The 57,671-nt window shown below is 59.0% G+C and carries 47 protein-coding genes (1 of these 47 running past the window's edge); 24 read left to right on the top strand and 23 right to left on the bottom strand.

What is annotated here, in order from left to right; all coding sequences use genetic code 11:
• Positions 1 to 825 carry the start of a carbon starvation CstA family protein gene (locus ACNA1V_RS09725; RefSeq protein ID WP_415833420.1) on the bottom strand. Its footprint begins 1,272 nt before the window's first position, so only the first 825 of its 2,097 coding nucleotides appear in the window; it begins with the start codon at positions 823 to 825; its stop codon lies beyond the left edge, outside the window.
• Positions 826 to 1,013: 188 nt separating this feature from the next.
• Here ACNA1V_RS09725 and ACNA1V_RS09720 point away from each other — a divergent pair, with 188 nt between their 5' ends.
• The 7 genes from ACNA1V_RS09720 (at position 1,014) to ACNA1V_RS09690 (ending at position 7,634) form a co-directional block, all read left to right on the top strand.
• Positions 1,014 to 2,453 (top strand): cache domain-containing protein, encoded by a 1,440-nt coding sequence (locus ACNA1V_RS09720; RefSeq protein WP_415833419.1) that lies wholly within the window; start codon positions 1,014 to 1,016, stop codon positions 2,451 to 2,453.
• Positions 2,454 to 2,477: 24 nt separating this feature from the next.
• Positions 2,478 to 3,140, top strand: a complete 663-nt coding sequence (locus ACNA1V_RS09715; protein WP_415833418.1) for a response regulator — start codon at positions 2,478 to 2,480, stop codon at positions 3,138 to 3,140.
• A gap of 143 nt (positions 3,141 to 3,283) precedes the next feature.
• Positions 3,284 to 3,694, top strand: coding sequence for an aspartate 1-decarboxylase (gene panD / locus ACNA1V_RS09710; protein WP_415833417.1), 411 nt, complete (start codon positions 3,284 to 3,286; stop codon positions 3,692 to 3,694).
• 69 nt (positions 3,695 to 3,763) lie between these two features.
• The gene (gene panB / locus ACNA1V_RS09705; protein ID WP_415833461.1) at positions 3,764 to 4,636 is read left to right on the top strand and encodes a 3-methyl-2-oxobutanoate hydroxymethyltransferase; all 873 of its coding nucleotides are present in this window, start codon (positions 3,764 to 3,766) and stop codon (positions 4,634 to 4,636) included.
• Positions 4,637 to 4,733: 97 nt separating this feature from the next.
• Complete coding sequence (panC, locus tag ACNA1V_RS09700; protein ID WP_415833416.1) at positions 4,734 to 5,561, top strand: pantoate--beta-alanine ligase; 828 nt, start codon at positions 4,734 to 4,736, stop codon at positions 5,559 to 5,561.
• 287 nt (positions 5,562 to 5,848) lie between these two features.
• Positions 5,849 to 6,322 (top strand): hypothetical protein, encoded by a 474-nt coding sequence (locus tag ACNA1V_RS09695; RefSeq protein WP_415833415.1) that lies wholly within the window; start codon positions 5,849 to 5,851, stop codon positions 6,320 to 6,322.
• 34 nt (positions 6,323 to 6,356) lie between these two features.
• Positions 6,357 to 7,634 (top strand): MFS transporter, encoded by a 1,278-nt coding sequence (locus ACNA1V_RS09690; protein WP_415833413.1) that lies wholly within the window; start codon positions 6,357 to 6,359, stop codon positions 7,632 to 7,634.
• A gap of 113 nt (positions 7,635 to 7,747) precedes the next feature.
• Here ACNA1V_RS09690 and ACNA1V_RS09685 read toward each other — a convergent pair whose 3' ends face one another.
• From ACNA1V_RS09685 to phbB, 3 genes are read right to left on the bottom strand one after another with little or no spacing between them, the layout of a single operon-like run.
• Positions 7,748 to 8,935: an acetate/propionate family kinase gene (locus ACNA1V_RS09685; protein WP_415833460.1), complete on the bottom strand. Its 1,188-nt coding sequence runs from the start codon at positions 8,933 to 8,935 to the stop codon at positions 7,748 to 7,750.
• A gap of 57 nt (positions 8,936 to 8,992) precedes the next feature.
• Positions 8,993 to 9,988, bottom strand: coding sequence for a phosphate acetyltransferase (locus ACNA1V_RS09680; RefSeq protein WP_415833411.1), 996 nt, complete (start codon positions 9,986 to 9,988; stop codon positions 8,993 to 8,995).
• Positions 9,989 to 10,000: 12 nt separating this feature from the next.
• Positions 10,001 to 10,738 carry a beta-ketoacyl-ACP reductase gene (gene phbB / locus ACNA1V_RS09675; protein WP_415833410.1) on the bottom strand — a complete coding sequence of 246 codons (738 nt, stop codon included), beginning with the start codon at positions 10,736 to 10,738 and terminating at the stop codon, positions 10,001 to 10,003.
• A 407-nt stretch (positions 10,739 to 11,145) separates the two neighbouring features.
• Here phbB and ACNA1V_RS09670 point away from each other — a divergent pair, with 407 nt between their 5' ends.
• The 3 genes from ACNA1V_RS09670 to ACNA1V_RS09660 all read left to right on the top strand — a co-directional run bounded on the left by ACNA1V_RS09670 (position 11,146) and on the right by ACNA1V_RS09660 (position 14,298).
• Entirely contained in the window at positions 11,146 to 12,066 is a 921-nt protein-coding gene (locus ACNA1V_RS09670) for a DMT family transporter (RefSeq protein WP_415833409.1), read from the top strand.
• A gap of 193 nt (positions 12,067 to 12,259) precedes the next feature.
• Positions 12,260 to 13,534, top strand: a complete 1,275-nt coding sequence (locus tag ACNA1V_RS09665; RefSeq protein ID WP_415833407.1) for an exopolysaccharide biosynthesis polyprenyl glycosylphosphotransferase — start codon at positions 12,260 to 12,262, stop codon at positions 13,532 to 13,534.
• Between the two features lie 23 nt (positions 13,535 to 13,557).
• Entirely contained in the window at positions 13,558 to 14,298 is a 741-nt protein-coding gene (locus ACNA1V_RS09660; protein ID WP_415833405.1) for a glycosyltransferase family 2 protein, read from the top strand.
• Between the two features lie 30 nt (positions 14,299 to 14,328).
• Here ACNA1V_RS09660 and ACNA1V_RS09655 read toward each other — a convergent pair whose 3' ends face one another.
• Genes ACNA1V_RS09655 through ACNA1V_RS09625 form a run of 7 tightly spaced genes read right to left on the bottom strand, consistent with a single transcriptional unit; the run spans position 14,329 to position 22,661 of the window.
• Complete coding sequence (locus tag ACNA1V_RS09655; protein ID WP_415833403.1) at positions 14,329 to 15,447, bottom strand: glycosyltransferase; 1,119 nt, start codon at positions 15,445 to 15,447, stop codon at positions 14,329 to 14,331.
• A gap of 49 nt (positions 15,448 to 15,496) precedes the next feature.
• The gene (locus tag ACNA1V_RS09650) at positions 15,497 to 16,774 is read right to left on the bottom strand and encodes a hypothetical protein (RefSeq protein ID WP_415833401.1); all 1,278 of its coding nucleotides are present in this window, start codon (positions 16,772 to 16,774) and stop codon (positions 15,497 to 15,499) included.
• A 46-nt stretch (positions 16,775 to 16,820) separates the two neighbouring features.
• On the bottom strand, positions 16,821 to 18,731 hold the full coding sequence (gene asnB, locus ACNA1V_RS09645; protein WP_415833400.1) for an asparagine synthase (glutamine-hydrolyzing): 1,911 nt from the start codon (positions 18,729 to 18,731) through the stop codon (positions 16,821 to 16,823).
• Positions 18,731 to 20,017, bottom strand: coding sequence for a lipopolysaccharide biosynthesis protein (locus ACNA1V_RS09640; protein WP_415833399.1), 1,287 nt, complete (start codon positions 20,015 to 20,017; stop codon positions 18,731 to 18,733). Before ACNA1V_RS09640 ends, asnB begins: the two co-directional genes overlap by 1 nt.
• A 33-nt stretch (positions 20,018 to 20,050) precedes the next feature.
• On the bottom strand, positions 20,051 to 21,139 hold the full coding sequence (locus ACNA1V_RS09635; protein WP_415833398.1) for a DegT/DnrJ/EryC1/StrS family aminotransferase: 1,089 nt from the start codon (positions 21,137 to 21,139) through the stop codon (positions 20,051 to 20,053).
• A complete protein-coding gene (locus ACNA1V_RS09630; protein ID WP_415833397.1) occupies positions 21,139 to 21,720 on the bottom strand; it encodes an acyltransferase in 582 nt (193 codons plus the stop codon). The genes ACNA1V_RS09635 and ACNA1V_RS09630 overlap by 1 nt, the downstream gene beginning before the upstream one ends.
• Positions 21,717 to 22,661: a Gfo/Idh/MocA family protein gene (locus ACNA1V_RS09625; RefSeq protein WP_415833396.1), complete on the bottom strand. Its 945-nt coding sequence runs from the start codon at positions 22,659 to 22,661 to the stop codon at positions 21,717 to 21,719. The genes ACNA1V_RS09630 and ACNA1V_RS09625 overlap by 4 nt, the downstream gene beginning before the upstream one ends.
• Before the next feature lie 649 nt (positions 22,662 to 23,310).
• Here ACNA1V_RS09625 and ACNA1V_RS09620 point away from each other — a divergent pair.
• The 7 genes from ACNA1V_RS09620 to ACNA1V_RS09590 all read left to right on the top strand — a co-directional run bounded on the left by ACNA1V_RS09620 (position 23,311) and on the right by ACNA1V_RS09590 (position 34,039).
• Entirely contained in the window at positions 23,311 to 25,041 is a 1,731-nt protein-coding gene (locus ACNA1V_RS09620) for a PHA/PHB synthase family protein (RefSeq protein WP_415833395.1), read from the top strand.
• Between the two features lies 1 nt (position 25,042).
• Entirely contained in the window at positions 25,043 to 25,813 is a 771-nt protein-coding gene (gene fabI / locus ACNA1V_RS09615) for an enoyl-ACP reductase FabI (protein WP_415833394.1), read from the top strand.
• A gap of 45 nt (positions 25,814 to 25,858) precedes the next feature.
• Entirely contained in the window at positions 25,859 to 26,929 is a 1,071-nt protein-coding gene (locus ACNA1V_RS09610) for an HlyD family secretion protein (RefSeq protein WP_415833392.1), read from the top strand.
• A 3-nt stretch (positions 26,930 to 26,932) separates the two neighbouring features.
• On the top strand, positions 26,933 to 29,725 hold the full coding sequence (gene rbbA, locus ACNA1V_RS09605; protein ID WP_415833391.1) for a ribosome-associated ATPase/putative transporter RbbA: 2,793 nt from the start codon (positions 26,933 to 26,935) through the stop codon (positions 29,723 to 29,725).
• A gap of 10 nt (positions 29,726 to 29,735) precedes the next feature.
• Complete coding sequence (locus ACNA1V_RS09600) at positions 29,736 to 30,860, top strand: ABC transporter permease (protein WP_415833390.1); 1,125 nt, start codon at positions 29,736 to 29,738, stop codon at positions 30,858 to 30,860.
• Between the two features lie 204 nt (positions 30,861 to 31,064).
• The gene (locus ACNA1V_RS09595) at positions 31,065 to 32,243 is read left to right on the top strand and encodes an acetyl-CoA C-acetyltransferase (protein WP_415833389.1); all 1,179 of its coding nucleotides are present in this window, start codon (positions 31,065 to 31,067) and stop codon (positions 32,241 to 32,243) included.
• A 227-nt stretch (positions 32,244 to 32,470) separates the two neighbouring features.
• Positions 32,471 to 34,039: an MFS transporter gene (locus tag ACNA1V_RS09590; RefSeq protein WP_415833388.1), complete on the top strand. Its 1,569-nt coding sequence runs from the start codon at positions 32,471 to 32,473 to the stop codon at positions 34,037 to 34,039.
• 20 nt (positions 34,040 to 34,059) lie between these two features.
• Here the strand turns inward: ACNA1V_RS09590 and uvrB are convergent, their stop codons facing one another.
• Positions 34,060 to 36,156, bottom strand: a complete 2,097-nt coding sequence (uvrB, locus tag ACNA1V_RS09585; protein ID WP_415833387.1) for an excinuclease ABC subunit UvrB — start codon at positions 36,154 to 36,156, stop codon at positions 34,060 to 34,062.
• 82 nt (positions 36,157 to 36,238) lie between these two features.
• Here uvrB and ACNA1V_RS09580 point away from each other — a divergent pair, with 82 nt between their 5' ends.
• Positions 36,239 to 37,444, top strand: coding sequence for an amino acid aminotransferase (locus ACNA1V_RS09580; protein ID WP_415833385.1), 1,206 nt, complete (start codon positions 36,239 to 36,241; stop codon positions 37,442 to 37,444).
• A 141-nt stretch (positions 37,445 to 37,585) separates the two neighbouring features.
• Here ACNA1V_RS09580 and ACNA1V_RS09575 read toward each other — a convergent pair whose 3' ends face one another.
• Complete coding sequence (locus ACNA1V_RS09575; RefSeq protein ID WP_415833384.1) at positions 37,586 to 38,491, bottom strand: DMT family transporter; 906 nt, start codon at positions 38,489 to 38,491, stop codon at positions 37,586 to 37,588.
• A 182-nt stretch (positions 38,492 to 38,673) separates the two neighbouring features.
• Here ACNA1V_RS09575 and ACNA1V_RS09570 point away from each other — a divergent pair, with 182 nt between their 5' ends.
• Complete coding sequence (locus tag ACNA1V_RS09570; protein ID WP_415833383.1) at positions 38,674 to 39,237, top strand: helix-turn-helix domain-containing protein; 564 nt, start codon at positions 38,674 to 38,676, stop codon at positions 39,235 to 39,237.
• An 82-nt stretch (positions 39,238 to 39,319) separates the two neighbouring features.
• Here ACNA1V_RS09570 and ACNA1V_RS09565 read toward each other — a convergent pair whose 3' ends face one another.
• Together ACNA1V_RS09565 and ACNA1V_RS09560 are read right to left on the bottom strand one after the other, a co-directional pair.
• Entirely contained in the window at positions 39,320 to 40,810 is a 1,491-nt protein-coding gene (locus ACNA1V_RS09565) for an MFS transporter (protein WP_415833382.1), read from the bottom strand.
• A gap of 28 nt (positions 40,811 to 40,838) precedes the next feature.
• Positions 40,839 to 41,366 carry a flavin reductase family protein gene (locus tag ACNA1V_RS09560; protein ID WP_415833381.1) on the bottom strand — a complete coding sequence of 176 codons (528 nt, stop codon included), beginning with the start codon at positions 41,364 to 41,366 and terminating at the stop codon, positions 40,839 to 40,841.
• 287 nt (positions 41,367 to 41,653) lie between these two features.
• Here ACNA1V_RS09560 and ACNA1V_RS09555 point away from each other — a divergent pair, with 287 nt between their 5' ends.
• The 3 genes from ACNA1V_RS09555 (at position 41,654) to ACNA1V_RS09545 (ending at position 44,975) form a co-directional block, all read left to right on the top strand.
• Complete coding sequence (locus ACNA1V_RS09555; RefSeq protein WP_415833380.1) at positions 41,654 to 42,184, top strand: cupin domain-containing protein; 531 nt, start codon at positions 41,654 to 41,656, stop codon at positions 42,182 to 42,184.
• A 147-nt stretch (positions 42,185 to 42,331) separates the two neighbouring features.
• Positions 42,332 to 43,561 carry an acyl-CoA dehydrogenase family protein gene (locus tag ACNA1V_RS09550; protein WP_415833379.1) on the top strand — a complete coding sequence of 410 codons (1,230 nt, stop codon included), beginning with the start codon at positions 42,332 to 42,334 and terminating at the stop codon, positions 43,559 to 43,561.
• Between the two features lie 13 nt (positions 43,562 to 43,574).
• Positions 43,575 to 44,975, top strand: coding sequence for a carboxylesterase family protein (locus tag ACNA1V_RS09545; protein ID WP_415833377.1), 1,401 nt, complete (start codon positions 43,575 to 43,577; stop codon positions 44,973 to 44,975).
• Here ACNA1V_RS09545 and ACNA1V_RS09540 read toward each other — a convergent pair.
• The 4 genes from ACNA1V_RS09540 to rpsO form a co-directional block, all read right to left on the bottom strand.
• A complete protein-coding gene (locus tag ACNA1V_RS09540) occupies positions 44,942 to 45,817 on the bottom strand; it encodes a PaaX family transcriptional regulator (RefSeq protein WP_415833376.1) in 876 nt (291 codons plus the stop codon). The genes ACNA1V_RS09545 and ACNA1V_RS09540 overlap by 34 nt on opposite strands.
• A gap of 155 nt (positions 45,818 to 45,972) precedes the next feature.
• A complete protein-coding gene (locus ACNA1V_RS09535) occupies positions 45,973 to 46,284 on the bottom strand; it encodes a Dabb family protein (RefSeq protein ID WP_415833375.1) in 312 nt (103 codons plus the stop codon).
• Positions 46,285 to 46,498: 214 nt separating this feature from the next.
• Positions 46,499 to 48,640: a polyribonucleotide nucleotidyltransferase gene (pnp, locus tag ACNA1V_RS09530; protein WP_415833373.1), complete on the bottom strand. Its 2,142-nt coding sequence runs from the start codon at positions 48,638 to 48,640 to the stop codon at positions 46,499 to 46,501.
• Positions 48,641 to 48,826: 186 nt separating this feature from the next.
• A complete protein-coding gene (gene rpsO / locus ACNA1V_RS09525) occupies positions 48,827 to 49,096 on the bottom strand; it encodes a 30S ribosomal protein S15 (protein WP_068369963.1) in 270 nt (89 codons plus the stop codon).
• A gap of 366 nt (positions 49,097 to 49,462) precedes the next feature.
• Here rpsO and ACNA1V_RS09520 point away from each other — a divergent pair, with 366 nt between their 5' ends.
• On the top strand, positions 49,463 to 50,005 hold the full coding sequence (locus ACNA1V_RS09520) for a hypothetical protein (RefSeq protein ID WP_415833372.1): 543 nt from the start codon (positions 49,463 to 49,465) through the stop codon (positions 50,003 to 50,005).
• 293 nt (positions 50,006 to 50,298) lie between these two features.
• Here ACNA1V_RS09520 and pssA read toward each other — a convergent pair whose 3' ends face one another.
• The 4 genes from pssA to ACNA1V_RS09500 all read right to left on the bottom strand — a co-directional run bounded on the left by pssA (position 50,299) and on the right by ACNA1V_RS09500 (position 54,812).
• Positions 50,299 to 51,066, bottom strand: coding sequence for a CDP-diacylglycerol--serine O-phosphatidyltransferase (pssA, locus tag ACNA1V_RS09515; protein ID WP_415833371.1), 768 nt, complete (start codon positions 51,064 to 51,066; stop codon positions 50,299 to 50,301).
• Positions 51,067 to 51,503: 437 nt separating this feature from the next.
• The gene (ilvC, locus tag ACNA1V_RS09510) at positions 51,504 to 52,520 is read right to left on the bottom strand and encodes a ketol-acid reductoisomerase (protein ID WP_415833370.1); all 1,017 of its coding nucleotides are present in this window, start codon (positions 52,518 to 52,520) and stop codon (positions 51,504 to 51,506) included.
• Between the two features lie 77 nt (positions 52,521 to 52,597).
• Positions 52,598 to 53,089 carry an acetolactate synthase small subunit gene (gene ilvN, locus ACNA1V_RS09505; RefSeq protein WP_068370122.1) on the bottom strand — a complete coding sequence of 164 codons (492 nt, stop codon included), beginning with the start codon at positions 53,087 to 53,089 and terminating at the stop codon, positions 52,598 to 52,600.
• Between the two features lie 10 nt (positions 53,090 to 53,099).
• Positions 53,100 to 54,812: an acetolactate synthase 3 catalytic subunit gene (locus ACNA1V_RS09500; protein ID WP_415833369.1), complete on the bottom strand. Its 1,713-nt coding sequence runs from the start codon at positions 54,810 to 54,812 to the stop codon at positions 53,100 to 53,102.
• 673 nt (positions 54,813 to 55,485) lie between these two features.
• On the opposite strand from ACNA1V_RS09500, the gene ACNA1V_RS09495 reads away from it, so the two are divergent.
• Positions 55,486 to 57,671 (top strand): FUSC family protein (locus ACNA1V_RS09495; RefSeq protein ID WP_415833368.1); only part of this gene is annotated, 2,186 nt, incomplete at its 3' end.

The raw sequence follows: 57,671 nt of genomic DNA, 5'->3' as shown, positions 1-57,671 counted from the left end.
CAACACCGCAGCGATGAAACCGTAAATGATCAACGCCCAGGTCAGCTGCGGTCCGTCCAGGTCGAATACCGGCGCCCACTCCGGGCTGGCGGCAACATCTTGGCCGAAAATGATGGCGGCCATCAGCAAGACAAAGCCAATCACGGAAATCTCGCCTATGCGCCCAGGGCGGATATAGCGCAGATACACCCCCATGAACAGCGCGATGGGAATGGTCGCAGCGACTGTGAACGTGCCCCAGGGCGAATGCGTCAAGGCCTTGACCACAATGAGTGCAAGCACCGCCAGGATGATCACCATGATCATGAAAGCGCCAAACAGCGCGATCACACCCGGCACCTGGCCCAGTTCGCCCTTGATCAGATCCCCCAGGGAACGGCCGTCACGCCGGGTAGAAATGAACAGTACGATGAAATCCTGCACGGCACCGGCAAACACAACGCCCGCCAACAGCCACAGCATCCCTGGCAGGTAGCCCATCTGCGCCGCCAGCACCGGACCCACCAGCGGACCCGCGCCGGCAATCGCAGCAAAGTGGTGGCCAAAGAGAATGTGTTTATTGGTCGGGACATAGTCCAGGCCATCGTTGTGCTTCCAGGCCGGCGTCATGCGGGTTGCGTCCAGACGGAACACATTGCGGGCAATGAAACGGCTGTAATAGCGATAAGCGATCAGATAGACACAAACCGCCGCAATAACAATCCATAGCGCATTGACGGTTTCGCCTCGGGTCAGTGCCACCGTGCCAAGAGCAAATGCCCCCAGTACGGCGATCATAATCCAGACGAGTCCTTGCGCCCATCCACTCTGCTGCTGGGCATGCATAAGCTCTCTCCTCCTGTTGTTCGGATAAGCCGGGCCGGCCAGCGGCCGGGCTCCGCACCCGGGCGTCATTTAAGTAGAATTAGATATAGCGCCGGGCCTTGTCAGTATTTCGATTTTCCACCGGGCCAACAAGCGTGGAGCTACTTAAGCCGAATCCGTACTACCACGCAGGGGAAAACCATCAGCCCATGAAACTCCGCCTGAAAATCCTGCTGCTGGCCATCCTGCCTTTTCTGATCGCCATGGCCGCCATCTCCGCCGTCACCCTGCATCAGGGATTGGCGCTGGCCGACAAGGAAAAAGAAGCCATCCGGCAGGCCTGGATGCAAGGGCGTGAAAATGAACTGCGCCATTACGTGCGCATTGCCCAGAGCGCCATTGCGCCGCTGGTTGCCGCCACCGGCCAGGCAAACACCGACACCGAAGCCCTGCAGCGCCAGGCGCTGGTTCTGCTGCAACGCCTGGATTTCGGGCCGGACGGCTACTTCTACGTTTATGACAGTCAGGGCGTGAACCTCATGCACCCGCGCCAGCCTGAGCTGGTGGGCCTTTCCTTGTGGGATCTGCGCGACCCGCAGGGCCAACCCACCATTCAGCACCTGCTGGCGGCCGCCCGGCGCAGCGGCGCGGAAGGGGAAGCCCTGCCGTATTACTGGGAAAAACCATCGGCCCGCCAGACCACGGAAAAACTGGGGTATGTCGTCGAGGTCGCCCCCTGGGGCTGGATGATGGGAACAGGCCTCTATCTGGATGACATAGACGCCACCTTGGCGCGTATCGACGAAACTGCGCTCAGCAATATCCACACCACCCAGATGCGCATCGCCGGCATCGCCTTGCTGGGCGTCGCGCTGGTGATGCTGTGCGGCCTGGCGCTCAACATCAGCGACCAGCGGCAATCGGACGCCAAACTGCAGCGCATGGCCCGTCAGGTCGTGCACTCCCAGGAGGAAGAACGCGCCCGTCTGGCGCGCGAGCTGCATGACGGCATCAGCCAGTTGCTGGTATCCGTCAAACTGATTCTGGAAGGCGCGCGCCATGCGCTGGCCCGCCATGCCAGTCTCTGCCAGGCCCCCCGCGACAATCTTGACGACACCCTGCAGCAGGCGCAGAACCGCCTGAATACCACCCTGGCCGAAGTCCGGCGGATTTCGCACAACCTGCGCCCGACCTTGCTGGACGACCTGGGCCTGGATGCCGCCCTGCGCCATCTCATCGAAGAACTCCCCGATGCCGCAGTCACTGCCGGCGTCAGTCCCATCCAAGCCGAATTCAGCTGCCATGGCCAGCCCCGCCCCCTGCCCGATACCCACGCGACCACCTTGTTCCGCATCGCGCAGGAAGCCCTGGTCAATGTGCTGCGCCACGCCAGGGCCCAGAGCGTCCGGGTGATACTGAGCTATAACACGGCAGACATCTCTCTTTATATTGCGGACGACGGCCAGGGCTTCGACCTGGATGGCGTGCACAGCGACCCGATGCGAGGACTGGGCCTGCGCAGCATGCGAGAACGCCTGGAAACCTTGGGAGGCAGCCTGTATATTTCGGCCGGCGGACACGGCACGACTGTCCTGGCGAAGATCCCCTTGCCAGAGACCCGTGGCAACTCCTCCCGCCACCTATCCTGACCTCTCTTCCAAGGACGCTAGGCCATGCTTGCACCGATACGTATCATGCTGGTGGATGATCATGAACTGGTGCGTGATGGCATACGCTTGTGCCTGAGTGCCCACCCCGAATTGGAAATCATAGGCGAAGCCGCCAGTTCCGACATGGCCCTGGCCCAGCTGCAACGCCTGGCCACGCTCGCCTGTCATGCGGATTCCCCCGGCCTGCCCGACCTCGTATTGACAGACCTGAACATGCGCGGCACCGATGGCCTGGCGCTGATTGCCGCCATCCACGAGCGCTGGCCCCAGATTGCCACGCTGGTGCTGTCCATGCATGACAATACCGAGTACATCACGCGTGCCCTGCGCGCCGGCGCCCGGGGCTATCTGCTGAAGGATGGCCCGTCTCAGGAACTGGTACAGGCCATCGGCGCGGTCATGAACGGACAGCCCTATTTCAGCGCGGCCGTCGTGGCGCAACTGGCCCGCCACCATCCCTACGGGCCGGAACCCGTGCTGACCCAGCGGGAAAAACAGATCCTCGCCGCCATTGGCAGCGGCAGCTCCAGCAAACAGATTGCCCGCGATCTGGATCTGTCCGTACGCACCGTGGAAACCCACCGCCAGAATATCCGCCGCAAACTGCAGATCGACGGCCAGGCCGAACTCATCAAATATGCCGTCGAACACAAAGACGCGCTGTAGTGCCGATCACAGGCGAAAATCGCATCCGCTTGCTCTAATTCCGCGATAATGCAGCTCATGGGCCGCCCGCCATGGCGCGGCGCAGCCCTGCCGGCGCCTCGTTGCGCCCCCCGGAACCACTCGCATAACCACGCCAGACAGCCATGTACCGCACCCTGCTGAAATCCAAAATCCATCGTGCTACCGTCACAGACTGCGAACTGCACTACGAAGGATCCTGCGCCATTGATGAAGACTTGCTGGACGCCTCCGGCATCCTGGAAAACGAACAAGTCCACATCTGGAACATCAATAACGGCGAGCGCCTGATTACCTATGCCATCCGTGGCAAGCGCGGCAGTGGCGTGATCTCGCTCAATGGCTCGGCGGCCCGCAAAGCCTCGACCGGCGACCTCGTCATCATCGCCGCCTTTGCCCAGGTCAGCGAGGCAGAGATTGCGGCCGGCTACAAGCCGCAGCTCGTCTTCGTCGATGACAACAATCGCGCCGTCTCTGCCCGCGACCACGTCCCGCTGCAAGAAAATGGCGGTTTGGCGCAAGACGCGGCCAACTAAGCCTATTCCCCCTGCGCAGGACCGACAGGCTGGCTTCAGCGTTGCCCCGGCCTGCCCGATAACAACAAAATTCCCGGAGACGACTTGAGCAGCACTCCCCAACCCGGCGCCCCGACTCAGCGCCCTCCCGTCACCCTGCCCAGCCTGGCCGCACAGCGTGCGCGTGGCGAAAAAATTGCCATGCTGACCGCCTATGACGCCACGTTTGGCCTGTTGGCCGACCGAGCCGGCATGGACTGCCTGCTGGTTGGCGATTCACTGGGCATGGTCTGCCAGGGCTTGAGCAGCACCACGCCCGTCAGCCTCGAGACGATGATTTACCACACCGAGTCTGTCGCGCGCGGCCTACGCCACGGCGGCGGCAGTGCGTGGCTGCTGACCGACATGCCTTTTGGCAGCTACCACCTCTCGCGCGAGCAGGCGCTGGCCAGCGCGCTGCGGCTGATCCAGGCTGGCGCCCAGATGGTCAAACTGGAAGGCGGCGGCTGGACGGCCGAGACGGTGTCATTTCTGGTCGAACGTGGCGTTCCCGTCTGTGCGCACCTGGGCCTGACCCCCCAAACCGTGCATGTGCTGGGCGGCTACCGCCTGCAAGGCAAGGAAAACGCCAGCGCGCAAAAACTGCTGGATGACGCCCTGGCCCTGGAACAGGCCGGCGCCGCCATGGTCGTGCTGGAAATGGTGCCCGCAGCGCTGGCCCGCCAGGTGACAGCAGCGCTGGCTCACTGCGCCACCATAGGCATCGGGGCCGGCAGCGGCACCGATGGTCAGGTACTGGTCATGCATGACATGCTCGGCGCCGCCGGCGGCAAACTGCCCCGTTTTGTACACAACTTCCTGGCAGATGCCGGGCCGGCTGGCGGCATTGCCGGCGCCATGGCGGCTTATGTCCAGGCCGTCAAGGCCGGCCATTACCCGGATGACAGCCGGCACGCCTGGTAGTTGGTTTTGTCATCGTCGATTTTTTGGTAACCGCTTTTCTGGTAGCCCCTTTTTTCGCGCCTGCCGGCATGGCCGGCAGGCGCCAGGAAACACCCCGATGAAAATCGTACACACCCCGGCCGAACTTCGTGCCGCCCTGGCCGCCAGCCGTCGCCCGGCATTTGTCCCGACCATGGGTAATCTGCATGACGGCCACCTTTCGCTGGTACGCCAGGCAACGGCACTGGGCGACGCCACTGTCGCCAGCATCTTCGTCAACCGGCTGCAATTCCTGCCCCACGAAGACTTCGACAGCTACCCGCGCACCTGGGAAGCCGACTGCGAAAAGCTGCGGCAAAACGGCTGCGACATCCTGTTTGCCCCTCGCGAAGCCGATCTGTACCCAGAGCCACAGACTTTCAAGGTACAACCCGACCCGGCCATTGCCGACATTCTGGAAGGAGAGTTCCGCCCAGGTTTCTTCACCGGCGTCTGCACGGTCGTGATGAAGCTGTTCTCTTGCGTCCAGCCTGCCTATGCCGTTTTCGGCAAGAAAGACTACCAGCAATTGCAGGTCATCCGTGCCATGGTGCGCCAATTCGCCCTGCCCATAGAAATTGTGGCTGGCGCGACCACCCGTGCCACTGACGGCCTTGCGCTATCCTCCCGCAATGGCTACCTGGCGCAGGCAGAACGCCAGGCCGCACCGCAACTGCATGCCGCCCTGCAAACCCTGGCCGACGCCTGGCACCAAGGCCGGCGCGACCTGGCAGCCATGGAAAGTGAAGCCCGGGCGCAGTTGGCCGCGCAAGGCTGGAAACCGGACTACCTGACTTTGCGCCAGGCCGACACCTTGCAGACGCCATCAACGGAAGAATCCCGCCTGGTCGCTCTGGGCGCGGCCCGGCTGGGCAACACCCGCCTGATCGACAATCTGGAGCTGTAACAGCCAGGGGCGGCGCCGAGGCGCCGGCGCCGCCTTTCGAGCATCCGGCCAGTGCTGGCAAGCCCCCTGGGCCGCTTATGCCAGTCGATCCCATGCCGCCCCACCCTGGTGCACCCTTAAGCGCCTCTTCAGCATACTCGCGCTAAACTCGCGAGCAAGATTGCCTTTTTGTCCCATGTCATTTCCGGGCACCTGCAGCTTTCCTGACGGTATGCCAGCGTCATGGGCAGCGGCGACATGCCTTTCCCTATCCCTCCCGGCTCTCGCCGGAATCAGGACCGCCATCCATGAGCATGCAAACCTCTGACGCATCCACTCCCTACGGCCTCCAGGACGACTTCCTGACCCTGAACGGCCAGATCTATCCCCGCGAGCAGATATCCAGCATCGCATTCCATCCCAACGCCAAGGTAACGGAACAACGCATGGGCGGCTGGTTGCTGGGCGTCGTCGCCTTCGTTGCCATCTGCATCTCGTTCGGTACCAGCATCGGTATCATGCTGAGCAATGGCGGGCCCGTTGTCTATGCCTTCATCTTCGCCCTGGCGCTCGCTGGCGGCCTGTACGTTGGCCGGGTAGGACTGCCCAACCGCACCAAGCAATTCACCAGCTACGGCGTCGCCATGCAGATGCGCGATGGCTCCCGCCTGAACTCCCCCACGACTCTGACGCCCGACCACGCCGCCCTGCTGCGCGATGAACTGGCACGCCGCTGGTCCATGCACGCGCAATGGCGCTCCCTGCCCTCACATCAAGCCTGATCCCGCCCGGTCGCCCCTTTCCGAGAATCCCGCCATGAGCAGTACGGCCTCCTCCACCTTGCCCGAGCGCGAGCAACCGCCCGCCAAAAGCGACTGGCACACCATTACCCTGGTGGGTATTGCGCATGCCACTTCGCACTTTTTCCAGCTCGTCATTCCGACGCTATACACCTCGCTGGGCCTGGCCTTCGGGCTGGACTACGCTCAGCTCGGCCTGCTGGTATCGCTATTTTTCGTGGCCTCGGGCGTGGGGCAGGCTTCCTCAGGTTTCATCGTGGATCGCATCGGCGCACGCAGCGTGCTCTGGTTCGGCCTGGGCAGCTTCATGACGGCAGGCTTGTTGATCAGCGCCGCCCCCAACTACACGGTACTGGTCATTGCCGCGCTGATAGCCGGTCTGGGCAACTCGGTTTTTCACCCGGTCGATTACGCCATCATCAATCAGCGTATCCATCCGACACGCCTCGGGCACGCCTTCAGCCTGCATCTGCTGACCGGCAGCCTGGGCTGGGCGCTCGCGCCGGTTTTCCTGAGCACGATCAGTGTTGCCGCTGGCTGGCGCAGCGCGGCGCTATGCGCCGGCTTGCTGGCTGGCGTCGTCTTGCTGCTGTGCCTGCTGGGGCGCGACCACCTCGGTGACAGCCAGACCCGACACCGTCAGGCCGCCCTGGCCGCCCGCCAGCAGGGAAGCCCGCATACCGCTCCTGCCAGCCTGGTGTCGCTGCTGCGCAATCCCGTCCTGTGGGCGGCCTTTGCCTTTTTCGGCACCAGCTCGCTGGCTTTCTCTTCGGTACAGAACTACACCATCCCCATCCTGCAACAGGTGCACCACCTGACGGAAATCGTCGCCAGCTCGGCATTGTCAGGCTACATGATCGCCGCTGCGCTGGGCATGTTTGTCGGGGGCTTCCTGGCGCGCTCCAGTGCCCGCAATGAACTGATCATCGGCGCAGCGCTGGTGCTCTCCGGCCTGATGCTGGTTCTGGTGGCACTCAACTGGGTACCCGCGCAAGCCGTGCTGGCCGCCATCGCGCTGGCAGGGTTTTTCTCCGGTATCGCCGGCCCTTCACGCGACATGCTGATTCGGCGGGTCACGCCCAAAGGTTCGGTCGGTTCCGTCTATGGCCTGGTCTATTCCGGCATGGACGTCGGCGCGGCGCTAGGCCCCCTCGCGTTTGGCGTCATGATGGATTCCGGCAGGCTGCAAGGCCCCTGGCTGGCCGCCGGCGCGGCGATGTGCTGCTCGGCCTTGCTGGCGGCCGCCATTGCCCGCGGCGCAAAACCTGCCACCAGCCCGGTCGCGGCGGCTTAGCCACAACGTCCCGACTGCTCCTCCGGCACGACACAAAAAACAGGGCCGCTTGTTCATCAAGCGGCCCTGTTTTTTTTCATGCCTATCGCCCGCTCAGCCGGGCACGGCCCCAGTCATTGCAATAAGGACAGCGTGTGCTCCGCAATCACCAATTCTTCATTGGTGGGCACAACATACACGACCACACGGCTATCGTCTGCCGAAATGACCGTTGCATGCGCCTGATTGCGCTCGGCATCCAGCCGCACTCCCAGCCAATCCAGGCGCTCGCAAACCTGGGCGCGAGCCTGGGCGTCGTTCTCGCCTACGCCTGCCGTAAAGACCAGCGCATCCAGGCCACCCGTTGCCACGCACAGGCCGGCGATACCTTCCGCCGTGCGCCAGGCGAAATACTCGCGCGCACGCCGGGCCGCAGCGGTATCGCTGGCGGCGATTTCACGCATATCGGCACTGATGCCCGAGAGCCCCAGCATTCCGCTTTCCTTGTAGAGCACGCGCTGGACTTCCTCCGGGCTCATGCCCCGCTCCATCATCCACAGCACCACCCCGGCATCCAGGCGGCCCGGGCGCGTGGACATCGGCAAACCGTCCAGGGCGGTAAACCCCATGGTGCTATCGACACTGATACCCTGCTTCATGGCGCAGGCCGAAGCCCCCGACCCCAAATGGGCCACGACCAGCCTGCCCGCGGCATGCTCTGGCGACAGTTCACGCATGCGGCGTTGTATGTACTCGTAGGACAGGCCATGGAACCCATAACGCCGTACGCCTTGATTGAACATGGCTTCCGGAATGGCGTATCGGTCGGCCACCTCGGAATGCGTACGGTGAAACGCGGTATCGAAGCAGGCCACCTGCCGCATCGCCGGCGCAATCTGGCGGATCACTTCAATCGCCTCCAGCGCGGAGGGCTGGTGCAGCGGTGCCAGAGGCACCAGCGCATGCAACTGCTGCAGCACTTCCTCATTCACACGCACCGGTTCGGTAAATTCCGGCCCGCCATGCACCACCCGATGGCCGATGGCAATCGGAGGACTGTCAAGACGGTCTGCCAACCAATTGCTGAGCAGCTCCTGGGCAGCACCGATATCGCGCGCGGCCTCAGGCGCCAGTGGCTCGTCGGCCAATTTCTGCCCTGTCGCCGCCTTGACCTTGAAACGCGGCTGGCGGCCGCCTATGCCCGATACCTGCCCATCCAGCAGCGGTTCCAGCGCTGCCGGATCCCGCGTGTCCGGCACGCCGTAAAGCCGGAACTTGAAGCTGGAACTGCCCGCATTGACCACCAATATCGTTTCATCTATCACTGCTGCCAACCTCGCTATCCGTGCCGTTCCAAGTCCCACCAGCCCTGGCGCCGCTCAAGCCACCGGCCGCTGTCGCAGCAGGTACTCGGCGTAAATGGCGCTCACTGCGCACGACGCCAGTCGGGCGCGCATGTGCTCGGCACGGCTCGTCAGAATAATCGGGACGCGTGCGCCCACAACCACGCCGGCAGAACTGGCGCCAGACAGGAAGATCAGATTCTTGGCCAGCATATTGCCCGCCTCGAGATCCGGAACGACCAGCACCTGCGCCCGCCCAGCCACGGCGGATTTGATGCCTTTGATCCGCGCTGCGTCCATGTCGATCGCATTGTCCAGCGCCAGCGGTCCGTCCAGCAAGCCACCGGCGATCTGGCCGCGATCCGCCATCTTGCACAGGGCGGCCGCAACAATCGTATTCGGAATCTGCGGCGTCACCTGCTCCACGGCGGACAAGATCGCCACACGCGGTTCGCCCAGACCCAACCCGATGTGCAGGTCGATCACATTGCGGACGATATCGGCTTTGGCTTCAAGATCGGGATTGATGTTGATGGCCGCGTCCGTGATGAAGAGCGGATAGGCATAGGCAGGCACTTCCATCACAAACACATGGCTGATGCGGCGTCCGGTACGCAGGCCGGTTTCCCGCGCCACGACCGCACTCATCAACTCATCGGTATGGAGGCTGCCCTTCATCAGCAACGAGGCCCGGCCGCAGCGCACCTGCTGCACCGCGACTTCTGCCGAAGCATGGCTGTGTGGCGTGTCGATAATCTCCACGCCGTTCAAGTCCAGCCCGGCCTGTTCCGCCACACTGCGGATACGCGCCTGCGGGCCGACCAGCAAGGGCTTCATCAGACCCAGACGGCCAGCTTCCAGCGCCCCGGAGAGTGAAACCTCATCGCAAGGATGCGCCACCGCGCAGACCTGTGCCTGCAGACTCTGCGCCTTGGCAATCAAGGCTTCGTAATGTGCTCCCCCTTGCGTCCCCTCTTGCGAGGCGCCGGGGATACTGCCGGCCGATTGGCCGGCCACTGGTTGCTGTCCCATGGCCGGCTCGCCTTACATCATGTGCAGGCCGCCATTGACGGAGAAATCTCCGCCCGTGGCAAAACCCGCTTCATCGGAAGCCAACCACGCAATGATCGAGGCAATTTCCACCGGCTCACCCAGACGACGCACCGGAATACCGGCGACAATCTTCTGCAGCGCCTCTTCCGGCACGGCACGCACCATTTCCGTGGCGATATAGCCGGGCGACACCGTGTTGACCGTCACGCCCTTGGCCGCGACTTCCTGCGCCAATGCCATGGTAAAGCCATGAATACCCGCCTTGGCAGCGGAATAGTTCACCTGGCCAAACTGCCCTTTCTGACCATTGACCGAACTGATATTGATCACACGGCCCCATTGGCGCTCGACCATGCCTTCAATCACTTGTTTGGTGACATTGAAAAGGCTATTCAGATTGGTGTCGATCACTGCACGCCAGTTTTCCAGCGACATCTTGCGAAACACACCGTCACGGGTAATGCCGGCATTATTCACCAGTACGTCGATCGGGCCCACGGTTTCTACAACCTTGGCGACTGCTGCCTTGGTGCTCTCCCAATCAGACACATCGCTCAACATGGCATGGAATTCATAGCCAGCCGCTTTTTGCTCTTCCAGCCAAGCCTTGGGATCACGCGACAGACTTGCCCCCGCGACGACCTTGAAACCTGCATCAGCCAATTTGCGGCAAATTGCCGTTCCAATGCCGCCCATACCGCCGGTAACTAATGCAACTTTTTGTGTCATAGATAACCCCTACGTTTTTGTAGCAACCTTGCGGCGCCTGCCGCAATATTTAAGACAGCTGCCGCATACCGCGCCAGCCAGGAAATCCGGGTACTTCAGAATATTCTGGATGGTACCAAGGTTGCCTTAAAAAAACATGTCGCACTGCAATGATTTTGACGTAACGCAAAGCACCGCACAACAAAAGTTCTTACTTTCGGACAAATTCAGTTCAACAGGTTTCAGGTAATTTCAAGCAATTTCAGGCAGCCACTGCGTACTGTCTATTGAAGATAAGCTGGCGTGAATTGCCATCTTGTAACAGGATTCAGAACAACAGCTTGCGCATTCAGGCACGCCTTGCTTCTCTGGCCATACCCAGCCTGACAGGAATACGGTATCTTGACGACCAAGACATCCGCCTTCCTATGACATCCACTTCCCTTCCCCCTTCTGGCAATCGGCCTGCCAGCCGCTACCTTGCCGGCATTCTGCTTCTGATCGCCTCGACCGCCACGCTAAGCACCCTGGACGCCAGCAGCAAATGGCTGATGCTGGCCGGCATGCCGGTGCTGCTGACTGCCTGGGTACGCTACCTGATCCATGTCGTGCTGGTGCTGGCGCTCGTCATGCCCAAACAGGGCTTGCGCGTCATGCGCTCCTCGCAGCCCATACCGCAACTGCTGCGCGGCCTGCTGATGCTGCTGACCACCCTATGCGCGTTTACCACCTTGCGCTATCTGCCCCAGGCTGAAGCGACTGCAATCATTTTCCTGGCGCCGCTCATCATGCTGGCGGCAGCGCCCTGGCTCCTGCGTGAACCACCCAAGCGCTCGCGCTGGATCGCCGCGCTGGCAGGCTTCATCGGCGTACTCTTTATCGTCCGCCCCGGCAGCGGCCTAGATCCCATCGGCGTACTCTACGGTATTCTGACGGCCTGTTTCCTGGCCGGCCAATTCATCGTCACGCGCCGCCTGGCCAATGACCATGCACTGACTTCCCTCATCTGGAGCGGCCTGTTTGGCACCATTGCCCTGACCCTGGTGCTGTTTTTCATCCAGGACGCCTGGCAGCCCCTCTGGGACGCCCCGCTGTTCTATTGGCTGCCCTTGCTGGCCACTGGCGTTTTTGGCGCACTGGGACACCTGCTGCAAATCCAGGCCTACCGCAGCGCCCCGGCCTCTGTCCTGGCACCCTTCAACTATGCCCACATCCTCGGCGCCTGCGCCTGGGGCTGGATCATCTATCGCCACATGCCGGATGCCTGGTCCTGGGCCGGCATTGGTATCATCTGCTGCAGCGGCATTGCCATTGGAATTCTGGAATGGTATGGCACACGGAAGCGGTAATTACCTGAATAATCATAATTCCTACTTAGATTAATAAGCATTGCGAACAACAAATGCTCGACGATGTCGCTTGCAACCATATATAAATTTTCTTCATATGTGACAATAAGTGTCTCCGACACATTACACATATAATTATTTGCCTTTAATATTCCGGGTTCTAGCGACACCCAATAAGATATCTTCTCCTTAGATGAATTCCTTGCCCAACCGTCGTTTTGGACGAATACACGAGCAATTTTTGCTTTCCAGGCCATTCTCGCTGCTACTGGGCTGGCTGGTCTGTATCGTGCTGCCTTTTTCATTTTCCTGGTCGTTTGCAAGCCTCACCACCCCAGACCAAGGCCAAAAAACTGCTCTCGCAGTCACAACCCTGGCATTTGTACTGAGTAATCTCGCCGTCAACCGTCTGCGTCGGATCTATCCCGGTGGCCGTTCGCTGGGCTTCATCGCCCCACAAATCATCGTTATATACAGCCTGGCCATCGTGATCACACTCATGCTACGTATTGATGTATCACGCTTCCTTCTGCTCAGCAGCGGAGTCATGGCCCTCATCTGGCTGCATATCGAATATGTGCTGACCGGCCGCTACACCCGCCTGAAACTGGCCATCATTCCAGGAGGGAAATATACGGAAGAACTCATAGAGCTGGAGTCGATCGACGGCCGCCGCTTGGATGTACTAGACCTCGGAAACCGCCGCTATGACGGCGTTGTCGCAGACTTCAGCGATCTCACCCCTGAAACCGAGCGTTTTTTGACACAGTGCGCACTGCAACACATTGCCGTGTACAACGCCCGCCAGATATACGAAGCCCTCACCGGCAGGGTCAAGATTCACCGTATGTCAGAAAATAATATCGGCTCACTTTTACCAAACCGTGGCTATACCATCGCCAAATGGCTGATGGATATCTTGCTGGTACTGCTGTTTCTCCCTCTTGCCCTGATCATCGGATTGGTTACCGCAGTACTTATCCGCCTGGAAAGCCCTGGCCCCGTCATTTATAGCCAAGCGCGCATCGGACAAGGCGGCAAACCATTTACGATCTACAAATTCCGTAGCATGCGATTTGACCGGCATGCGCCCGAACAATTTGCCGGTGAAGAAGACCCGCGCATCACACGCGTAGGTCGGGTCATTCGGAAGCTTCGCATTGATGAACTACCACAGTTCCTAAATATTCTGAAAGGTGACATGAGCCTCATCGGCCCGCGTCCGGAGCAACCGACTTTCGTACAGGAATACAACTGCAAGATTCCGTTCTATAACTATCGGCATATTGTCAAACCCGGTATCACTGGATGGGCTCAAGTTCGGCAGGGCTACACTGCCAGCACCGACGAAACCCAGGTCAAGATTGAACACGATTTCTATTACATCAAACACTGTTCAATTTCATTGGATGCCATCATCGTAATCTTGACCATCAAAATCATGCTGACGGGATTTGGCGCCCGCTAATACAAGAAAACAGGACCAGCACAATGCAACGCACCGATTTCAGCATCATTATGCCTGCCTATAATTGTGCCGACACCATCAAAGAATCTATAGAAAGCGTTCTTAAACAAACTCATGATGCCTTTGAGTTGTTAATCATCAACGATTGCTCAACAGATGACACAGCCGCAGTGATCACTGAATTCTCCGAGCGCGACCCACGCATTCATATCTTGCATCAAGCAAATAACAGCGGTGTTGCCAAGACCAGAAATCGAGCCATTGACATTGCCAAAGGCCAGTACATTGCATTTCTTGATAGCGATGATCTATGGCTACCGGAAAAGCTGGCTATTCAAAAACGCTATTTTGACGCGGGTCATGCGGTAGTATTTTCCAGCTACACACGCTTTGGCAACAACCAGCCGGAAAAGACTGTATTTTCTCGTCCTTTCATTACATATAAAGAACTAATAAAAGGCAATTTGATAGGCAATCTTACCGGTGCCTATGACACCAGAAAATTAGGCAAAATATACCAGCAACCAGTTCGTCATGAAGACTATTTGATGTGGTTGCAGTTGTTAAAAAAATCGGGAATAGCCGCAGGCATTCCCGACGTACTCGCCCGTTACCGCGTTCGCGAGGATAGCATTTCAGCAAACAAGCTGAAATCAGCCCTCTGGACTTGGCAGTTATACCGTCAGCACCTAGGGTTGGGCTTTTTCAAATCTGCCAGCAGCCTTTTTTCATATGCCCAGCAAGGACTGAAGAAAAGGTTGTGAAACAACCTACTGGATATTTTTATCGCATATTCAAGCATCTATTTTCTGATACTGAGCCAGAAGCTTTTCAAACTGCCCCTCCCAGCTGTAACGTGTCCGAATAATATCTGCGGAATGTGGCGACTCCCCTTTTTTTGCTCTAGCCTGTGCCTGACGTACGGCTGTTGCAATTGCATCAATATCCTCAGGGTCAACGTAGCTTACTCCCTCACCGCCCTCTACCAAGGCACGCCATACGGGAAAATCCGACGCTAATACTTCCAGATCAAACGCCAGGTATTCGAACAATTTATTAGGAGAAGACTCCATATAATTACGATAGGGCTTAATAAGAATCAAACCAAGAAAAGCACCCTCGAAAAAACTTGCAACCTGATCCCTATGCACCCAGCCCACATAGTCAACATACTGCCACCCCGGATGTGCTCGCACACGGGCTTCAAGCTCTGGTGAATCAAATGCACCTCCCAGACGGAGTACAACAGGCTCAACAGCCTTTTCGTTCAAGCTCACCATCAGGTCTAGCATCGTCATCACCCCGCGCGCTTCCGACATGTTACCGAGATAGACTATTTTTTCACCTTTCTTAATAGGTGTCTCAGGGACCATGCTTCGGGGCGGGTAGTTTCGCACCACAATACTGGCTCCGGCAAAACGCGCAGCAATCTGCGGCGTCGCACAGACATAACATGAGACAAACACCCGAGAAGATTGCTCAGCCAAGGCTATCAATCCAGCAACAAAACGTTTCAATGGCCCCGGAATCCACTCTTTAGATTGCACCTGTCTAGGTAAATCTTCGTGTACATCATAGAAAATACGGAACCCCATAAGCCTGAGAAAGAAAGCTACAGCCAACAGCTCAGGGTCATGGATGTGAACGATGGTCTTCCTCTTGTCCTTTTCTTTGCCCAACAAAAACAGCAACCGCCAGAAGCCCAACCATAAGCGGGCGAACCTGCCCCCCCGACGTAACGCCCCAAGATCGCGCAGGCATGCGCCAGGGATCTCCGCATCTCCTTGCCCGTCGGCGACGATCAGTTTCGTTTCCCAGAGCCCTGCTCTGGCCACGGACATGAATTCATTATGAAAAATTCGAGGGTCGAACCGGATATGTACGGTTGTTACATGAATAATTTTTCTGATCATACGTCACAACAATCATCCGCCGTTGCTATCCGCAACAACATCAGCATTCCTATTTATCATCACCTGGTGTCAGCACAATAAAAATCGACAAAACCAAAAATCCACCTGAGAGTATTAGGGTTAAAGGGCTGGCATTAAGCAAAAATAGAATAGCAGGAAGAAATGCTGCCAAACGAACGGCAAGAGTCATCTTTGCAGCAATCGCATCATAAAAAATTACGATCAAACAGGTTAGCACCAGATACAACAACACACCCAGCTGTCGAAAATTAGCAAATCCCTCGCCAATGAAATTTACATTTGCCCAATCGCCTTTAAAATAGTAAGCACCGATGACTTCTGCAGGATGCGCTATCACCTGACCAGGCGCGAGAAAGGCAAGAATACTATAACCAAGCCGCAATGGCTCATGCCAGGAAAAATAATCCAGATAATAGATACTTAATACAGCGGGCGCCATCAACATGCGATCTATGGTAAACGGTGAAAGCACTGCCGCATCAAAAATCCAAAAATCAATCAACAACACCCCTGCCACCAGCGCATTCAAACACAACAGCATTCCCAGCAAAGACACCGGCTTACGAAAGGCAAAAAAAACTGCGACAACCAAGGCGATACCAATTAGTGAACTTTTGTGGCCGGCCATTAGATAAATCAGCACGAACCCCAACACTCCAACCAAGAACAAAACAGTATTCTTTCGCCACAAACCTACAGCAATCAAGAAAGGCGCTGCAGAGCCGCTAATCGTCCCCGTCAAATAGCGCAGCAATGGACCACTGAAACTTTCTGCCTCTGCACGCTTCGCATATACATCAAATAGGCCTACAAACCCCAAGCTCCCGCGATAAAAAAACAATAGATACATCAAAAAAAACAACACCATCCCCAACGGAAGCAATATCGCCGAACGCGTTTCGATAGCAGGCACACGCAAAACAGGGACTCTGATCCGGGTTAGCAATGCCATCAGCAGCGCGACGCCCACCGCGTAGAAAATATTTCGCCACTGGGAGTCCATATTCAACGAAACGCTGAGTACGGTTATAGGCACACAAACAATCAGCATAAACAACAAGGAAAAAACCTTGTAGGCGCTATCCAGGCAACGGTATTTGCCAATACGGACGAGAATAAGATAAAAACAGGCAGCAAGAGCAAGAACAGCGAACCACCCCAACTGATCCCCGACCTGCTTTTGAAATGAAAAATATAAACGATATCTGATAATCAAATTATCGTAGGCAAAGTTAAACAGCCATATATAACATGCCAACAAACCAAACATTACAATGTGTCCAAGAGGCTGACCATCGTTCAACATGAGGCCAAACCTCATTCGATCACCCACTTGTGAGACAGACGCATTTTCAAGCATGCCCGCCCCCATCCAAAAAAAGATAGCGATACCAACGGATGAAGTTGATCCAGCGCCAGACTCTCCAAGAGAACTTAGCCTTTCCAGCAACTATTGCATCAAATTCGGCAAGCATGGCCTGCTGATTCAAAAATACCAGACCCACATCTTCTTTCAACCAGTCCCGAATCTGCTCCTGAATTTCCAGCAGCCAAATACGCTCAGGCGTGACAAATCCAATTTTATCCTTGCGATCCAGCACTTCATCTGGAACGATACCGCGCATCGCCCGGCGGAAAATATGTTTGGTCTCGCCATCACGCGAGATCAACCAACTTTCCGGCAGGGATAGCAGCAAATTGACCATTTCAAGTGTTAAAAATGGCACCCGGCTTTCCACCGAAAACCTCATCGAATTACGATCACCGTGACGCAGTAAAGGTGGCAAACGACTCTGCGTCAGTTCTTGTGCCAAGCGACCAGCAAGCCTCCTGCCTCGATCCGATACGATTTGATGCAGCCCCGGCTTGATCACGCTTACGCCAGCCTCACGCATAACATCAGTGCGAATCCAGGATGGGGCATAATTCGTCCCATTCCATTGATGCAACATGCGATATAACCAACCATCGACAAATTCCGCGACAGCCAGCTTCCCACCTTTGGCTCGACTTCTCCCCGGCCACTGACTCCAAGCATTAAGAAAATGCCACGCTTCTCCGACCTGCCCGGTCTCCAAGAGGCTACGAATCCGCTCTCCGGGATAACCGTCATATCCCGCCAACATTTCATCAGCGCCCTGACCATCCAGCGTGACCGTTACCCCGCTTTCTCTAGCCAGTTTGAAAACTCTGTACTGTGCATAGATACTGGTACTTCCGAAGGGCTCTCCCTGAGCACGTATCAAATCATCCAAATCCTGTGCGAGATCCTTTCCCCCCGCACGAACTTTATGCCCACGCGCGCCTACCTGGCCATTAATGCGATCAACCCAGACTTCCTCCGAGACGTCTGCACCATGTGCAATATAGCTGAACGTGTTAATTGGCAGATCCGGCTCCACATGACGCATGGCACAGACCACAGCGGACGAGTCCACACCTCCTGATAATGCAGCACCAAGAGGAACATCGCTACGTAGCTGCAGCCGGACATTTTTCAGGAATAGTTCACGCACAGCATCGGTCGCCTGCTCCAAGCTCAGGTTTGTTTGCTCCCGTGTTTCAGGCTGCCACCACGGTAACGGTGTACCCAGAATCCCGGTTTTCGTATCCAAAACCATGCAATGGCCGGGTAACAAATGAAATACGTCTGCAATGAATGTCTGCTCTCCTGAATCATAATCCCCATGCACGAGATAGTCATAGGAGCGCTGCCAATTCAAGGCGATCGCACTCTTTTTTAATGCCTTGATTGCACCAATTTCGGATGCAAAAACAAATTCATCCAATCCCTTGGAATAAAAAAATGGCTTAATTCCGAATGCGTCCCGCACACAGTGCATCTGCTGTTGCTTGCGATCATAGATCACGAATGCAAACATGCCGATCAGCCTAGGCAATACATCCTTTCCCCAGGCATGCCAGGCGTTCAGCAAAACCTCAGTATCCGAATCTGAGCAAAACAAATACCCCAGAGCAGCCAACTCCGCCCGCAACTCTTTATAATTATATATTTCACCATTAAATACCATGGATAACTGACCATCACGGGACGACATGGGTTGGTGTCCCGCCGAACTCAAGTCAATGATGGATAGACGCGTATGCCCTAGGCCCACCTCACCGCCATCGCCAGCATACATTTCAAAGCCACGATCATCCGGGCCTCGCAATGCCATTACCACCAACGACTGTGCCAGTCGAGCCTCTCGCCCATCATCAACGCTACGACCATTCCAAAACCCGCCGCTTATCCCACACATTAGCTCACTTCCTTCGCAGCTATTCGCTTAGCACCAGCCAAAATGAATACCAAATACAATAAATACAAGACCAGCTCATGCACAGCAAAGACTGCCAAGTACCTATAAACATCCCAATGCCTAAATAACCAGAGCACCAGCATTAAAGTGCAAAAGTACATTGCCTGCCACACAAAACCCAGACGTAAATTACCCTTCAATAGTAATACAGAACTCAAAGGACTAACGGCGAAACGGATCCCCACAGCAAATACTAGAATCTGCGAAAGCTGACCTGCCTGCCTCCAGGCTTCCCCAAATACAAATACAAAAATCGGCTCACCATAAAAATGCAATATTACAACTGCAGGCACTGCCAAGGCACACAATGCAATAAAGAGCCTGAAAATGTAGAGATGCAGTCCTTCAGCCCCGTCATGGCACAACTTCACTACTTTTTGATACAAAACTTGCGATAGGGCGCCTGATATCAAGGAGGAAGGCATGGACAACGCTCTGAATGTCAAACCAAACACACCTGCTACAGCAGTATCAAACAACCTGCTAATAAACAGCACCGGTGCTTGCAACGCCGCGCTGTCAAGCAAAGCCCCCATCGAAGAATAGAGGGGAAACTGTGAATAGTCTCGAGCAACGCGGCACAAACGTCGGCGATTGCACGACCGCAACAGATAATTCCGTTCCTTCCAAAAACGCCACCCACAGTACATTACCGCCGCAAAACTACCTGCAACCATACCGACAATCAACCCAATTCCCGGTAACACCACAGCCAACGCCAGCTGTACAAGCACCATTCCACTTGCTTGAACCACTTTTGCCCTGGCCGAAACGGTAAAGTTTGAATTTCGGTTATTCCAATAAGTAAAAGCCTGCAAAGCGCCCGCCAAACCGACACCTAGCGGTACAAGATATAACCCCTGCCCCAACTCCTCATATCCGACCCCACGTAACGCCATGGGCCCGAAAAGCGCTACCACTAACAACAACAATACACTGCTCCCCAAGACCACGACCAGGGACAGGAAAAATACATCCAATGCCTTTCGACGTGTCCTCGGCATCATGACTGCCAATTCGTAACGTCCGGCGACAATGACCGAAACTATGGCCACCAAGGCAACATAAATGGCCCAAATACCGAATTCTTCCGGACTATAAAAGCGTGTTAGTACAGGCATCATTGCTATTGGCAATATCTGTGCGATGCCTGTTCCCGTCAGGAGGACGCCAATATTCTTCAGGAAGCCGTGACTCCTATCTCTCTTCTCGATCTTTTCTACCATTTTTTCGAATTCACGACTCCTAACACCTGGAGTTCAAGCTACAGCATCACGCAATGCAGAAACAATATATTCCTGTACCGAGGCAGTCATGTATGGATGCATGGGGAGACTAAGAACTCGTTCAGCGATAGTGTCACCAATTGGCAAATCCGCCGCATCGTCCCGCACAGCAGGCTGACGATTCAAGGGAATAGGGTAATGTACGGCAGTAGGAACCCCAGACTTATTTAGCCTCGACTGAACAATATCGCGTGCGTTCACTTGAACCGTAAACTGCGCCCAGGCGCTGATGTTGTGCGGCTCGACATAGGGGACAGCAATTCCCTCTGGCTCTAGCAGCGTCAAGTACCTGTGCGCAACCTGTTGACGCAGCGACAGTTCCTCTTCGAAAACTTCAAGCTTCGCGAGCAGGATTGCTGCCTGCAAGGTATCCAGCCTACTGTTTATTCCTACACGAATATGGTGATACCGTCGATCCTGTCCGTGACGCGCAACCTGGCGACATATTGTTGCCAACGCCTCGTCGCTGGTAAACAGCGCCCCACCGTCACCGTAGCACCCCAGCGGCTTGCTTGGGAAAAAGCTGGTACACCCAATCGTAGAAAGGTTGCCAGAACGGCGTCCTTTGTAGGTCGCGCCCAGACTTTGAGCCGCATCCTCGATGACAGGAAGGCCATGCTGCGCGGCAACGGCATTGATCGCATCAAAATCCGCACATTGTCCATACAAAGATACGGGAATGATTGCCTTGGTCCGTGGCGTGATCGCTTGCTCCAGGGTGGATGCATCCAAATTATAGGTTCGTGGATCCACATCAACGTAGATTGGCTTCGCACCTAGCAATGCTACCGTTTCAGCAGTTGCGATATAGGTAAAGCCCGGGGTAATCACCTCGTCTCCCGGGCCGACCCCCAACGCCATCAATGCAATTTGCAATGCATCTGTTCCATTGGCTACTGTAATGCAGTACTTCGCCCCAACAAACTGGGCCAATTTCTCTTCCAGCTGCGCGACCTCGGGCCCGAGAATGAACTGCCCGTGATCCAGCACACGCTGAATCCCCCGGTCCAGCTGATTACTGATCCGCGCACGCTGTGCTTGTAGATCGACAAACTCAATCATCACTCTCTTTCCTTGCTGACAATATTATTGCGCAATACATACTTATCACCAGTATGTTCACAAAGCGTCTGCGCATCTCCTTGGAGCGGCAAGTTCAAACGCTCGCCGAACTCACTCATCCAACCAATTTGCCGTGCGGGAACACCGACCACCAATGCATAATCAGGAATATCCTTGGTAACAACTGTACCGGCACCAATAAAAGCAAATCGGCCAATCGTCACTCCACAAACGATAGTGCTATTCGCTCCCAACGTCGCGCCCCGCTTCACCAAGGTATCTCGATATTCATTCTTCCGCTCGACCAAGGAGCGCGGATTATAAACATTAGTAAATACCATACTCGGGCCGCAAAAGACCCCCTCTTCCAGAGTCACGTTATCATATACAGAAACATTATTCTGAATCTTGCAGGAATCACCGATAACCACCTTATTCCCAACAAACACGTTCTGCCCCAACGAAACACCCTTTCCTATACGGGCACCGCCACACACATGGACAAAATGCCAGATTCGAGAGCCATCGCCGATTTGCGCACCATCATCAACAATGGCGCTTGCATGAACTTGATAGGTCATTTTTTCAAGAAAGGATGATAATCCCCAGAAAGCGGGGATAGATTAGCCGAACGAATCTGTGCCACGGTCGTGATGGCAACTCTATTTTCTTCCAGCCCGAATCCTCGGCCAGCCAGGATTTCTTCATAACTACGTGTATGCAAATCTGTAAATCCACCTGAAAACTCGATCTCTTCACCGTCCACCGTGATCGAACGGAAAGTACGCTGCCCCGCTTCACGCTGTGCCGCCGGTACATCCTCAAAATCTACTGATAGAAACCATCGGACTCGAGCATTTTCATATTCGAGATAGCCTGCGGCCTTGGTATCTGTTGCCAAATGCACGATATTTTCCTGCAGCCCACCAAAAATAAAATGCAACATATCAAAGAAATGCACTCCAATATTGGTCGCAATGCCACCAGATTTTTTGATGTCACCCTTCCAAGACTGCAGATACCAATGACCCCGCGATGTAATGTAGGTCAAATCAACTTCATACTTTACATTCTTTGCAGCCGACGCAACTTTTTCTTTCAATGCCACGATAGCTGGATGGACGCGTAATTGCAGAATCGTATTAACCTTACGCCCCGTATCCTTTTCAATATCAAGCAGCCCGTCGATGTTCCAAGGATTCAAGACCAGCGGCTTCTCACAAATCGCATCCGCTCCCGAACGCAAGGCGAAGCGCATATGTGAATCATGCAAATAATTGGGTGAGCAAATGGCAAAATAATCAACCTTACGCTCATCTGAAGCGCGCCTTAGCTTATCGACATGACGATCAAAACGCTCGAACTCAGTGAAAAATTCCGCCTCTGGAAAATGGCTATCAATAATTCCCACAGAATCATTAGGATCAAATGCAGCCACTAACGCATTTCCCGTATCTTTGACTGCCTTCATATGGCGGGGAGCAATATACCCAGCCGCACCAATCAACGCAAAATTCTTCATCCTAGACTCTATCTATTGGGAACAATATCAATAAAAACACAAGATCCATGACTTGTGTCCGATGCCAAACGCCGCCATACGTAGCTCGGAACCAATCCTGACAGCACTTTGTTGGCAATGACCATCACCATACTCTCAGGGTCCCTTCACACCAACAGCAAAATTCATCTGCTCTCGTCTCATGACACCAGCATCCTCCTGATACCAGCACAACGTCATATGCCACAACAGGCGTTGCCTCGTTGCGACACCACACCCTGCGCATTTTTATCACCTAGGTCTGAAAAGCAACAAACAAGAATGCGTTGCATTCAAAGCGTTATGAGGAAAATAACAATTAGCGCCGGCCTCAAGGGCAGGCTTTTGTATCAAACCTGCAGCACATATGCAATAAACATTCAGCAATTCCGAAGCATAGACTTACCGCCGCTATCACTTAATTAATTCCATAACAAGGCGTTACAACATCCACATCCGCTGCGGAACTATGTAACAATAAATAAGTTTTTTCTTGATAAGAATTTTTCTCAGTCGCATCCTTGCGTCTGCCTCCAAGAACCGGGATTGCTTATATGATCACCACCAGTCTCTTCATTTCAATACCCCATACACGTTAAGTCTGTCTCCGCCTTCATAGGAAGCACGCCCCATGCCCGTATCGCAGGAACTGCAAGACGCCGCAGCCCAACTCGACCAATCATCCTATGCCGCACTCGCTCGCATGACTGGCGGGCTGTCGCCGGCGTCTATGTTGTTGGCCGCCTATGACTGGGGCTTGCATCTGGCCATGTCGCCGGGCAAGCAGTTGAGCTTGGGTGCGCTCGCTGCACGACAGTATTCCGAACTACTGTGTACATTGCCGCAAATGGCTGGGGTCTGCAATTTAGAACCTGGCCCCCAGGATCGCCGCTTCGCCGCCCCCGAATGGCAGCAGTGGCCGTTTTCCTTCTGGCAGAAACTGTTTCTCTCCCAGCAGCAATGGTGGCAGGAAGCGACAACCGGCATACGGGGTGTCAACAAGCACCATGAAAATGTCGTGGCCTTTGCCGCACGCCAGTGGCTGGATGTGTTCTCGCCCGGTAATCAGCTGCTGACCAACCCCGTTGTGCAGCAACAGACCCGCGAGCAATGCGGCGCCAATCTTTACCGCGGCATGATGCATTTGCTCGACGATATTGCCCGCCTGCGCAGTGATGAAGCACCGGAAGGCGCGGAAAACTATATTCCTGGCAAGCAGGTGGCAGCCACGGCAGGCAAGGTGGTGCTGCGCAATCAGCTGATGGAGTTGATCCAGTATTCGCCAGCCACGCCCAAGGTGTACGCGGAACCGGTGCTGATCGTGCCCGCGTGGATCATGAAGTATTACATCCTGGATCTGTCGCCCGATAACTCTTTGATCAAGTATCTGGTCGATCAAGGCCATACGGTATTTTGCATTTCCTGGAAAAATCCCGGTGTCGCCGAACGCGATCTGGGCATGGACGACTATCTGGATCGCGGCATTGCTGCTGCCCTCGCCGCCGTCAATGCCATTGTGCCGAAGCAACGTGTACATGCCGTGGGCTATTGCCTGGGCGGCACGCTGCTGGCCATCGCCGCCGCTGCCATGGCGCGTGACAAGGATACGCGCCTGGCCACCATGACGTTGTTCGCGGCCCAGACCGATTTCAGCGAGCCGGGCGAATTAAGCCTGTTCATCGACGAGAGCCAGGTCAATATGCTGGAAGCGCAGATGCGCGAAACCGGCTACCTCAAGGGCAGCCAGATGGCGGGCGCATTCCAGATGCTGCGTTCCTACGATCTGCTGTGGTCGAAGATGGTGAACGACTATCTGCTGGGCGACCGCCGTGGCCTGAATGACCTGATGGCCTGGAATGCCGACGCCACGCGCATGCCGGCGCGCATGCACAGCGAGTACCTGCGCCGGCTGTTCCTGGACAATGACCTGGCCCATGGCCGCTATCCGGTCAAGGGGCGTCCGGTCGCCATCAGTGATATTTCGCTGCCGGTGTTCGCCGTCGGCACAGTGACTGATCACGTCGCGCCCTGGAAGTCGGTCTATAAGCTGCACCACCTGACCACGACGGAAATCACGTTTGTGCTGACCAGCGGCGGCCATAACGCAGGCATTGTGTCGCCCCCCGGCCACCCGCGCCGTCATTATCAGATCGCCACGCATGCCCATGATGCGCCCTACCAGTCTCCGGAAGACTGGCAGGCCACCGCACCGCGCCAGGAGAGTTCCTGGTGGCCGGCCTGGGAACAATGGCTGGCTCAGCACTCCAGCCAGACCCTGGTCAATCCGCCTGCGCTGGGTGCCGCCAAGGCCGGCTACAGCCCGCTGGAAGCCGCGCCGGGCCAGTATGTTCTGGAGAAGTAGCATGCTTTCGACTGTACTGGCCGGCAAGAAAGGGCTGATCGTCGGTATTGCCAATGAGCGCAGCATCGCCTGGGGCGCCGCGCGCGCCATGCATGCCGCAGGCGCTGAACTGGCAGTCACCTGGTATTCAGACAAAACCCTGCCTTATGTCGCGCCGCTCTTTGATGAAATCGGCACGGATTTCAGAATGCCGCTGGATGTTGGCAATGCCGAACAGCAGCAGGCCTTGTTCGATGCCATACGCGAACGCTGGGGTCACTTGGATTTCCTCGTGCATTCCGTGGCCTTCGCGCCGCGCGAGGATCTGCATGGCCGTGTCCTAGACAGCTCCGCCGCCGGCTTCGCGCAGGCAATGGATCTTTCTTGCCATTCCTTCATTCGCCTGGCGCGAGACGCCGAGCCTTTGATGGCCCAGGGCGGCAGCCTCATGACGATCAGCTATCTTGGCGCCCAGGCCGTCATGCCGGGCTATGGCATCATGGGCCCCGTCAAGGCTGCCCTGGAAGCCAGCGTCAGATATCTGGCCAGCGAACTGGGCCCGCGCGGTATCCGTGTCAATGCCGTCTCGCCCGGCCCGCTGGATACTCGAGCCGCATCCGGCATCGCGGGTTTCGATACCTTGATCAAGGACAGTATGGAACGCGCTCCCCTGCGGCATACTCTCGGGATCGAAGACGCAGGCGCCCTGTGCGCTTTTCTTGCATCAGACGCAGCGCGCGCCATTTCTGGCAGCACGTTGTTCGTTGATAATGGTTTTCACATTCTTAATTGAGTCCGCCAGGCGCGGCTCCGGATCAGAACTTTCCAGGCCCTACGTATGAACCCAAAGATCAGGAAATTCATTGTCCCCGTTTTGCTGCTGGCGATCGTCGGCGGTGGCTATTATGTTTGGCGCGCGTCCCAGGACGCCGGCCCAGGGCCGGGGTTTGCCAAAGGCAACGGCCGTATCGAAGCCACGGAAATCGACGTTTCGACCAAGCTGGCAGGCCGCATTGAAACCATCGAGGTCAATGAAGGCGATTTCGTCACGATAGGACAGCCGCTGGCCAGCATGCAGATCGACGTCCTGGAAGCCCAGCGTGACGAGGCCAAGGCCAATCTGCAAAAAGCCATCAATACGGTCGCAGGCGCCAAAGCGCAAGTGGCTGCCCGCGTCAGTGACAAGCGTGCGGCCGAAGCGGCCGTGCTGCAACGTGACAGTGAATACCTGGCCGCGCGCCAACGCCTGAACCGTTCCGAAACGCTGGCGCAACGTGGCGCCACCTCGCGCCAGGAGCTGGACGACGACCGCGCCCGGGTACGCAGCGCCCAGGCTGCCGTCGAAGCCGCCAAGGCCCAGGTTGCCGCCGCCGATGCCGCTATCGACGCCGCGCAGGCCCAGGTGGTCGGCGCTGAATCGGCCGTCATCGCCGCACAGGCCACCATCGCCCGCATTGAAGCCGACATCAAGGACAGCCAGCTGGTCGCACCGCGCGATGGCCGCGTGCAATACCGCGTTGCCCAACCTGGCGAAGTTCTGGGCGCTGGCGGCAAGGTATTGAATTTTGTCGATCTGTCGGATGTGTACATGACCTTCTTCCTGCCTGCGACCGACGCCGGCAAGGTTGCGCTCGGTTCGGAAGCCCGCATCATCCTCGACGCGGCGCCGCACATGGTCATCCCGGCATCGGTCTCGTTCGTCGCCAGCACGGCGCAGTTCACGCCCAAGACCGTGGAAACCGCCAGCGAACGTGAAAAACTGATGTTCCGCGTCAAGGCTCGTATCGACCCGGAACTGCTGCGCAAGCACCTGACGCAAGTCAAGACCGGTTTGCCCGGCGTCACCTGGGTCAAGCTCGACAGCAATGCCCAATGGCCTGAATCCCTGCAGGTCCGGCTGCCGGAGTAATCAATGCCGCAGCCTTCTCACTCCTCGCGGGACGTCGCCGTCCGGCTGGCCGACGTCAGCCTAAGCTACGGCGAAGTCTCCGCGCTGCGGGACTTCACTCTGGATATTCCAGCCGGCCTCATGATCGGCCTCATCGGCCCTGACGGTGTCGGCAAATCCAGCCTGTTGTCCCTGATTGCCGGCGCGCGCGCCGTCCAGCAAGGGACGGTCGATGTCCTGGGTGGCGATATGCGCAGCAAAACGCATCGCGACTCGGTCTGCCCGCGCATCGCTTACATGCCGCAGGGATTGGGCAAGAACCTCTACCCCACTTTGTCGGTAGAGGAAAACCTGCAGTTCTTTGCCCGCCTGTTCGGCCACAATGCAGCCGAACGCCGCCGCCGGATTGATGATCTGACCCGCGCGACCGGCCTGCATCCGTTCCTGGATCGGCCAGCCGGGAAGTTGTCCGGCGGCATGAAGCAAAAGCTGGGGCTGTGCTGCTCGCTTATCCATGATCCCGATCTGCTGATTCTGGATGAACCCACGACTGGCGTGGACCCTCTGGCGCGCGCGCAGTTCTGGGATTTGATCGCCCGCATCCGCACTGAACGTCCCGGCATGAGCGTGCTGGTCGCTACGGCCTATATGGACGAAGCCCAACGCTTCGACTGGCTCGTCGCCATGGATAGCGGCCAGATCCTCGATACGGGCACGCCCAAGGAATTGCTTGAGCGCACAGGGACGAAATCCCTGGAAGCCGCGTTCATCGAATTGCTGCCGGAAGAAAAGAAGCGTGATCACGCGCCCGTCGTCATTACGCCGCTGCAGGAAAGCGATGACGATGAGATCGCCATTGAAGCCAAAGACCTGACCATGCGCTTCGGCAAGTTCGTGGCGGTCGATCATGTCAGCTTCCGCATTCGCCGGGGCGAGATTTTCGGCTTCCTGGGCTCCAACGGCTGCGGCAAGTCCACCACCATGAAGATGCTGACTGGCCTGCTGCCAGCCAGCGAAGGCCAGGCCTGGCTGTTCGGCAATGAAATCGCCGCCAACGATATCGAAACACGCCGCCGCGTCGGCTACATGTCGCAGGCCTTCTCGCTCTATGGCGAGTTGACCGTCCGGCAAAACCTGGTGCTGCACGCCCGGCTTTTTTCCGTTCCCGAAGCAGATATCCCCGCACGGGTCGAGGAAAGCGCGGAGCGCTTTGCGCTGCAGGACGTCATGGACACCCTGCCGGAGCAACTGCCCCTGGGCGTACGCCAGCGCCTGTCGCTGGCTGTCGCCATGGTGCACAAGCCGGAACTGCTGATTCTCGACGAACCCACTTCCGGGGTCGATCCGGTGGCGCGCGATAACTTCTGGCGCCTGATGATCGAATTGGCGCGCCGTGACCGCGTGACCATCTTCATCTCCACCCACTTCATGAACGAAGCCGAGCGCTGCGACCGCATGTCGCTGATGCACGCCGGCAAGGTACTGGTCAGTGATACACCGGCGGAGCTGGTGCGCAAGCGTGGTTCGGCCACCCTCGAAGAGGCCTTCATTTCCTATCTGGTCGAGGCCATCGAGCAGAACGACCCTGCCCAGGCCAAGGCGGATGCGGCTGCGGAAAAAGCAGCGCAAACCGCTGACGCCCCCACGCTCGTCAGCAGCGCCGAGACCGTGCACGAGCCGCAGAAGCACCAGGCTTTCAGTTTCAACCGCATGTTCAGCTATATGTGGCGGGAAATGCTGGAGCTGCAGCGCGACCCGTTGCGCGCCACGCTGGCGCTGCTGGGTTCCTTGATCCTGATGTTCGTCATCGGTTTCGGTATCAGCATGGACGTCGAGGATCTGAAGTTTGCAGTACTGGATCATGACCAGTCCGGCTTGAGCCAGAACTATGCGCTCAATCTGTCAGGCTCTCGCTACTTCGTCGAGCAGCCTCCCTTGCGTGACTACGATGATGTGGACAAGCGCTTGCGCAGCGGCGAACTGGCGCTGGCCATCGAAATCCCGCCAGGCTTTGCCCGCGATGTCAGCCACGGCAAAGAGGTGGAAATCGGCGTATGGGTCAATGGCGCCATGCCCTCCCGGGCAGAAACCGTCAAAGGCTACGTCCAGGGCATGCATATGGCCTGGCTGCAGCAACAGGCCCGCGAGCGGCTGGGCATAGACTATGCCAGCGCCGCGTCGGTGGAAACGCGTTTCCGCTACAACCCCGACGTCAAGAGCCTGGTCGCCATGGTGCCTGCCGTCATTCCGCTGCTGCTGCTGATGCTGCCCGCCATGCTGACTGCGCTGTCGGTCGTGCGTGAAAAAGAGCTGGGTTCCATCATCAACCTCTACGTCACGCCTGTTACCCGCGCCGAATTCCTGCTGGGCAAACAGATACCGTATGTCGTGCTGGCCATGATCAGCTTCGTGCTGATGGTGATCTTTTCCATTGTGGTGTTTGATGTGCCGGTCAAGGGCAGCTTCCTGTCGCTGACACTGGCGGCGCTGATCTATTGCATGGCGGCCACGGGCTTTGGCCTGCTGGCTTCGACGTTCACCCGCAGTCAGATCGCCGCCATGTTCTTCACCATCATCGGCACGCTGATTCCGGCCATTCAGTTCGCTGGCCTGATCAACCCGGTGTCTTCGCTGGAAGGGTCGGGGCGCATCATCGGCGAACTGCATCCCGCCAGCTACATGCTGACCATCAGCCGCGGCATCTTCAACAAGGCGCTTTCTATCTCCGACCTGAGGCCCGAGTTCTGGGCCATGGCCATCTCCGTGCCCATCATCCTGGGCCTGGCCATCGCCCTGCTGAACAAACAGGAGCGTTGAAGGAAACCACATGCAAGGGCTGAAAAATATATTCCGGCTGGGCGTCAAGGAGCTCTGGAGCCTGGCGCGCGATCCGATCATGCTGGTGTTGATCGTTTACACCTTCACGATGTCGATCTACTCCGCCGCCACCTCCATGCCGGAGAACCTCAACCACGCCTCCATCGCGATTGTCGATGAAGACAACTCTCCCCTGTCCGCGCGCATAGCCTCGGCCTTCTACCCGCCGCAGTTCACTGCGCCGGGTATGATCACCCCGACGCAGATGGACGCTGCGCTGGATTCCGGGGAATACACCTTCGTGGTGGATATTCCACCGAACTTCCAGCGCGACGTCCTCGCCGGACTCAAGCCAGAAGTGCAATTGAGTGTTGATGCCACGCGCGTCAGCCAGGCGTTTACCGGCAGTACCTATATCCAGCAGATCGTCCTGGCCGAAGTCAACGAGTTCGTGCAACGCTACCGGGGCAGCCAGGCCGTGCCTGTCGATCTCGCCATGCGCATGCGCTTCAACCCCAGCCTGACGCCGTCCTGGTTCGGCGCGCTGATGCAGATCATCAATAACGTCACGATGCTCTCCATCATCTTGACTGGCGCCGCCCTGATCCGTGAGCGTGAGCACGGCACGGTTGAGCACTTGCTAGTCATGCCTGTCACGCCGCTGCAGATCATGCTGGCCAAAGTCTGGTCCATGGGGCTGGTGGTGCTGATAGCCGCCTCGCTATCGCTGGTGCTGGTCGTCATGCAGCTATTGCAGGTGCCGGTGGAAGGCTCGGTACTGCTGTTCATTGCGGGCACGGCCCTGCACTTGTTCGCGACCACATCCATGGGCATCTTCTTCGCGACCCTGGCGCGCAGCATGCCGCAGTTCGGCCTGCTGCTGATCCTGGCACTGCTGCCGCTGCAACTGCTGTCCGGTTCGATGACGCCGCGTGAAAGCATGCCTCAGTTCGTGCAAGACATCATGTATTTCGCCCCCAATACGCACTACGTGGAACTGAGCCAGGCCATTCTGTTCCGTGGCGCCGGCCTGGAAGTCGTCTGGCAGCCCTTCCTGATGCTGTTCCTGATCGGCTGCGCGCTATTCGGGTTTTCACTCAGCCGCTTCCGGAAAACCATTACGCAGATGGCCTGATACTGTCCAGTCTGTCTCCTCGCCGCTGTTCCCGGCTGTGCGGAAATGCAATACAGTGTTGATATAAAGCTTATCCAAGCGTTTTCTCACCTGCCATCGGGCAGGTGAGAAAACAGACCGGCAGTTCCGGCTTCGGCCCTTCCGGCAAGGACTTGCGCTTTGGCGCGTGGTTATTTTTCTGTTATGTCTCAATGAGGTCGAATCATGAGTGACGTTGCAATTCTCGCCGCATCCCGCACTGCCATCGGCGCCTTCCAGGGCGCCCTGGGCCACACACCTGCCCATGAACTCGGCGCGACGGTCATCCGGCACCTGCTCGCCAAGACCGGCATTCCCGCCGAAGCCATCGACGAAGTCATTCTCGGCCAGGTGCTGGCAGCCGGTGCCGGCCAGAATCCGGCCCGCCAATCCAGCATTCACGCCGGCCTGCCGGTCGAAACGCCTGCCCTGACCATCAACAAGGTCTGCGGCTCCGGCCTCAAGGCCGTCCATCTGGCCGCCCAGGCCATCCGCAGCGGCGACGCCGATCTGATCATCGCCGGCGGCCAGGAAAACATGAGCCTGTCGCCCTATGTGCTGCCCAAGGCACGCACCGGCCTGCGCATGGGCCACGCCCAACTGCTCGACAGCATGATCCAGGACGGCCTGTGGGACGCCTTCAATGACTACCACATGGGCATCACGGCGGAAAACCTGGTCGAACGCTACGGCCTGACGCGCGAAGAGCTGGATCAATTCTCCTACGAATCGCAGCAGAAGGCCGGCGCCGCCATCAAGGCTGGCCGCTTCAAGGACGAAATCGCTCCGGTGGAGATTCCCCAGCGCAAGGGCGATCCGGTACGTATCGACACCGATGAACAACCGCGTCCCGACACCACCCTGGAAACGCTGACGCGCCTGCGCCCGGCATTCAAGAAAGACGGTACCGTCACGGCGGGCAATGCCTCGACGCTGAACGACGGCGCCGCCGCCCTGCTGCTGGCCAGCGCGGAAAAAGCCAAGGAACTGGGCCTGCCCGTGCTGGGCTGGATCAAGTCGTACGCCAGCGCTGGCGTCGATCCCTCCGTCATGGGCCTGGGACCGGTGCCTGCCACGCGCAAGACGCTGGAAAAAGCCGGCTGGAAGCTCGAAGACCTCGATCTGATCGAAGCCAACGAAGCCTTTGCCGCGCAATCGCTGGCTGTCGCCCGCGAACTGCAATGGGACAACAGCAAGGTCAACGTCAATGGCGGCGCAATTGCCCTGGGCCACCCCATCGGCGCATCCGGCGCCCGCATCCTGGTCTCCCTGGTGCATGAAATGAACCGCCGCGACGCCAAGAAGGGCCTGGCCACGCTGTGCATCGGCGGCGGCCAAGGCGTCGCCATCGCCATCGAACGCTAAAATGCGTGCCGGTAGGCGGCCAGCACACTGACTGACCGCTTGCTGCCCTTTTGCTGCACTCTTTGCTGGCTCACTCGCAGCCAGTCTCCGCGACGAGCGGATCGCGCCCCGGAACACCAGACGCACGTCTGGCCGGTTCCGGGGCGTTTTTCGTGCTGTCACACCGTCATGTCGGCAGGTTTCAATCCGGCGCAGCCGGCTGGGCCTGGTGCTAGAATTCCCGCAGAATGCGTCATGCGCTGTTGCCGCCAGGCGGCAAGCGGCGGCCCATTCCGGCCATCGGCCTGGACGATGCACTTCCCACCCCTGCTGCCCGCCTCACTCCCCCAATGACTGCCGCCCCTACGCCTGCCGGGCCTGTGCCCGTTTCGCGTCCGCCCCGTCCGGCGTGGATCGCCCTGCTGGTCGCCGCCGTGATGTTCATGGAAAACCTGGACGGCACCATCATTGTGACGGCGCTACCGCAGATGGCGCTCAGCTTCGGCGTCTCTGCCGTCGATCTGAACCTGGGTGTCAGCGCCTACCTGCTGACCTTGGCGGTCTGTATCCCGCCCAGCGGCTGGCTGGCCGGCCGTCTCGGTGCAAGACGAGTTTTCTGCTGTGCCATCGTGCTGTTTACCCTGGCGTCGCTACTGTGCGCCCAGGCCGACAGCCTGCAAGAATTCGTCGCCATGCGGGTGCTGCAGGGCATGGGCGGCGCCTTGATGGTGCCGGTCGGGCGCCTGGTTGTCCTCAGCCACACCCCCAAGCAACAGCTGATTGCAGCGATTTCCATGATCACCTGGCCCGCACTGATCGCCCCCGTACTCGGGCCGCCCCTGGGCGGACTGCTGGCCACCTATGCCTCCTGGCGCTGGATTTTCTACATCAACCTGCCCATCGGGCTGCTGGCGCTGCTGGCTGCCTATCTGCTGATTCCCGCCAGCCGCGCCGATCAACCGCGCCCCTTTGACCTGTTCGGCTTCCTGGGCAGCGGCCTGGCGCTGCTTGGCCTGCTCTATGGCATGGAACTGGCCGGCATGGGGGCTGACGCCAGCACTATCCTGGCCTATCTGGCGGGCGGCGCGTTGCTGCTGGCGCTCACCGTGGCGCATCTGGCACGCACCCCTCACCCGCTGGTCAATCTGTCCCCCCTGCGCATCCCCAGCTACGCTGTGTCAGTACGCGGCGGCAGCTGCTTCCGGCTCGCCATCAATGCCCTGCCGTTTATTCTGCCGCTGATGTTTCAGCTGGGCTTCGGGCTGAGCGCGGTCGAAGCCGGCATGCTGGTGCTGGCCGTTTTTGCCGGCAATCTGACGATGAAGCTGTTCACCACGCGGCTGCTGCACCGGTATGGGTTCAAGCGCATCCTGGCCGTGAACGGCATACTCAATGTGCTTGCCCTGCTGGCCTGCGCCATGCTGAGCCCCGAGACGCCCACGACCTTGATCGTCGTCGTCCTCTTCATCAGCGGCCTGTGCCGTTCCATGCAGTTCACTGCCATCAACACGCTGGCTTTCGCAGATGTGCCATCCGGGCAGATGGCTGCCGCCAACACGCTGGCCAGCACTATCCAGCAGATGGCCTTGGGGCTGGGCATCGCTTTCGGCGCCATTTGTATCCGTCTGGGCGACTGGCTGCAAACCTCGCTGGCGCCCCGCTTTCCCGGCTGGGAGCAGATACCGTCACTCAGCTACCGCTTTGCGCTGATCTGCGTCGCCCTGATTGCCGTCGCCGGGGTTGTCGATGTCATGCGCATGGCGGCCGGCAGCGGCGAGCACTTGCGCCGGCCACCTGCCAAACAAACCCGGCACTGAAACACGAACCGCCAGGCGCTTCAGCGGAATGCTTTTTCCTTGAGCGTTTTCAAGGCATCGCGGGCGGCGGCCGCCTGTTCGAATTCCAGGTTGCGCGCGTGCTCCAGCATGGCCTTCTCCAGGCGGCGGATTTCCTGCGCCAGACTTTTCTCGTCTTGCGGAATCCCTGCCATTTCATAGGCAGGCGCCACATCCAATTCCTTGTTGGGCGCCACGACCCCGTCTATCAGCTCGCGCACAGCCTTCTGCACGCCACGAGGCTGGATGCCGTGCTCAATGTTATAGGCAACCTGCCGTGCCCGGCGACGCTCTGTTTCTCCGATCGCCCGGTGCATGGAATCCGTCACCCGGTCAGCGTAGAGAATGGCTTTACCGTTCAGATTGCGTGCCGCCCGGCCGATGGTCTGGATCAGGCTGCGCTCGGAACGCAGGAATCCTTCCTTGTCGGCATCCAGAATGGCAACCAGGGAAACTTCCGGAATATCCAGGCCTTCGCGCAGCAGGTTGATCCCGACCAGCACATCGAACACGCCCAGCCGCAGGTCCCGGATGATTTCCACCCGTTCCACCGTGTCGATGTCCGAGTGCAGGTAGCGCACCTTCACCCCATTTTCGGTCAGATATTCGGTCAACTCTTCGGACATGCGCTTGGTCAGCGTCGTCACCAGGACACGGTCGCCCTGATTCACGCGCAAACGGATTTCCCCCAGCAGATCATCGACCTGCGTCATCGCGGGGCGCACCTCAACCACCGGATCGACCAGTCCGGTCGGGCGCACCACCTGCTCGACCACATTGTCTGACGATTCATTCTCATAAGGCCCCGGCGTCGCGGATACAAAGACGCACTGACGCATGCGGGCTTCGAACTCATCCATTTTCAGCGGACGGTTGTCCAGCGCCGACGGCAAACGGAACCCATAGGTCACCAGCGTTTCCTTGCGGGAACGGTCGCCCCGGTACATCCCGCCCAACTGCCCCATCATGACGTGGCTTTCGTCGATGAACATCAGCGCATCGGCAGGCAGATAGTCGATCAGTGTCGGGGGAGGATCTCCCGGTGCGGCACCGGACAGGTGGCGCGAGTAGTTCTCGATGCCTTTGCAGAACCCCAGCTCCTGCAGCATTTCCAGATCGAAGCGGGTGCGCTGCTCCAATCGCTGGGCCTCGACCAGTTTGCCTTCGGCCACAAAGAGCGCCAGACGTTCCTTGAGTTCCTGCTTGATCGTTTCAATCGCGCGCAGCACGGTTTCACGCGGCGTCACATAGTGCGAACCGGGATAGACCGTGAAACGCGGCGTTTTCTGGCGCACCCGGCCAGTCAGGGGATCGAACAGCTCCAGGGTTTCGACCTCATCGTCGAACATGCTCACGCGCACTGCCAGTTCCGCGCTTTCCGCCGGGAAGATGTCGATCGTATCGCCACGCACCCGGAACACGCCGCGCGTGAATTCCGCATCATTGCGTGTGTATTGCATGGCCACCAGGCGTTCCAGGATCTCACGCCGTCCGATGCGGTCGCCCGTCCGCAGAATCAGCACCATGGCGTGATAATCGCCCGGATTGCCGATACCGTAGATGCACGACACCGTACCCACGATGATCGTATCGCGACGCTCCAGCAGGCTTTTCGTCGCCGACAGGCGCATCTGCTCGATGTGCTCATTGATGGCGGAATCTTTTTCGATGAACAGGTCGCGCGACGGCACATAGGCCTCGGGCTGGTAGTAATCGTAGTAAGACACGAAGTACTCGACGGCATTGCGGGGGAAGAATTCCCGCATCTCCGCATACAGCTGCGCCGCCAGCGTCTTGTTGGGCGCGAGCACCAGTGCCGGCCGCCCCAGCCGGGCGATGACATTGGCCATCGTGTAGGTTTTGCCTGAGCCTGTCACCCCCAGCAAGGTCTGGCGCATCAGGCCATCATGGGCGCCTTCGACCAGCGCCTCGATGGCAGCAGGCTGGTCGCCTGCCGGAAGATACGGCTGATGCAGCAGGAAGGGACTGCCCGGGAAACGCTGGAATGCGCCCTCCCCGCCGTGGGTCACCCCGCTGCTTTCACTGCCCTCACCATCGGGCCGCGTTGAAAAATCATCGGAAGAGGCCGCTGTGCTCATGCTAGACTTTTAAGTCGGGGAAAACACTACATTATCCCTGTCGCGCATCACTGCGTCCATCTTCTCTACTCTCCCTTCCATCATGAGTTCACTTTTCGCATCCGTTGAAGTCGCGCCGCGCGATCCAATCCTGGGTCTGAACGAACAGTTCGCTGCGGACACCCGTCCCAACAAAGCCAATCTGGGCGTTGGGGTGTATTACGACGACAAGGGCCGCCTGCCCCTGCTCAACTGCGTCAAGCAAGCCGAGGAAGCGCTGACCGCCAAGGCTGCCGCACGCGGCTACCTGCCCATCGACGGCCTGAGCGACTACAACAGCGGTGTACAGAAGCTGCTGTTTGGCAATGATTCCCCGCTGCTGGCTTCCGGCCGCCTGGTCACCGCCCAAGCCCTGGGCGGCACGGGCGCACTGAAAATCGGCGCTGATTTCCTGAAAGAATTGCTGCCTGATTCCCAGGTCGCCATCAGCGACCCGAGCTGGGAAAACCACCGTGCGCTGTTCTCTCGCGCCGGCTTCCCGGTCGTGACCTACCGCTACTACGATGCCGCCACGCATGGCCTGGACTTCGAAGGCATGAAGGCCAGCCTGCGCGCCCTGCCGGCCCGCACCATCGTCGTGCTGCACGCATGCTGCCACAACCCCACGGGCGTTGATCCCACGCTGGCACAATGGGCTGAAATCGCTGAAATCGTCAAGGAACAGAACCTGGTTCCCTTCCTGGACATCGCCTACCAGGGCTTCGGCGATGGCCTGGAGCAAGACGGCGCCGTCGTCCGCCTGTTCGCCGACAAGGGCTTGTCGCTGTTCATCAGCTCCTCGTTCTCGAAGTCGTTCTCGCTCTATGGCGAACGCGTTGGCGCACTGACCATGTTGACGGCCAATAGCGACGAAGCCAAAGCCGTACAAAGCCAGATCAAGCGCGTCATCCGCACGAACTACTCCAACCCGCCCACCCACGGTGGCCGCGTGGTTGCGATGGTTCTGGGCGACGCCAAGCTGTTCGCTGAATGGGAGCAGGAACTGGCGGGCATGCGTGACCGCATCCGCACCATGCGCGCCCAGCTGGTCGATAAGCTGGCCGCCGCGGGTGTGCCGGGCGACTTCAGCTTCGTGAAGGCCCAGCGCGGCATGTTCTCGTACTCCGGCCTGAATGCCGAACAGGTCGAGAAGCTGCGCGTCGAGCACGGCATCTACGCTGTCGGCAGCGGCCGCATCTGCGTCGCCGCCCTCAACAGTGGCAATATTGATGCCGTGGCTCAGGCCATTGCAGCCGTCATCAAAGGCTAAACGCCCGCAGGCATGGGGTGCCCCTGCCCCATGCGCCACGACAAGACAGGGTTTCAGCCATCTCCCTTACCGGAGCCGCTGACATATTGCCCCGCAGGCCCGGATCCGGCATCACGCCGGGTTCGGGCCTGTTCTTTTGAGCTAGCCCGGCTTCTGTGCCGCGACCCGCAACGACTTCCCCGGCCAGCGCCAGCCAAAGTTCATGCCTGCCACCGCCAGCAAAATGCCCAGCGCGCCCAGGATCTGCAAGCCGCCCAGCCGATGACCAAAGGCCCAGGCATCCACCCCGACGGCCATGACCGGGTAGATGAACGAAAGCGCGCCGACCAAGACCGTCGAAATTTTCTGCAGCGCCCCATACAGCAAGGTGGACATCAGCCCTGTATGCACAAAGCCCAGCGTCAGCAACAGGCCCCAGGTCGCTCCCGCATCGCTGCCATGCGGCAGCTGCGCCGCGGGCCAGAGCAAAAGCACCCCTGCCCCCATCTGGATCAGCACGATCAAATGCGGCGGCACATCGCTGAGCCGCTTGGTAATCGCTGCCGCGATGGCATAGAAAAATGCTGCCGCCAGCGCCAGCGCAATCCCGTATAGATACGTCCGGGACGCGCTATCTCCCTGCTGTCCGCCAACGACGATCAGCAATACACCGGCAAACGCCAACCCCAGCCAACCCAATTGACGCATGCCCGGCCGCTCTCCGAAGAAGATGGCGCCCAGCGCCACCAGCATGAAGGGCTGGGTGTGATAAGTGATGGTCGCGACGGCAATAGACGAATGGGAATAGGCGGTAAACAGGCAATACCAGTTCGCCACCAAGGCCACTCCCCCTAGCGCTACCCACGCCAGCTTGCGCCAGCCCGGCATGGTTCCCCGGAACACGCCCAGGCCGGCACAGGCCAATAACATTGCCAGCCCGCCCAAGGCACAACGCCAGAAAACAACCGCCATCACGGGCATGGCCGTTTCAATCACCAGCCAGCCTATCGTGCCTGAAATCAGCATGGCGACAGTCATCTCGACCACGCCTCTTGTTCTTGTATCCATTATTTCCCTGGCCTGCGCAACAAGATAGGGCGCAACACTCACGCCGCGCCCAGACCTGCCGTTCAGTAAAAAAAACGCTAAGGACGATATAATGTACAAAGATTCATTGTTCGTCAAATAGAACATTTGTTTTTTATACAGAACACCAGCCCCCTTCTTTTGCCGCACCAAGGATAGCTACCGTGCCGGAATCACCGTTTTCCACTCCGATCGCCATTCTTTCCGCTTCTTTGCGCCGCGAACGGGAACGCGTCGGCCTGTCTGTGTCAGAACTGGCCAAACGGGCTGGCGTAGCAAAATCTACGCTGTCTCAGATCGAGGCCGGCGTCGGCAACCCCGGACTGGAAACCCTATGGGCACTGGCAATGGCGCTGGAGATCCAGGTCACGCGCCTGATTGCGCCCGCTCGCCCTCCCATACAAGTGCTGCGTGCCGGTGAGGGCATGGCGTTGGCATCGGAAGAGGCCAATTACGTCGCCACCCTGCTGGCCGTCTGTCCGGCCGGCATGCAGCGTGATATGTATCGTCTCGTGGCACAACCCGGCACGCCCAGGGTCTCCATTCCCCATCCGCCCGGCACTGCCGAGCATGTCGTGATCTGCCAGGGCCGTGCGCGGGTCGGGCCGCTGAACCAAACCGTGGAATTGGGCCCTGGCGACTACGCCAGCTACCCGGCGGACGAAACCCATATTTTCGAAGCGCTGGTGGCAGATACCAGTGCCGTCATGCTGATGGAACATCCATGAAAAGCCTGGCCGGCGACGAGCGGCCCACCCACCTGCCGCACTGCCAGTTGGACACACCACCCATCGCCGGCCAGCAACCGTACTACAGCGTCTTGCCGCGTGTTTCAGGCGACACAATCGTCGCAATCAAGGCCAAGATGCACAGCACGATGAGATAAACATCGAAGAGCACTTGCTGATGCTGCGCATAGAGCCAGGCCTGCAGATAGGGGGCCGTTCCGCCAGTCAATGCACCGGCGATCGAAAACGGCAAGCCCATGGCAACTGCACGGATATGCGTGGGGAACTGTTCCGGGAAGAACGCCGGCATGATCGCGGTAGGCGCTGAAATCAGCAGCGTGCCCACACCCATGAAGACAATCAGGCGCCAAAGCTCATTGCCACCCGTCAACAGCATCGACAGCGGCAATATCGCAATGATGGAACCAATGGAAAAGAAGTACCAGTTCAGTTTGCGGCCATAGCGATCAGACAACGCCCCCCAGGTCAGCAAGCACAGCACAAAGAACACATTGGCGGCCACACTGACCCACATGACCGGGCCCGGCGCCATTTTCAGCGATCCGATGGCAAATGTCGGCGCCATGACCACCCATACGTAGTACAGCACTGTTCCGCTGGCGGACAATGCGAATACGCGCAAGCAGGCAGCACGATAGCGCCAGACATCTGCCCAGAACTGGCGACCGACGCCGTGATGACGCACACCGCCCTGGCCATTCGCTTGCGCGGCAGCCTTGGCACGGAACATTGGGGTTTCGTCCAGTTTCCGGCGCAGATACAAGGCATAGACCCCCAGCACACCGCCAATCACGAAAGGCACGCGCCAGGCCCACTCCCGCACACCGTCCGCACCAAACGCCGTGGTCAATCCGGCACTGAGCAAGGCTGCCGACAAGACGCCGATGGTCACAAAAGCAAAAACCGACGATGCCCACAGACCGCGCTTGTTTGCTGGCGCCATTTCAGTGACATAAGTGAAGGAAGACACCACTTCACCACCATGCCCGAAGCCCTGCAACAAGCGTCCAAGCAACAGAAACACCGCTGCTGCCGGGCCGATTGCATCATAGTTCGGCGCCACGCCAATCACCAGGCTGCCGACTGCCGTCACCAGCATCGCCATTGTCATGGCTGGGCGCCGGCCCCGCCTGTCGGCAAACCAGCCAAAGAAAATGCCTCCCAAGGGCCGCATGAAAAAGCCCGCAGCGAAAATCGCCAAGGTGCCCAGCAGATCGGAAATCGGATCGTCGCTGCGGAAAAACTGCTTGGCAAAATACGCGGCAAACAGGGAATATGCCGTCCAGTCGTACCACTCCAGCGCATTGCCGACGCCGACACCCACCACCACCCGCCGGTTTTCGGCACGACGTTGCTTGCTGCCCGGTGCGGCTTGATCACCGCCTGCGCTACCCGGCCCATGCCGGCTATTGCCTCCGGCACCAGCCGCTGCCCCCTGGGATTCCACCGCCCCCCCCGTTGCCGGGAAAGGCAAGGCCGTGTTCTGGCCTGCGGCCATGGAAAATGCCATCGGTGTCGATGAGGCGCCTGCGCCCGTATTTTTTGTTTTCATTATTTATCCTCCTTGCCCCCGGCAAGTGTCAGGAAACCATCAGTGCCGGGGCGGGAACTGCCGCGACGCTGGTGAAACGCGAACGGTGAAAGACCAGCGGCGCCACATCCGGCTCCATCAGCAGGCCATGGATACGCAGCAGCACCACCTCATGATCCCCGGCGGCACGCACATCAAACACACTGCATTCGAACCAGGCGGCAGCGCCCTCGATCTGTATCGCGCCGCTTTCCCGGCTTTCGGCCGCGACGCCATGAAACCTGGCCTGTTTGTCACGGCTGGCCAATTGGCGGCAGGCCCCCGCATGGGCATCGCCCAGGATGGATACGCCTATCCGCTGCGCTTGCGCCAGCATGGTCCAGGTCGATGAATGTTGCTGGATAAACACCGCAACAAGCGGAGGATCCAGCGATACGCCAACGGAAAAACTCGACGCGACGATGACATGCCGCTCTCCGGCATGTTCGGCCGCCAGTGCGGCCACACCTGAAGGGAAATGCCCGAAAGCTTCCCGCAACAGCTGCGCGTCCAACTCTGGATATGGTCTGAGAGTCATGGTGACACGATTCCTTCGGGGGCCTGTCCCCCGCTGTGGTGGTTTCCGACAGAAGCCCGGCGTAAATCGCCAACGCTCATTTTTAAATTATTGCGAACGTCATAATTTCGCAATAGATATAGGGAAAACCACAGACCGGTATTGCACATGAAATATCCGTAATATCCCTAATTTTTAAGGGATAACACCAAGAAAAACCACATTGGTGGATATTTTTGATATTGCAAACAAATTACGACCGTCGTTATATTGAATCCACGAACATCAACATAACGAAGGAGACGCAAATGCCTGAACAAGCCCACGCCCCCGCCCAAGACAACAACCGGATCGCCGTCATCCGGGAGTCGGAAAGAGAAAACCTTTGGTTTCTCGGCGACCTGATTCAACCCATCATCACCACCCAAATGACCCAGGGCCGCTTCATGATGGCCTTGACGCACTCCAAACCCGGTTCGGAGCCGCCGCTGCACGAGCATGCGGGAGAAGACGAAATCTTCTACATCCTGGAAGGCAGGATTTCTTTCTGGGCCGCCGACACCTCCGTCACCCTCGGGCCTGGTGATTGCATCCTCATGCCCAAAGATGTCCCCCACATTTTCAAAGTGGATCCGAACGCCGAAGCCAAGTGGCTGGTCATGTCCGCCCCTGGCGGCCTGGACGAATTTTTCCGTGCGGTTGCCATTCCGGCCGACTACCCCGCTCCACAAAAAGGCTGGCGCATGGACCATGCCACCGAAGAACGCCTGGAAAACGCCTGCCAGCGCTTCAAGATCACCTTGCTCGCCCCCATGGGGCACCGCCCGGATCCCGCCTGAACGCGCTGGACACCGGCGTATCCATCAGCAAGCTCCCCACATCCGCCCGCCCCTCTCAGTGCCACCTGTCCATGGCACTGGCGGCACAGGCAGCACAGGCGCCCACACCTTGATAACTGGCGCGCCCGTTCCGCACAAGGAAATCACATGTCCTCTACCATCCTGACCCGTCCTGATCGCCTGACCCAGACGCAAGCCCCTTCCAGCGCAGAGACGGCTGCCATCGTCGAACGTATTCACCGCATTGGCGGCCTGTTGCGCGACAACGCACCGCTGGCCGACCAGCACCGCGTCCTGCCCATCGAGAGCGTTGAAGCGCTTGAGGACACGGGTGCCTGGCGCATCTCCGCCCTCAAACGCTATGGCGGCTACGAAGGAGGCGCCTCCATGCTGCTGGAGGTCGCACGCACCGTTGGCTACTACGACCCGGCAGCCGCCTGGTGCGTGGTAATTTCCAACGGCTCCGTCATGCTGGCCAATCGCTATAGCGACGAACTTCTGGATGAAGTCTTTGCCCATGGCCCGATACGGGCTGCTTCGATATTTGCCCAGCCCCAGGGAACCGCCACGCCGGATGGCGACGGCTGGCGCATCACCGGAAAATGGCCCTTTGCTTCCAACAGTTCACACTCGGAATGGGCCATCGGCATTCTGTTCATCCAGGATGAACAGGCAGGCAGCACGCCTCGCATTGGCTTTGCCATGATGCAACGTGGCGAATACGAAGTGCATGACACCTGGTTCACCATCGGCATGCGAGGCTCAGGTTCCAATACCATGGTTGCGCAAGACCTGTGGCTGCCGAAGAACCGCGTCATCACTTTCGAAGCCTTGATGGGCACCGGCCCGGAGTGCGACCCTCAGGCCACTTTCGGACGACGCCTGACGCCGCATTTGACCATGTCCACCACTATCCAGGCCCCATCGCTGGGCGCCGCCTATGCTGCCCTGGACTACACGACAGACATCGCCCACAAACGCGGCGTTACCTATACCCACTACAAAAAACAAACAGACTCCGGCGCCTTTGTCCACAACCTTGGAGCCGCCAGCATCAAAATCGACGGCGCACGCCTGCTGCTGGAACGCGCCGCCGCCCATATCGACGCAGTCGCCGCCGGCACGACCCCCATGCCGCTGGCCGAACGCGCGCGGCACCGGGCCGGGATCGGCCACGCCGGCCATGAACTGGTCGAGGCTGCCAATGAACTCTGCTGGCTGCACGGCACTGCATCCTTCGCGGAAAGCAGCCTGCTGGGACGCATGTGGCGGGATATCAACACCGGCACCCGTCATGCTTCCATCACCGCCCCCATGGGCTATGAACTCCATGGCAATGGCATGACGGACACGCCCTATATTTCCAACAAACTCTGAACGGGAAACCTCCATGTCCGGCAACCTTGCCCCCGACCTCCCCAATGCCAGCCTCAGCGTGGGCCGCACCCGCCTGAATGCCTGGTACGGCCTGCGCTATGCCAGTGCCCCCGCTCGCTTTGCGGCCGCCAGGCCTGCCTCTGGCCGCCTGGCGGCATCCCGGTTGCTGGACATTCCGATTTTTCCGCAACTGCCAGGCAAACTGGCGGCTGCCATGGGACATGGCCAAGCCAACCCTCAGTCCGAAGACGCTTTCTATGCCAATGTCTGGGCACCGCAAAACGCACAAGGTTTACCCGTGCTCTTCTTTATCCACGGCGGCGCCTGGATGACCGGTGGCGGCGCCATGCCCTGGTATGACGGCAGCCGCCTGGCGGCTCAAGGCATGGTTGTCATCACCGTCAACTATCGGCTGGGTGCCCTGGGTCATCTGGCTTCCCCTCAGGCTGCGCCCCAGGAGCTGCCGCTCCCTGCCGGAGATTTGCTGCTCGCGCTCCAGTGGGCAGCCGAGCACGCCGCCCATTTCGGAGGCGACCCGACGCGCATCACCCTTGCCGGTCAATCTGCTGGCGGCTGGTATGCACATCTGCTTTCCACCTTGCCGCAAACCCGAGGCCTGGTACACCGCATCGCACTGCTCAGCATGGGTACCCGGGAACCCTGGCCGCAAGCCCGGCAAGATGCCATCACACACTGGGTACAGGCGCATCTGCCCGATCACGATCTCCTGCATGTGGATGCAAGACAGCTCATGCAAACCGCTCAATCCGCTCTGGCCCACCTACCGGAAAGCCCGCGCCCAAACCTGGCGTATGCCCCCGCCGCTTTTCTGCCGGTCGCCAGCTCTGGCCTGCCGGCTGCGCTGCTGCAAGCCGACTGGGCGGCGCGGGCCTGCCATGCCGAAGCCGTCTATCTGCGCTACACCTCGGACGAGTCCGCCAGTTTCTTCTTCCAGTCTCCACACCACCTGCACGCAACGCAAGACGACGTCGATCGCGCCCTTGCCACCTGGAATGACGCAGATATACCGCCGGTACTGCGTCCTCACGGACGCTATGATGGCGCCGCCTGCGGCCTGTCACCCTACCGGCAGCTGGTCACGGCCTCCTCCTGGCGCCAATTCCAGCGCTTCCCCAATGAATACGCCAATGCCATGCGCGCCGCAGGACGCCCGGTATGCCTGGAGACCTTTTCAGAAAGCAGCCCCCTGCCCGACCTGCATGCCGGCCATTGCCTGGATTTGCCCTTTCAGTTCGGCAATCGCACCGCCTGGCTGGACGCACCCATGCTGCAAGACATGGACACCGATCGTTTCGACCGGATTTCAGAAGATCTGATATCCCGGCTCAGCCATTTCGCAACGAGCCGGCAAGCGCCCGATCAGGACAAGGTACGTATCACTTCTTCCACATAACGCGCGGACAAGGGCTTGAGCACCCGATGCAAGTCGCTGAATACGCGGCGGGCGGCAATGCCCTGCCATTCCGCCGGCAATAGCTCGGGCGGCAAGCCAGGATCCAGAAACGGCAAGCGGCGCCACTGCGTCACCATGGGCACATAGACCTTGAACGCCTCGCGCAAGGTTTCCGGATCTTCGCGGACATACCCCAGCCAGCGCTCATTGAGCGCACCGAACGCCTGCACAAAAGACAGGTACTCGCCTTCCAGTGCATCCAGGTTCCACCACTGCGCCACCTTCAGGCGCAAATCGCCAAACCCGACCGGCTCGGAAACGAAGAAATCCACATAAGGCCAAAGATCATGCTCGCGGATATACTCCAGCGCTTCGGCCTGGGCGCGCACCGGTGCGATCCCCAGGCCCGGGGCCACATTGCCAAATCCCATGCGCGCCAGGCCAGCCCGGATCTTATGGCGATTCTTCCGCTCACTTTCCGGCACCGAGTACGAAACCAGCAGCCAGGGATCGGCGATACCTGCCGTACGTGGCGAAAAAATCCGCTCATCGCCGGCCAGCATGTGCGGCTCCAGTTCGTCCGACAGGGCATAACCGCTGGCGCTGCCCGCCTTGCGGCTGATCAATACCCCTTTTTTCTTCAGGCGTGAAATGGACGAGCGCACACTCGTCGGCTCATACCCCAGCTCCGATAACAAGCGCACCAGTACCGCAACCGGAATCGCCTTGCCGGAAGGACGGCCGTAAAGCCCGAATACAGTCACCACATACCGGTGGTGCGCAGGCTGTTCATGCCCGCCAGGCTCCCGTCCCGCAATAATTTCGTCGATCGCGCTTGACACCCCAACTCCTTTCTCACGGCTTTGCCCACGCCACGCCAGGTTCACGGCAAGGCACACATCCGAGCCTGCCCTCCCCCTGGCGGCACATTGCAAAAATCCGGCAGCCCGATCATACCGGCCTTGCGCTGCCAGAAACGCGACAGCACCCAGGCGCTCTACCCCCGGCCGAATGATGGCACATCGTCATCCAGGACCAGCACGCGTGCCAGCGCAGGGCCGGCAAATGCTTCCAGTGCAATATGTGCCGGATGGATTTTATAGTTTTCCAGGGCCTGGGCGTCCTGGAATGCCGAAATGACGGCATGGGAATAGCCTTGCGACAAGGCCGCCCGATTAGGCCCGAAATGATAGATCTCCCAGCCCTCGCACTCTTGCCTGATGCGCTGGCAGCAAGCTTCCATACCTTCCAGCCATGCAGCGTCCGGCGTTTCCTTGAAGGCCAGCAGCACGATATGCATGTACATCATTGTCTCCTTTATTGTTTGAATACTCCGCCAGCCCGGAACACCGCCGGCCCGTCGTCCACCGGTTGCATGCCAGCCGGTGCATGCCGTCAGAGGCATGATCATGACGTTTGATGCAAAAACCCCAGCGGCCGGATCTCTCCAGCCGCTGGGGCCTGACTACCCGCTGAGCACACCCGGCGCCCTGACAGCGGCACCGGAGCGTGGCAGGCAGTAATTACTGGGCAGCGCCCGGCGCAGCCGGACCACCTTGTTGCTCGATACCGCCGATGGCCTTCACCGACAGGCGCAGACGGCCCTTTTCGTCAGCTTCGATGACCTTCACGCGCACAACCTGGCCAACCTTCAGCACATCGTTGATATTGGCGATACGGTAGTTGGCGATTTCCGAGATATGCAGCAGGCCGTCACGACCCGGCAGCACCTGAACGATGGCACCGAAGTCCAGCAAGCGCAGCACGCTGCCTTCATAGACTTGACCCACTTCCACATCGGCGGTGATTTCCTCGATACGGCGCTGGGCTTCCTTCGCACGATCCAGGTCGGCGCTGGAAATGGTGATGCTGCCATCATCCGAGATGTCGATCTGCGTGCCGGTTTCTTCGGTCAGCGCACGGATGGTGGCGCCGCCCTTGCCGATCACGTCACGGATCTTCTCGGGGTTGATCTTGATCTGCAGCATGCGCGGCGCAAAGGTGGACAGCTCTTGGCGCGAACCGCCCAGGGCTTCCTTCATCTTGCCCAGGATGTGCAGGCGGCCTTCGCGGGCTTGAGCCAGCGCCACTTGCATGATTTCCTTGGTAATGCCCTGGATCTTGATGTCCATCTGCAGTGCGGTCACGCCGTTTTCGGTGCCCGCCACCTTGAAGTCCATGTCGCCCAGGTGATCTTCATCGCCCAGGATGTCCGTCAGCACGGCGAACTTGCCACCGTCCAGGATCAGGCCCATGGCCACACCGGCCACGTGATCCTTCACCGGCACGCCGGCGTCCATCATGGCCAGCGAACCGCCGCAAACCGACGCCATCGAAGAGGAACCGTTCGACTCGGTGATTTCCGACACCACACGGATGCTGTACTGGAAATCTTCGTGTGCGGGCAGCAGCGGCACCAGCGAACGCTTGGCCAGGCGGCCATGGCCGATTTCACGACGCTTGGGCACGCCCACACGGCCGGTTTCGCCGGTCGCGAACGGAGGCATGTTGTAGTGGAACATGAAGCGGTCGCGGTACTCGCCCATCAGGGCGTCGATGATCTGCTCGTCCTGCTTGGTGCCGAGCGTGGCCACCACCAGCGCCTGCGTTTCACCACGGGTGAAGAGCGCGCTGCCGTGCGCGCGGGGCAACACGCCCAAGCGGATGCTGATCGGGCGCACGGTACGCGTGTCGCGGCCGTCGATGCGCGGCTCGCCGCTCAGGATTTGCGAACGGACGATACGGGCTTCCAGATCGAACAGAATGTTTTCGACTTCGACCGTATCCGGGGCATCCGTGCCTGCCTGGGCAGCCTGTTCGGCCAGCTTGGCATGCACATCGGCATACACTTCGCGCAGTTGCGTCGTGCGTGCCTGCTTTTCGCGGATGGAGTACGCAGCCTTCAGGCCGCCATCAGCGACTGCCGACACAGCAGCGATCAGGGCTTCATTGCGCGGGGCAGCCTGCCAGTCCCACTCGGGCTTGCCGGCGTCTTCCACCAGATCGTGGATGGCATTGATGACAGCCTGCATTTGCTCGTGGCCATAGACCACGCCGCCGAGCATCACTTCTTCGCTCAGTTGCTGGGCTTCGGATTCCACCATCAGCACGGCATTTTCGGTACCGGCGACCACCAGATCCAGCGCCGAGGTCTTGAGCTGGCTGGCCGTGGGGTTCAGCACGTATGCGCCGTCGATGTAGCCAACGCGGGCCGCGCCGATCGGGCCGTTGAACGGAATGCCGGAAATAGCCAGCGCAGCGGAAGCGCCGATCATGGCGGCGATATCCGGGTCGATTTCAGGGTTGACCGAAACCGTGTGGATGATCACCTGGACTTCGTTGTAGAAGCCTTCCGGGAACAGCGGACGCAGCGGACGGTCGATCAGGCGGGAGGTCAGCGTTTCCTTTTCGGAGGGCTTGCCTTCACGCTTGAAGAAACCGCCGGGGATGCGGCCAGCCGCATAGGTTTTCTCGATGTAATCGACGGTCAGGGGGAAGAAGTCCTGGCCGGCCTTGGCCTTGCGTGCCGCGACAACAGTTGCCAGCACGACGGTGTCTTCGATGGATACCAGCACGGCACCGGAGGCCTGGCGGGCAATCTCACCCGTCTCCAGCACCACCGTATGCTGACCGTACTGGAACGACTTGGTCACTTTATTGAACATTGTCTATGAATCCTTGCTATGTAAAAAATGCCTTTGCCATCGGCCTTGTTGCCCGCTTGCTGCTCACCAGAGCAGCATGACAGCCTGACACCCGCCCGACAGTAAAAAAACCGTGGGCGATGCAGCACATACAGCGCTGCATCGCCCACGGTCGGCATCATGGGGAACCAGCCCCCTTGACTTCGATCACTTGCGCAGACCGAGCTTTTCGATCAGGGCGCGGTAAGCATCAGGGTTACGACCCTTCAGGTAGTCCAACAGCTTGCGGCGACGGCTGACCATGCGCAGCAGACCGCGACGCGAGTGGTGATCCTTGACGTGCTCCTTGAAGTGGCCCGTCAGCTCGTTGATGCGAGCCGTCAGCAGTGCCACTTGCACTTCGGGGGAACCCGTGTCGCCTTGGGCGCGTTGGAATTGCGAAACAATTTCGGACTTCTTGATATCTGCAACAGACATGATGTATTCCTCTCGGACATGCGCCAGAACCGAGGTGCCCTGGCGTGAGCTGAAAAAATGCGCACCCGCGTGTGTCATTCGACCAACTGCGTCATCCTGACCTGCTACGGCTGCGCCACACAATTCAATACGTTTTCCGTATAGCCGCTCATAATACCCCATATCTACCCAGGCTGTCGCGCGGTATCTGCGCCAGCTTGCAAAAAGGCATCCCGGCCACCCCCGATACATCCGTAGTGCGGCGCACGCGCCACGCTGACGCAAGCGAGCCGCAAACGAGGCACAATATCAGCGATATCTTTTTGTTTATCGTGACCCAACATCCTGCCGTACGCCTATCCTGCGCGTCTCGAACGAGTACCTGCCATGCAAACTGATCGTATCCGCTTTCGCCGCCTGACCCGCCTGAGCCTGCCATTGACGCTGGCAACCGTGCTGCTGGGCGCCTGTTCCACCCCGATGACCCTGCCTGCCGATGCCACCCTGAGCAGCGCAACCGCCACCCTGGGCGCGCCCAGCAGCGCATGCCCCCTGCCCGATGGCGGCGTGCGCGCCGTTTGGTCGCAGCAGCCGCAGGGGCAATATGCCTGGGCCATGGACTTCAATGCCGACGGCCACTTGCTGATGCGCCAGCCCGTGCTGACCGACGAATCTTTCGAGCGTTTGCGCACGGGAGTCTGGACGAAAGACGATGTAACCTGCGCATTCGGCCCCCCTGCCCGCACCGGCTGGGTGGGCATGCCGAATTTGCGGGAGCAGGTTTGGGGCTACCGCTATCGCGAAAATGGTGTCTGGAATTCGGTGATGTACGTATTTTTCGGCATGACGGGTGAAAAAGTCACCCGTTTCTTCCCAGGGCCGGATCCGCGGTTTGAAGATACCTCGCCCTGGAACTACTTTGACTTCTGAAGCGAGCCGGCACCTGGGCGGCAAGCAATGACCTTGCCGATGGCCTGGCTGGCTATTGGTCAGGCCATCTTGGTCGGGCCAACCTGGTCGGGCCAACCTGGTCAGGCCAACTGTGTGCCCACCTGCATGACCAGCCCCTCATCACAAGCCACCCCATGAAAAACACCCCAAAGGTTGGATTCGTATCCAACGTTTGGGGTGCAGTTCATTTCATCGGTAGGTTTCCATTTTCAGACTGATGCCCAGCTTTTTCCCGGCCTGAAACCAGGCAGCGCCACGCTCTGGAAATGGGTTCAGATCTCGCGCCGGCCAGAACTCAAGCGGCGCAAGCGCTGCCAGCGCCACAACCAGATCACCCAACCCGACAGGCCATAGAGAACGAAAAAGCCGAATAGCGCCACCGGTGGGTCGCTGGAGATAAAGACAAACCCGGCCACAAAGACCGAAATGACCCAGAAAGGCACGCTGCGGCCGATCATGACTGACTTGCCACTGTAGAACGGTGCGTCCGTCACCATCGTAATACCGGTGTAGAGCGTCAGGCCAAAACTGAACCAGGCCAGGCTTTCCGGCGCAATCGCCAATTTATTATCCACGACCAGCCAGATGAAACCGGCCACCAGTGCCGCCGCAGCCGGACTGGGCAAGCCCTGGAAAAAGCGCTTATCGACGACACCGATATTGGTATTGAAACGCGCCAATCGCAAGGCAGCGCCCGAAACATAGACAAACGCGGCCAGCCAGCCCCAGCGCCCCAGGTCATGCAGGGCCCATTCATACATCACCAGCGCCGGCGCAATGCCGAAGGACGTCATATCCGACAGCGAGTCATACTGCTCGCCAAACGAAGACTGGGTATTGGTCATCCGAGCCACGCGGCCATCCATGGCATCAAACACCATGGCGACGAAGATGGCGATGGCCGCCGCTTCGAAATGACCCCCCATGGCCTGAACGATGGCGTAGAAGCCCGCAAATAGATTGGCTGTCGTAAAGGCGTTGGGCAACAGGTAGATGCTGCGGTGTCGATGATCGGCATCACGAAAACGCAGGTTCGGCATAAGTCAGGATTTTCCGTTGGTTCAAATGGCAGCATCGGCCCGTAAGGCTTGATGCTGGCTGCGAGACGAATCGCAAAAGGTATCTGTGGGGCGCACCGGCAGGCATGGCTCTCATGCAGCGGCAAGCGCACATCAAGCCGGCACCCGGAGGGCGACAATACCATCCGCACCGGCAAGCGCGCCAGCAGTCATTTCTGATAAGCGCTTCTGTGCTGCGCAAGGTTTCCCGCTGCCCCACAGCGCGCGCTGCGCATGACGCCCGGCTTGCCGTCGCCGCAGACGAAGATTAACCGAATACCTGCCAACGTGGCGAGACATCGCAAACCGCGCGCCGGAAACAACAGGGGCGCAAACCGGGTGACCCGGCTTGCGCCCCGCTTCAGCACGCTTTACCCCACCCTGGACAGCAGGGCCGGGCAAGCAGTGGCCTGAATAACTTAGTTCTTCGACTGGTCAACCAGTTTGTTCTTGGCGATCCAAGGCATCATGGCGCGCAGCTTGGCACCCACCTCTTCGATTTGCGAATCAGCGATGATGCGGCGGCGAGCGGTCAGCGAAGCTGCGCCGGCAGCGTTTTCCAGGATGAAGCGCTTGGCGTAATCACCCGTCTGGATGTCCTTCAGCGCCTGACGCATGGCAACGCGCGAGCTTTCGTTGACAACCTTCGGGCCGGTCTCGTATTCGCCGAATTCGGCGTTGTTCGAGATCGAGTAGTTCATGTTGGCGATGCCGCCTTCATAGATCAGGTCAACGATCAGCTTCAGTTCGTGCAAGCACTCGAAATAAGCCATTTCTGGCGCGTAGCCAGCTTCCACCAGGGTTTCGAAGCCCATGCGGATCAGTTCCACGGTACCGCCGCACAGCACAGCCTGTTCACCGAACAGGTCGGTTTCGGTTTCTTCGCGGAAGTTGGTTTCGATGATACCGGCACGACCGCCGCCATTGGCGCTGGCGTAGGACAGAGCGATATCACGGGCGGAACCGGAATGATCCTGGTGCACGGCGATCAGGTGGGGCACGCCGCCACCCTGGGCATAGGTGCCACGCACCGTGTGGCCCGGAGCCTTCGGCGCCACCATGATGACGTCGATATCCTTGCGCGGCACGACCTGGCCATAATGGACGTTGAAGCCGTGGGCAAACGCCAGCGCAGCACCCGACTGGATGTTGTCGGCCACGGATTCCTTGTACACCTGGGCGATGTTTTCGTCCGGCAGCAGCATCATGACCACATCGGCAGCGCGCACGGCTTCAGCCACTTCCTTGACTTCCAGGCCGGCATTGACAGCCTTGTTCCAGGACGAGCCGCCTTTGCGCAGGCCGACCACGACTTTGACGCCGGAGTCATTCAGGTTTTGCGCATGGGCGTGGCCCTGCGAACCATAACCGATGATCGCAACAGTCTTGCCCTTGATGAGGGACAGATCAGCGTCCTTGTCGTAGAAAACTTTCATGTGTATCTCCTGAGGAATTCTTTGGATTGCAATTAATCAATTCGGAATACGCCCGGCCCCCTGGCCAGGCGCGGGGATCAGACTTTCAGCACCCGCTCGCCCCGGCCGATGCCGGAAACGCCGGTTCTGACCGTCTCGAGAATGGCACTGCGATCCAGCGCGTCGATGAACGCCTGGATTTTTTCCTGCACACCGGTCAGCTCGATGGTATAGCTCTTATCGGTGACGTCGATGATACGGCCGCGGAAGATGTCAGCCATGCGCTTGACCTCTTCACGCTCCTTGCCCACCGCGCGCACCTTGATCAGCATCAGCTCACGCTCGATGTGCGGACCTTCGTTGAGATCCACCACCTTGACGACGTCGATCAGGCGATTCAGATGCTTGGTGATCTGCTCGATCACGGCATCCGAGCCCGCCGTCACCAGCGTCAGGCGCGACAGTGTCGGATCTTCGGTAGGCGCTACCGTCAGCGTCTCGATGTTGTAGCCGCGGGCGGAAAACAGGCCGACCACGCGCGACAATGCGCCAGGCTCGTTTTCCATCAGGACGGAAATCACGTGTTTCATATCAGCCACCTCACAGATCCTCGGAACCCAGCAGCATTTCGGTCAGGCCCTTGCCGGCCTTGACCATAGGCCAGACGTTGGCGCCGCGATCCGTGATGAAGTCGAGGAACACCAGCCTGTCCTTCGCCGCGAAAGCCTCACGCAGTGCAGGACGGACATCCGCCGGCTTGTCGATACGCATGCCGATGTGGCCATAGGCTTCCACCAGCTTCACGAAATCCGGCAGCGAATCCATGTAGGACTCGGAATAGCGCGAACCGTAATCCAGTTCCTGCCATTGCCGCACCATGCCGAGGAAGCGGTTGTTCAGGCAGATGATCTTGGGGGTATAGCGATACTGCTTGCAGGTCGCCAGCTCCTGGATATTCATCTGAATGGAGCCTTCACCGGTAATGACCGCCACCTCCGCTCCCGGATGGGCTGCCTGCACACCCATGGCATAGGGCAAGCCCACCCCCATGGTGCCCAGGCCACCGGAATTGATCCAGCGGCGCGGCTCATTGAAGCGGTAGTACTGCGCCGCCCACATCTGGTGCTGGCCCACATCGGATGTCACGAAGGCATTGCCGCCGGTTTCTTCCCACAGCTGCTCCACCACATACTGCGGCCGGATCAGCTCATCGGAAAGCTCGTACTTCATGCACTGACGCGAACGCCAGCCTTCGATCTGCTGCCACCACTTGTCCAGCGAGGGACGGCGCGATGCCGGCGCCAGTTCCTTGAACTGGGCGATCATCTCCTGCAGCACATCCTTGACGTTGCCAACGATGGGAACATCCACCTTGACGCGTTTGGAAATCGACGACGGATCAATGTCGATATGGATGATCTTGCGGGTATTCTGCGCGAAATGCTTGGGATTGCCGATCACACGGTCATCGAAGCGGGCGCCGATCGAGATCAGCACATCGCTGTGCTGCATCGCCATATTGGCTTCGTAGGTACCGTGCATGCCAGGCATGCCCACGAACAGCCCTTCATTGGCCGGGAAGGCGCCCAGGCCCATCAAGGTGCTCGTCAGCGGCGCGCCAATCAGGCTGGCGAACTCGCGCAGCTCGGCACTGGCATCGGACAGGATGACGCCACCACCCGTATAAAGCATGGGGCGCTCAGCGGCCATCAGCATCTGCACGGCCTTCTTGATTTGCCCCTGATGCCCCTTCACCACGGGCGCATAGGAACGCATCTTGAGCTCACCCTTGATCGGCGCATAACGCGCACGGGCGATCGTGACGTCCTTCGGGATATCGACCAGCACGGGGCCAGGCCGGCCGGTGCGGGCGATATGGAATGCCTTGCGCATGACCTCGGCCAGGTCCTTGACGTCGCGCACCAGGAAGTTGTGCTTCACGCACGGACGGGTAATCCCGACCGAATCGCACTCCTGGAAAGCATCTTCGCCAATGGCCGTCGTCGGCACCTGGCCGCTGATGATCACCATCGGGATCGAGTCCATATAGGCGGTGGCAATGCCGGTCACGGCATTGGTCAGCCCGGGACCGCTGGTCACCAGACAGACGCCGACCTTATCGGACGAACGGGAATAGGCATCGGCAGCGTGAACCGCGGCCTGCTCATGCCTGACCAGGATATGCTGGAAAGCATCCTGTTTGAAGATTGCATCGTAGATATAGAGCACCGCCCCGCCGGGATAACCGAAAACGTGTTCCACGCCTTCGTCGGCAAGACAGCGCACAAGGATATCTGCGCCATTGAGTTCCATGAATATTCCTTTCTGTACCGGCTAAAACGTCCTCGATCGCTGCCCGCCCGGGTAACGGCGGCTAGCCGGATGCGCCCCCAGAAACAGACAAAACAATGTGGCGCTTTGCGATTCACGGAACCGCTCTACCCACCTGCCTTGCCGCCTGACAGCACAATCATCGACAACGTTTCGCACGCACCCCGGATGGGATGCTCTGGATCGAAACGGATGCCGCAACGCCTGCGCTTGTGACGCGGCCCGCGACGGTATAACGGCGCATTGGCCCGGGCGGATGACCCGGAGACTTTGACTGCCTCTGCCCCGCTCCTGATAGCAGAGCAAGGCAAGTTTTGGAATTTACCCGTTTGTAAAGGAACTGTCCATACGCCAATGAAACAGTGTTTCTTGTGCATCACACCATCGTATTTCAGCAAAGAAAAACATGCACTTGCGCCGGCTGAAAGATCCCCCTCCCGCGCCACGCGAACTCACGCAAACACGGTGTTTCGACCACCGCAGCGGCGCCGCCAGCCCTTATACTTCTCTTTGCAGGAAACAGGCCTGCGGGCCGGTTTCCCGCGGTCCCTATCCGCAGCCGCCACCGTCAATCCGACACCCTCTGCCACGTGGCTGCAGCCTGACGGCGACATCCCGCTCAGGCGTACGCTCCGGCCCACGCATCACCGACGCCATGGACATCCGCCTCGAATCGCTGAACAGGTTTCTTTACAGTCATTATTTCCTGCTCGGCCTGCGCCGCAGCATCGGCATGCTGACCCCCATGCTGATACTGGGGCTGCTGCTGGGCGACTTATCTGCCGGCATCGCTGCCACCTTCGGTGCCCTGGGCACGGCCATCATCGACCAGCCCGGACCGCACCGCCACCGCCGCAACGAAATGCTGACATGCTGCGCGCTCAGCACACTCGTGGTCGCCATCACCGGTCTGGCAAGCACCATCCCAGCGATACTCTGGCTCGCTGTCGTGGCACAGTGCTTCGTGTTCTCGATGTTTTCGGTCTATGGCAAAAAAGGCAACCTGATCAGCATGGGTTGCCTGCTGCTCATGAGCGTCACCATGCATGCGCCGCTCACCCCTGCGGAAATACCTGCCGCCCTGCTCTATACCGCAGGCGGAGGCTTGTTCTACACCGCATTCAGCCTGGGCATCAGCTACCTGCTGGCAGTCCGGGAAACCCGGCAATCGCTCTCTGTCGCCCTCTTCGCCACAGCCGACTACATCGCTGCGCGCTCCGCCTTCTATGATGTCAACCAGGATCTGGAAGAGTGCTACCGCACCCTGATCCGCCGGCAATCCGCGATGATCGAACAGCACCAGGACGCCCGCGACATCGTCCTGCGATCCCTGCCCGGTGAAGACAGCCACACCTCTGAACGTTCCATGCTCTGGAACATCTTCAGCGACATGATCGCCATCCTGGACACCATGCTGGCCACGCACACGGACTACATCCTGCTGCGGCGCAACCTGCGCGATGCCGACATCATGCTGTTCGCGCGCGACTGCCTGAACAAACTCTCGCACGACCTGGAGCGCATTGCCCTCGCCGTCTCGCAAGGCCGCCCGGCCATGGAGCGCACCAGCGTCAAGGCGGAACTGCGTGCCATCGACTATGAAATGGAGCAACTGCGCCAACAAGGCCTGCCGCAGCAGGACCCGGAACTCTACGGCGTCCTGCTGCAAGTACAGCGCCGCCTGCGTGGCGCCGCCCGCCTGGTGGAACGGCTTTACGCCCACACTCGCTCCGCCCGCAGCGCCCGGCCGGATGGCACCTTGCGCATCAACAAATCCCTGAGCCACTTCCTATCCCGCCAGGACTTCCGGCTCAGCATGCTCACCTCCAACCTCAGGCTGGACTCGCCCCACTGCCGCTACGCCATCCGTGTCGCCTGTGGCGCTGCCATCGCCATGACGCTGAGCTATTCCATTGAAGTCCTGCGGCCGCACGGCTACTGGATCGTACTCACCATCGTCGCCATCATGAAACCCGGCTTTGCGCTCACGCGCCAGCGCAATTCGCTGCGCCTGATCGGCACCTTGATAGGCTGCATCATCGCGCTTGCGCTATTCACCGTGCTTGACGCCCCGGCCTCGCTGATTGCCGCCATGTTCATTGCCAGCGTCCTGGGCAACAGCCTCATCCAGCTGAACTACATGGCCAGCTCCCTATTCATCACCATATACGTGCTGATCGTCTTTCACCTGGTATCGCCCAACTCGCTCTTCATGGTCAGCGAACGGGCGCTGGACACCTTTTTGGGCTGCATCATCGCCCTGATCTGCAGCTACATCCTGCCCTGGTGGGAACAGCGCTACATGGCGCCCATGGCGCGCGCCAGCCTCAAGGCCAACCGTGAATACCTGCGCACCGGCCTGCTCTATGTCGATGCGGCACGCACGGCTACCGCCGACCCCAACGACGAACATGACGCTGAACTGGAACAAGCCAAACTGGACTGGATGCTGGCCCGCAAAAACCTGCACACAGCGCTGGCCAACATGGCAGAAGCCTTCTACCGCATGACGCGGGAACCCCGTTCGCGGCAGGTGCTGGTACCGGAAGTCAACAACCTGGTGATCCAGAACCACATCCTGGCCTCGCAGATGGCCTCCATCATCGGCGCCCTGGCGGAACTGCCCGCCACGCCGCCGGCCATCCAGCAAGCGCTGGATCAGTTCTTCGGCTTGCTCGACCCCAACACTCCCGCCAGCGACATCGCCCTGCAACCGCCCGCCGCAGACACCGACACCGACGCCGCCAACCTGACCTTTCCCATGCGCCAGCTGCTCAAAGCAGGGCTATTGGCAAGACGGGAATTGGCGGCGCTGGAAGAACAGTCCGACTGCGCCCCCCC

Source organism: Kerstersia similis, from assembly GCF_965139615.1.
Taxonomy (GTDB): Bacteria; Pseudomonadota; Gammaproteobacteria; order Burkholderiales; family Burkholderiaceae_B; genus Kerstersia; species Kerstersia similis.
The sequence above is the reverse complement of the archived record's forward strand: the minus strand, read 5'-3'. Positions and strand labels throughout refer to the sequence as shown.

What these genes read in the sequence shown, in the direction of transcription:
- ACNA1V_RS09545 (WP_415833377.1), top strand. Translation starts at nt 43,575, where the DNA reads ATGTCCGGCAACCTTGCCCCCGACCTCCCCAATGCCAGCCTCAGCGTG.
- ACNA1V_RS09560 (WP_415833381.1), bottom strand. Translation starts at nt 41,366, where the DNA reads ATGACTCTCAGACCATATCCAGAGTTGGACGCGCAGCTGTTGCGGGAA.
- panC (WP_415833416.1), top strand. Translation starts at nt 4,734, where the DNA reads ATGAAAATCGTACACACCCCGGCCGAACTTCGTGCCGCCCTGGCCGCC.
- uvrB (WP_415833387.1), bottom strand. Translation starts at nt 36,156, where the DNA reads ATGAGCACAGCGGCCTCTTCCGATGATTTTTCAACGCGGCCCGATGGT.
- ACNA1V_RS09580 (WP_415833385.1), top strand. Translation starts at nt 36,239, where the DNA reads ATGAGTTCACTTTTCGCATCCGTTGAAGTCGCGCCGCGCGATCCAATC.
- ACNA1V_RS09630 (WP_415833397.1), bottom strand. Translation starts at nt 21,720, where the DNA reads ATGACCTATCAAGTTCATGCAAGCGCCATTGTTGATGATGGTGCGCAA.
- ACNA1V_RS09555 (WP_415833380.1), top strand. Translation starts at nt 41,654, where the DNA reads ATGCCTGAACAAGCCCACGCCCCCGCCCAAGACAACAACCGGATCGCC.
- rbbA (WP_415833391.1), top strand. Translation starts at nt 26,933, where the DNA reads ATGCCGCAGCCTTCTCACTCCTCGCGGGACGTCGCCGTCCGGCTGGCC.
- ACNA1V_RS09590 (WP_415833388.1), top strand. Translation starts at nt 32,471, where the DNA reads ATGCGTCATGCGCTGTTGCCGCCAGGCGGCAAGCGGCGGCCCATTCCG.
- rpsO (WP_068369963.1), bottom strand. Translation starts at nt 49,096, where the DNA reads ATGTCTGTTGCAGATATCAAGAAGTCCGAAATTGTTTCGCAATTCCAA.
- ACNA1V_RS09535 (WP_415833375.1), bottom strand. Translation starts at nt 46,284, where the DNA reads ATGATGTACATGCATATCGTGCTGCTGGCCTTCAAGGAAACGCCGGAC.
- fabI (WP_415833394.1), top strand. Translation starts at nt 25,043, where the DNA reads ATGCTTTCGACTGTACTGGCCGGCAAGAAAGGGCTGATCGTCGGTATT.
- ACNA1V_RS09665 (WP_415833407.1), top strand. Translation starts at nt 12,260, where the DNA reads ATGAATTCCTTGCCCAACCGTCGTTTTGGACGAATACACGAGCAATTT.
- panD (WP_415833417.1), top strand. Translation starts at nt 3,284, where the DNA reads ATGTACCGCACCCTGCTGAAATCCAAAATCCATCGTGCTACCGTCACA.
- asnB (WP_415833400.1), bottom strand. Translation starts at nt 18,731, where the DNA reads ATGTGTGGGATAAGCGGCGGGTTTTGGAATGGTCGTAGCGTTGATGAT.
- ACNA1V_RS09625 (WP_415833396.1), bottom strand. Translation starts at nt 22,661, where the DNA reads ATGAAGAATTTTGCGTTGATTGGTGCGGCTGGGTATATTGCTCCCCGC.
- ilvN (WP_068370122.1), bottom strand. Translation starts at nt 53,089, where the DNA reads ATGAAACACGTGATTTCCGTCCTGATGGAAAACGAGCCTGGCGCATTG.
- ACNA1V_RS09695 (WP_415833415.1), top strand. Translation starts at nt 5,849, where the DNA reads ATGAGCATGCAAACCTCTGACGCATCCACTCCCTACGGCCTCCAGGAC.
- ACNA1V_RS09640 (WP_415833399.1), bottom strand. Translation starts at nt 20,017, where the DNA reads ATGGTAGAAAAGATCGAGAAGAGAGATAGGAGTCACGGCTTCCTGAAG.
- ACNA1V_RS09595 (WP_415833389.1), top strand. Translation starts at nt 31,065, where the DNA reads ATGAGTGACGTTGCAATTCTCGCCGCATCCCGCACTGCCATCGGCGCC.
- ACNA1V_RS09520 (WP_415833372.1), top strand. Translation starts at nt 49,463, where the DNA reads ATGCAAACTGATCGTATCCGCTTTCGCCGCCTGACCCGCCTGAGCCTG.
- pssA (WP_415833371.1), bottom strand. Translation starts at nt 51,066, where the DNA reads ATGCCGAACCTGCGTTTTCGTGATGCCGATCATCGACACCGCAGCATC.
- ACNA1V_RS09550 (WP_415833379.1), top strand. Translation starts at nt 42,332, where the DNA reads ATGTCCTCTACCATCCTGACCCGTCCTGATCGCCTGACCCAGACGCAA.
- ACNA1V_RS09635 (WP_415833398.1), bottom strand. Translation starts at nt 21,139, where the DNA reads ATGATTGAGTTTGTCGATCTACAAGCACAGCGTGCGCGGATCAGTAAT.
- phbB (WP_415833410.1), bottom strand. Translation starts at nt 10,738, where the DNA reads ATGACACAAAAAGTTGCATTAGTTACCGGCGGTATGGGCGGCATTGGA.
- pnp (WP_415833373.1), bottom strand. Translation starts at nt 48,640, where the DNA reads ATGTTCAATAAAGTGACCAAGTCGTTCCAGTACGGTCAGCATACGGTG.
- ACNA1V_RS09670 (WP_415833409.1), top strand. Translation starts at nt 11,146, where the DNA reads ATGACATCCACTTCCCTTCCCCCTTCTGGCAATCGGCCTGCCAGCCGC.
- ACNA1V_RS09500 (WP_415833369.1), bottom strand. Translation starts at nt 54,812, where the DNA reads ATGGAACTCAATGGCGCAGATATCCTTGTGCGCTGTCTTGCCGACGAA.
- ACNA1V_RS09660 (WP_415833405.1), top strand. Translation starts at nt 13,558, where the DNA reads ATGCAACGCACCGATTTCAGCATCATTATGCCTGCCTATAATTGTGCC.
- ACNA1V_RS09715 (WP_415833418.1), top strand. Translation starts at nt 2,478, where the DNA reads ATGCTTGCACCGATACGTATCATGCTGGTGGATGATCATGAACTGGTG.
- ACNA1V_RS09650 (WP_415833401.1), bottom strand. Translation starts at nt 16,774, where the DNA reads ATGTTGAACGATGGTCAGCCTCTTGGACACATTGTAATGTTTGGTTTG.
- ACNA1V_RS09565 (WP_415833382.1), bottom strand. Translation starts at nt 40,810, where the DNA reads ATGAAAACAAAAAATACGGGCGCAGGCGCCTCATCGACACCGATGGCA.
- ACNA1V_RS09655 (WP_415833403.1), bottom strand. Translation starts at nt 15,447, where the DNA reads ATGATCAGAAAAATTATTCATGTAACAACCGTACATATCCGGTTCGAC.
- ACNA1V_RS09620 (WP_415833395.1), top strand. Translation starts at nt 23,311, where the DNA reads ATGCCCGTATCGCAGGAACTGCAAGACGCCGCAGCCCAACTCGACCAA.
- ACNA1V_RS09720 (WP_415833419.1), top strand. Translation starts at nt 1,014, where the DNA reads ATGAAACTCCGCCTGAAAATCCTGCTGCTGGCCATCCTGCCTTTTCTG.
- ACNA1V_RS09600 (WP_415833390.1), top strand. Translation starts at nt 29,736, where the DNA reads ATGCAAGGGCTGAAAAATATATTCCGGCTGGGCGTCAAGGAGCTCTGG.
- ACNA1V_RS09575 (WP_415833384.1), bottom strand. Translation starts at nt 38,491, where the DNA reads ATGGATACAAGAACAAGAGGCGTGGTCGAGATGACTGTCGCCATGCTG.
- ACNA1V_RS09610 (WP_415833392.1), top strand. Translation starts at nt 25,859, where the DNA reads ATGAACCCAAAGATCAGGAAATTCATTGTCCCCGTTTTGCTGCTGGCG.
- ilvC (WP_415833370.1), bottom strand. Translation starts at nt 52,520, where the DNA reads ATGAAAGTTTTCTACGACAAGGACGCTGATCTGTCCCTCATCAAGGGC.
- ACNA1V_RS09680 (WP_415833411.1), bottom strand. Translation starts at nt 9,988, where the DNA reads ATGGGACAGCAACCAGTGGCCGGCCAATCGGCCGGCAGTATCCCCGGC.
- ACNA1V_RS09690 (WP_415833413.1), top strand. Translation starts at nt 6,357, where the DNA reads ATGAGCAGTACGGCCTCCTCCACCTTGCCCGAGCGCGAGCAACCGCCC.